The organism is Anaerovibrio lipolyticus LB2005, assembly GCF_000621545.1.
Lineage (GTDB): Bacteria > Bacillota > Negativicutes > Selenomonadales > Selenomonadaceae > Anaerovibrio > Anaerovibrio lipolyticus_A.
Genome location: NZ_JHYA01000015.1, coordinates 1 through 52,007 on the forward strand (window position 1 = coordinate 1; position 52,007 = coordinate 52,007).

At 41.6% G+C, this 52,007-nt stretch carries 55 protein-coding genes, 2 rRNA genes and 1 pseudogene; 8 read left to right on the forward strand and 50 right to left on the reverse strand.

What is annotated here, in order from left to right; genetic code table 11:
• The first annotated feature begins 141 nt into the window (after nt 1-141).
• Both istA and T355_RS14280 read left to right on the forward strand, forming a co-directional pair.
• A complete protein-coding gene (gene istA, locus T355_RS0110860; protein ID WP_027396481.1) occupies nt 142-1,464 on the forward strand; it encodes an IS21 family transposase in 1,323 nt (440 codons plus the stop codon).
• The gene (locus T355_RS14280; RefSeq protein ID WP_051555340.1) at nt 1,457-2,248 is read left to right on the forward strand and encodes an ATP-binding protein; all 792 of its coding nucleotides are present in this window, start codon (nt 1,457-1,459) and stop codon (nt 2,246-2,248) included. Before istA ends, T355_RS14280 begins: the two co-directional genes overlap by 8 nt.
• A gap of 550 nt (nt 2,249-2,798) precedes the next feature.
• Here the strand turns inward: T355_RS14280 and T355_RS0110880 are convergent.
• The 16 genes and pseudogenes from T355_RS0110880 to T355_RS0110960 all read right to left on the reverse strand — a co-directional run bounded on the left by T355_RS0110880 (nt 2,799) and on the right by T355_RS0110960 (nt 18,674).
• On the reverse strand, nt 2,799-3,170 hold the full coding sequence (locus T355_RS0110880; protein WP_027397779.1) for a hypothetical protein: 372 nt from the start codon (nt 3,168-3,170) through the stop codon (nt 2,799-2,801).
• A 45-nt stretch (nt 3,171-3,215) separates the two neighbouring features.
• Nucleotides 3,216-4,841, reverse strand: a complete 1,626-nt coding sequence (locus tag T355_RS0110885) for a dicarboxylate/amino acid:cation symporter (protein WP_027397780.1) — start codon at nt 4,839-4,841, stop codon at nt 3,216-3,218.
• 323 nt (nt 4,842-5,164) lie between these two features.
• Nucleotides 5,165-5,755, reverse strand: a complete 591-nt coding sequence (locus T355_RS0110890) for a hypothetical protein (protein WP_027397781.1) — start codon at nt 5,753-5,755, stop codon at nt 5,165-5,167.
• Between the two features lie 82 nt (nt 5,756-5,837).
• Entirely contained in the window at nt 5,838-6,368 is a 531-nt protein-coding gene (locus T355_RS0110895) for an ECF transporter S component (RefSeq protein ID WP_027397782.1), read from the reverse strand.
• 100 nt (nt 6,369-6,468) lie between these two features.
• A complete protein-coding gene (locus T355_RS0110900; protein WP_027397783.1) occupies nt 6,469-6,936 on the reverse strand; it encodes a hypothetical protein in 468 nt (155 codons plus the stop codon).
• Between the two features lie 25 nt (nt 6,937-6,961).
• Nucleotides 6,962-7,354 carry a (deoxy)nucleoside triphosphate pyrophosphohydrolase gene (locus T355_RS0110905; protein ID WP_027397784.1) on the reverse strand — a complete coding sequence of 131 codons (393 nt, stop codon included), beginning with the start codon at nt 7,352-7,354 and terminating at the stop codon, nt 6,962-6,964.
• A gap of 15 nt (nt 7,355-7,369) precedes the next feature.
• Nucleotides 7,370-10,519 carry a DUF3427 domain-containing protein gene (locus T355_RS0110910; RefSeq protein WP_027397785.1) on the reverse strand — a complete coding sequence of 1,050 codons (3,150 nt, stop codon included), beginning with the start codon at nt 10,517-10,519 and terminating at the stop codon, nt 7,370-7,372.
• 166 nt (nt 10,520-10,685) lie between these two features.
• Nucleotides 10,686-10,994 carry a hypothetical protein gene (locus T355_RS0110920; RefSeq protein ID WP_027397786.1) on the reverse strand — a complete coding sequence of 103 codons (309 nt, stop codon included), beginning with the start codon at nt 10,992-10,994 and terminating at the stop codon, nt 10,686-10,688.
• 548 nt (nt 10,995-11,542) lie between these two features.
• The gene (locus tag T355_RS0110930) at nt 11,543-11,803 is read right to left on the reverse strand and encodes a hypothetical protein (protein WP_027397787.1); all 261 of its coding nucleotides are present in this window, start codon (nt 11,801-11,803) and stop codon (nt 11,543-11,545) included.
• 132 nt (nt 11,804-11,935) lie between these two features.
• Nucleotides 11,936-12,097, reverse strand: coding sequence for a hypothetical protein (locus T355_RS15315; RefSeq protein WP_155851720.1), 162 nt, complete (start codon nt 12,095-12,097; stop codon nt 11,936-11,938).
• Between the two features lie 47 nt (nt 12,098-12,144).
• Nucleotides 12,145-13,224 carry an ADP-ribosylglycohydrolase family protein gene (locus T355_RS14285; RefSeq protein WP_231483030.1) on the reverse strand — a complete coding sequence of 360 codons (1,080 nt, stop codon included), beginning with the start codon at nt 13,222-13,224 and terminating at the stop codon, nt 12,145-12,147.
• Between the two features lie 19 nt (nt 13,225-13,243).
• On the reverse strand, nt 13,244-15,442 hold the full coding sequence (locus T355_RS0110945; RefSeq protein ID WP_027397788.1) for a DUF262 domain-containing protein: 2,199 nt from the start codon (nt 15,440-15,442) through the stop codon (nt 13,244-13,246).
• A complete protein-coding gene (locus T355_RS0110950) occupies nt 15,442-17,145 on the reverse strand; it encodes a DUF262 domain-containing protein (RefSeq protein ID WP_197019582.1) in 1,704 nt (567 codons plus the stop codon). Before T355_RS0110950 ends, T355_RS0110945 begins: the two co-directional genes overlap by 1 nt.
• 396 nt (nt 17,146-17,541) lie before the next feature.
• On the reverse strand, nt 17,542-17,802 hold the full coding sequence (locus T355_RS14290) for a hypothetical protein (RefSeq protein ID WP_037330130.1): 261 nt from the start codon (nt 17,800-17,802) through the stop codon (nt 17,542-17,544).
• 62 nt (nt 17,803-17,864) lie between these two features.
• Nucleotides 17,865-17,999: pseudogene (locus T355_RS15060) on the reverse strand (DUF4314 domain-containing protein); the annotation flags it as partial.
• Nucleotides 18,000-18,110: 111 nt separating this feature from the next.
• A complete protein-coding gene (locus T355_RS0110960; RefSeq protein ID WP_027397790.1) occupies nt 18,111-18,674 on the reverse strand; it encodes a flavin reductase family protein in 564 nt (187 codons plus the stop codon).
• A 429-nt stretch (nt 18,675-19,103) separates the two neighbouring features.
• On the opposite strand from T355_RS0110960, the gene T355_RS0110970 reads away from it, so the two are divergent.
• Nucleotides 19,104-19,760, forward strand: coding sequence for a hypothetical protein (locus tag T355_RS0110970; protein WP_027397792.1), 657 nt, complete (start codon nt 19,104-19,106; stop codon nt 19,758-19,760).
• A gap of 76 nt (nt 19,761-19,836) precedes the next feature.
• Here the strand turns inward: T355_RS0110970 and T355_RS0110975 are convergent, their stop codons facing one another.
• The 5 genes from T355_RS0110975 to T355_RS0110995 all read right to left on the reverse strand — a co-directional run bounded on the left by T355_RS0110975 (nt 19,837) and on the right by T355_RS0110995 (nt 24,303).
• On the reverse strand, nt 19,837-20,508 hold the full coding sequence (locus tag T355_RS0110975) for a potassium channel family protein (protein ID WP_027397793.1): 672 nt from the start codon (nt 20,506-20,508) through the stop codon (nt 19,837-19,839).
• A 10-nt stretch (nt 20,509-20,518) separates the two neighbouring features.
• Nucleotides 20,519-21,892, reverse strand: coding sequence for a TrkH family potassium uptake protein (locus T355_RS0110980; protein WP_051555549.1), 1,374 nt, complete (start codon nt 21,890-21,892; stop codon nt 20,519-20,521).
• Nucleotides 21,893-21,950: 58 nt separating this feature from the next.
• Nucleotides 21,951-22,277, reverse strand: coding sequence for an AzlD domain-containing protein (locus T355_RS0110985; protein ID WP_027397795.1), 327 nt, complete (start codon nt 22,275-22,277; stop codon nt 21,951-21,953).
• Nucleotides 22,274-22,969, reverse strand: a complete 696-nt coding sequence (locus T355_RS0110990; protein WP_037330131.1) for an AzlC family ABC transporter permease — start codon at nt 22,967-22,969, stop codon at nt 22,274-22,276. Before T355_RS0110990 ends, T355_RS0110985 begins: the two co-directional genes overlap by 4 nt.
• A 98-nt stretch (nt 22,970-23,067) precedes the next feature.
• On the reverse strand, nt 23,068-24,303 hold the full coding sequence (locus T355_RS0110995) for an aminopeptidase (RefSeq protein WP_027397797.1): 1,236 nt from the start codon (nt 24,301-24,303) through the stop codon (nt 23,068-23,070).
• Nucleotides 24,304-24,445: 142 nt separating this feature from the next.
• On the opposite strand from T355_RS0110995, the gene T355_RS0111000 reads away from it, so the two are divergent.
• Entirely contained in the window at nt 24,446-25,465 is a 1,020-nt protein-coding gene (locus T355_RS0111000) for an AI-2E family transporter (RefSeq protein WP_037330132.1), read from the forward strand.
• 85 nt (nt 25,466-25,550) lie between these two features.
• On the opposite strand, the gene T355_RS14860 is transcribed toward T355_RS0111000, so the two are convergent.
• The 10 genes from T355_RS14860 to T355_RS0111050 form a co-directional block, all read right to left on the reverse strand.
• A complete protein-coding gene (locus T355_RS14860; RefSeq protein WP_051555550.1) occupies nt 25,551-28,700 on the reverse strand; it encodes an ATP-binding protein in 3,150 nt (1,049 codons plus the stop codon).
• 54 nt (nt 28,701-28,754) lie between these two features.
• The gene (locus T355_RS0111010; RefSeq protein ID WP_027397799.1) at nt 28,755-29,540 is read right to left on the reverse strand and encodes a response regulator; all 786 of its coding nucleotides are present in this window, start codon (nt 29,538-29,540) and stop codon (nt 28,755-28,757) included.
• 27 nt (nt 29,541-29,567) lie between these two features.
• Nucleotides 29,568-30,293 carry a Crp/Fnr family transcriptional regulator gene (locus tag T355_RS0111015; RefSeq protein ID WP_051555551.1) on the reverse strand — a complete coding sequence of 242 codons (726 nt, stop codon included), beginning with the start codon at nt 30,291-30,293 and terminating at the stop codon, nt 29,568-29,570.
• Nucleotides 30,294-30,382: 89 nt separating this feature from the next.
• Nucleotides 30,383-31,210: a 3-methyl-2-oxobutanoate hydroxymethyltransferase gene (gene panB / locus T355_RS0111020; RefSeq protein ID WP_027397801.1), complete on the reverse strand. Its 828-nt coding sequence runs from the start codon at nt 31,208-31,210 to the stop codon at nt 30,383-30,385.
• Complete coding sequence (locus tag T355_RS0111025; protein ID WP_027397802.1) at nt 31,207-32,076, reverse strand: Rossmann-like and DUF2520 domain-containing protein; 870 nt, start codon at nt 32,074-32,076, stop codon at nt 31,207-31,209. Before T355_RS0111025 ends, panB begins: the two co-directional genes overlap by 4 nt.
• 286 nt (nt 32,077-32,362) lie before the next feature.
• On the reverse strand, nt 32,363-33,487 hold the full coding sequence (locus T355_RS0111030; RefSeq protein WP_027397803.1) for an MBL fold metallo-hydrolase: 1,125 nt from the start codon (nt 33,485-33,487) through the stop codon (nt 32,363-32,365).
• 17 nt (nt 33,488-33,504) lie between these two features.
• Nucleotides 33,505-34,539 (reverse strand): DUF362 domain-containing protein, encoded by a 1,035-nt coding sequence (locus T355_RS0111035; protein ID WP_027397804.1) that lies wholly within the window; start codon nt 34,537-34,539, stop codon nt 33,505-33,507.
• Nucleotides 34,540-34,714: 175 nt separating this feature from the next.
• The gene (locus T355_RS0111040; RefSeq protein WP_027397805.1) at nt 34,715-35,542 is read right to left on the reverse strand and encodes an SDR family oxidoreductase; all 828 of its coding nucleotides are present in this window, start codon (nt 35,540-35,542) and stop codon (nt 34,715-34,717) included.
• A gap of 15 nt (nt 35,543-35,557) precedes the next feature.
• Entirely contained in the window at nt 35,558-36,076 is a 519-nt protein-coding gene (locus T355_RS0111045) for a flavodoxin (RefSeq protein ID WP_027397806.1), read from the reverse strand.
• A 65-nt stretch (nt 36,077-36,141) separates the two neighbouring features.
• Entirely contained in the window at nt 36,142-36,570 is a 429-nt protein-coding gene (locus T355_RS0111050; protein ID WP_027397807.1) for a nuclear transport factor 2 family protein, read from the reverse strand.
• Between the two features lie 175 nt (nt 36,571-36,745).
• Here T355_RS0111050 and T355_RS0111055 point away from each other — a divergent pair, with 175 nt between their 5' ends.
• The gene (locus T355_RS0111055) at nt 36,746-37,633 is read left to right on the forward strand and encodes a LysR family transcriptional regulator (protein ID WP_027397808.1); all 888 of its coding nucleotides are present in this window, start codon (nt 36,746-36,748) and stop codon (nt 37,631-37,633) included.
• A gap of 28 nt (nt 37,634-37,661) precedes the next feature.
• On the opposite strand, the gene T355_RS15320 is transcribed toward T355_RS0111055, so the two are convergent.
• The 11 genes from T355_RS15320 to T355_RS0111110 form a co-directional block, all read right to left on the reverse strand.
• Nucleotides 37,662-37,802 (reverse strand): hypothetical protein, encoded by a 141-nt coding sequence (locus T355_RS15320; RefSeq protein WP_155851721.1) that lies wholly within the window; start codon nt 37,800-37,802, stop codon nt 37,662-37,664.
• Between the two features lie 463 nt (nt 37,803-38,265).
• Nucleotides 38,266-38,952 (reverse strand): dethiobiotin synthase, encoded by a 687-nt coding sequence (gene bioD / locus T355_RS0111065; protein WP_027397809.1) that lies wholly within the window; start codon nt 38,950-38,952, stop codon nt 38,266-38,268.
• The gene (locus tag T355_RS0111070; RefSeq protein ID WP_027397810.1) at nt 38,949-39,539 is read right to left on the reverse strand and encodes a biotin transporter BioY; all 591 of its coding nucleotides are present in this window, start codon (nt 39,537-39,539) and stop codon (nt 38,949-38,951) included. Before T355_RS0111070 ends, bioD begins: the two co-directional genes overlap by 4 nt.
• Nucleotides 39,540-39,567: 28 nt before the next feature.
• The gene (gene bioA, locus T355_RS0111075; protein ID WP_027397811.1) at nt 39,568-40,770 is read right to left on the reverse strand and encodes an adenosylmethionine--8-amino-7-oxononanoate transaminase; all 1,203 of its coding nucleotides are present in this window, start codon (nt 40,768-40,770) and stop codon (nt 39,568-39,570) included.
• Nucleotides 40,771-41,000: 230 nt separating this feature from the next.
• Entirely contained in the window at nt 41,001-41,099 is a 99-nt protein-coding gene (locus T355_RS15495) for an NAD(P)H-dependent oxidoreductase (RefSeq protein ID WP_231483031.1), read from the reverse strand.
• Between the two features lie 22 nt (nt 41,100-41,121).
• Nucleotides 41,122-41,907, reverse strand: a complete 786-nt coding sequence (locus T355_RS0111080) for a transporter substrate-binding domain-containing protein (protein WP_027397812.1) — start codon at nt 41,905-41,907, stop codon at nt 41,122-41,124.
• Nucleotides 41,908-42,339: 432 nt separating this feature from the next.
• Nucleotides 42,340-42,756 (reverse strand): ester cyclase, encoded by a 417-nt coding sequence (locus T355_RS0111090; protein ID WP_027397814.1) that lies wholly within the window; start codon nt 42,754-42,756, stop codon nt 42,340-42,342.
• Nucleotides 42,757-42,777: 21 nt separating this feature from the next.
• Entirely contained in the window at nt 42,778-43,068 is a 291-nt protein-coding gene (locus T355_RS0111095) for a hypothetical protein (protein WP_027397815.1), read from the reverse strand.
• A 102-nt stretch (nt 43,069-43,170) separates the two neighbouring features.
• Nucleotides 43,171-43,821: a flavodoxin family protein gene (locus T355_RS0111100; protein WP_027397816.1), complete on the reverse strand. Its 651-nt coding sequence runs from the start codon at nt 43,819-43,821 to the stop codon at nt 43,171-43,173.
• A gap of 172 nt (nt 43,822-43,993) precedes the next feature.
• Nucleotides 43,994-44,506 carry a flavodoxin family protein gene (locus T355_RS0111105; protein ID WP_027397817.1) on the reverse strand — a complete coding sequence of 171 codons (513 nt, stop codon included), beginning with the start codon at nt 44,504-44,506 and terminating at the stop codon, nt 43,994-43,996.
• A gap of 65 nt (nt 44,507-44,571) precedes the next feature.
• Nucleotides 44,572-44,775, reverse strand: coding sequence for a hypothetical protein (locus T355_RS0111110; protein ID WP_027397818.1), 204 nt, complete (start codon nt 44,773-44,775; stop codon nt 44,572-44,574).
• A 254-nt stretch (nt 44,776-45,029) separates the two neighbouring features.
• Here T355_RS0111110 and T355_RS0111115 point away from each other — a divergent pair, with 254 nt between their 5' ends.
• Nucleotides 45,030-45,608 (forward strand): DUF2284 domain-containing protein, encoded by a 579-nt coding sequence (locus T355_RS0111115; RefSeq protein WP_027397819.1) that lies wholly within the window; start codon nt 45,030-45,032, stop codon nt 45,606-45,608.
• A gap of 58 nt (nt 45,609-45,666) precedes the next feature.
• Here the strand turns inward: T355_RS0111115 and T355_RS0111120 are convergent, their stop codons facing one another.
• The 6 genes from T355_RS0111120 to T355_RS0111145 all read right to left on the reverse strand — a co-directional run bounded on the left by T355_RS0111120 (nt 45,667) and on the right by T355_RS0111145 (nt 49,770).
• Nucleotides 45,667-46,164 carry a cyclophilin-like fold protein gene (locus T355_RS0111120; RefSeq protein WP_051555552.1) on the reverse strand — a complete coding sequence of 166 codons (498 nt, stop codon included), beginning with the start codon at nt 46,162-46,164 and terminating at the stop codon, nt 45,667-45,669.
• 35 nt (nt 46,165-46,199) lie between these two features.
• Nucleotides 46,200-46,739, reverse strand: coding sequence for a flavodoxin family protein (locus T355_RS0111125; RefSeq protein WP_027397821.1), 540 nt, complete (start codon nt 46,737-46,739; stop codon nt 46,200-46,202).
• Nucleotides 46,740-46,789: 50 nt separating this feature from the next.
• Complete coding sequence (locus tag T355_RS0111130; protein WP_051555553.1) at nt 46,790-47,242, reverse strand: cupin domain-containing protein; 453 nt, start codon at nt 47,240-47,242, stop codon at nt 46,790-46,792.
• Entirely contained in the window at nt 47,232-47,816 is a 585-nt protein-coding gene (locus T355_RS0111135) for a hypothetical protein (RefSeq protein WP_231483032.1), read from the reverse strand. The genes T355_RS0111130 and T355_RS0111135 overlap by 11 nt, the downstream gene beginning before the upstream one ends.
• 116 nt (nt 47,817-47,932) lie before the next feature.
• Complete coding sequence (locus tag T355_RS0111140; protein WP_027397824.1) at nt 47,933-48,553, reverse strand: flavodoxin; 621 nt, start codon at nt 48,551-48,553, stop codon at nt 47,933-47,935.
• 95 nt (nt 48,554-48,648) lie between these two features.
• The gene (locus T355_RS0111145; protein ID WP_027397825.1) at nt 48,649-49,770 is read right to left on the reverse strand and encodes an alpha/beta hydrolase; all 1,122 of its coding nucleotides are present in this window, start codon (nt 49,768-49,770) and stop codon (nt 48,649-48,651) included.
• A gap of 252 nt (nt 49,771-50,022) precedes the next feature.
• Between T355_RS0111145 and T355_RS0111150 the strand changes: the two genes are divergently transcribed.
• Nucleotides 50,023-50,382, forward strand: a complete 360-nt coding sequence (locus T355_RS0111150; RefSeq protein WP_027397826.1) for a hypothetical protein — start codon at nt 50,023-50,025, stop codon at nt 50,380-50,382.
• A 137-nt stretch (nt 50,383-50,519) separates the two neighbouring features.
• Nucleotides 50,520-51,407 carry a LysR family transcriptional regulator gene (locus tag T355_RS0111155; RefSeq protein WP_027397827.1) on the forward strand — a complete coding sequence of 296 codons (888 nt, stop codon included), beginning with the start codon at nt 50,520-50,522 and terminating at the stop codon, nt 51,405-51,407.
• A 219-nt stretch (nt 51,408-51,626) separates the two neighbouring features.
• Here T355_RS0111155 and rrf read toward each other — a convergent pair.
• Nucleotides 51,627-51,743: ribosomal RNA gene (gene rrf / locus T355_RS0111160) — 5S ribosomal RNA — on the reverse strand.
• 66 nt (nt 51,744-51,809) lie between these two features.
• Nucleotides 51,810-52,007, reverse strand: a 23S ribosomal RNA gene (locus T355_RS0111165); the annotation flags it as partial.

Genomic DNA, 52,007 nt, shown 5'->3' on the forward strand with positions numbered 1-52,007 from the left:
TTGTTAGAGTCGGCCGAAATTAGCCACTCAGGGTCGGTCAAAATTCACCAATTTTAGTCGGTATATAAATAGCCATTCCTTTTTTCATTCGTTTCCTCTAAACTGGATAGTGACCAATTAACCCAGCTGGAAGGAGACAATTTGAATGATATAAAAGGTAATGGCTTAGTGCCAATTATAGCACAAGCCTTAGAAGTAATGGAAGCCAAAGCAGGCCACAATATACCTTTAGATAAGGTAAATCTTGCAGAGCTTGGCAGATTAACTGGATTATCTCGCAGCAAGCTGCGTACTCTAAAAAAGAATGGCTTCCAAAACGGTATCAAATCTAAATTACCATGTGTTAAGCGTAAAGGGAAACTTGATGCGTTTAAAGAAGTTATTAATACGTACTTGAAGCAAGGAGTAACAAACTCAGCTGTTATCTTCTCCGAGCTTAAGAAAGAAGGTTTCACTGGCGGTCTTACTATTGTAAAAAACTATATATCCAGCAATAAAGACCTTGTTCCTGCTAAACGTATTTTAGTGGCCCCTCAAGGCAGTCGTGGTAGACGGTATAACACACAACCAGGAGAAGCATTCCAGATGGACTGGGGCTTTACCAAGGTTGTTGATCCATTGGGCAAAGAATACCAAGTAGCATGCTTTGCCGTTGTTTGCCACCACTGCTGCTCAGCCTATATAGAGTTTTTCTCCAGTGCCAAACAGGAGAATCTATTCATTGGTCTGGTAAGGGCATTTGACCGGCTTGGGGTTCCGGAATATATCCTTACAGACAACATGAAAAGTGTTGTTTTAAAACGCGATATTGAAGGCCATCCTATCTGGAACAATGACTATGAAGACTTTATGAATACTGTTGGCTTTAAGACCAAGCTATGTAAGCCCAGACATCCATTTACCAAGGGACGTGTGGAGCGCCTAGTCAGGTTCGTAAAGGATAACTTCCTTGCAGGAAGGGAATTTCTGAACATAACTGACCTCAATATGGCAGCACTTAATTGGTGTGATAACAAGAATAACGTTTACCGTACATTTCTTGAGGGCAAACCTGCTGATATACATGCAACAAAATGTTCATGCTTTCTTCATGCACTGGAGCTCAGCGATAACCTTAAATTTTATTTAGCACCGCTTCGAACGATTAGCTTCGATGGCTTTGTAAACTATGAGAGCAGGCGCTTTGGTGTACCATATACCTATACCAGGAGGCTTGCAAGGGTGATGAGGCAGGGTGACAAGCTATACATCTATTCAGATGACTTAAAGCAGCACCTTACTACTCATGATGTTACATGGAGCCGTAAGGATTCATTTTGTATTGGACAGTATGAAAATATTGAACAACCTGAAGAATTTCCTACAGCAAAAGTAAAAACCACTATACGTCAGCTTCCTCATGAAAGCTCTGTAACATTCGATAAATTCAATTTCGGTGATACGGAGGATATGTGGAATGACTGATATGTTTGAAAATATTAATGACTGTTGTGTAAACCTCAAGATTGATCTCTGCGGAGCTGAGCTTGCAAAGATTGCCGTGGATGGAAACTATACAGCAGAAACAATGGAAGCCTTGTCACATCTTTTCACGTATCTTTCGACTAAAAAAGATGCAGCCATGGTTCAGGATATATTAAACAAAAGCAGATTGCCTAAAAGTGCTCCGAAAACCTTTGATAACTTCGACTTCACACGTATAAGGGGACAGGATGTGGAGCGTATAAAAGGCATAAGCAGTTTGGCAACACTTTACTCTGGCTCCAATATTACATTTGTAGGCCCACCTGGTATTGGTAAAACTCATCTTGCCCAAGCATATGGTTATGAATGCGCGCAGCGCAGAATAAAAGTATATTTTATTAAGGCAACTGAGCTGAGGGATAAATTCAACAGAGCAAGAAAATCCGGTTCAACAGCCAGCTGTGTTAATACCCTTGTTAGATACCAATGTCTAATTATAGATGAGATTGGCCATTGTAAATTCGACAAGGAAAATACAATGCTATTCTTTGATGTAATTGACAGACGGTATAATAAAGAGGGCATGTTCAATACGGTATTTACAAGTAATAAGCAGCCATCCCAGTGGAAGGAGTGCTTTGAGGAGGAAGATGCTCTTCTCTGCTCACTGGACCGTATATTTGATAACGCCATAGTCTTTAACCTTAAGGGAAAAAGTTACCGTGGCCGGAAGCTCAAAGTAGTAAATGTTCAGGTTGACAATCTGAACAATGAAGATAAATAGTGTTTAGATAAGGCTAACTAACAGCCGAAGCTGGGTTATTGGTCAACAAAGCTGACTGTTGTATTGGTCATTTTAGACTGACTCTGAAATGGCTATGACGACCGACCCGTAGGTGGTTAAATTACGCCGACGCTAATACATTACCTCCAAAGCATGATGAACATAATAAACCAGATAAGAGATAATATCTAACTTCAAATATATAAAAAAGCCTTGGGCAAAATCTATAATTAAGAATTTGCTCAGGGCTTTTACTTTTTGATTTTTGTTTGGATAAATATTATTAGGCTGTACCGACATTGTGATTTAGAAGGAGGGTAAGCGTCAAAAGAGCAACCTATCGGCGGATTTGATGTATAAAATAAAAAGAAATAGCGTACCCTCGCAGATACGCTATACTCATTTATGCTCATGTTTTACCAGTAACCAGACTACCACAAAACAATGCAATAATTGCCTGCCAGTATTCCCTCGTGCCCTTGTTAATTTTGTTATCTGCTACGCACTGACCATCCATGCCTTAATCTCCAAATAAATACTAACATAAGCTTCATAGACGCCAGCTGGATACTGGGAATTTTTTCATATAGGGCTTCATTACCTGCCACATTTTATAGGTAAAAGCATTATCCTTAACCCGGCCTTTAAAGCACCAACCAAAGACCTTGTCATTAAAATCATAGACTACACGATTCGTTTTCTTATCCAAGTAAAAACGCCGCTGGTTTACCTTCGGAGAGGTACGGCCATCGTTATAAATAACACTGGCATAAAGGTAATTGTTGCTGAATTGGAGGCTAGCAGGATCAAGATGATGCCATCCCATTATCCATGTAGGCTCGTCCTTGGCCATAGCTGGCGAAGAATATGTAAGTAAAAAAATGGCTATAAATGAACATAAAATTGCGACTGATTTTTTCATAAAGCGAGCCTCCCCCACAATATATGTATGATTTTATTTCCTTACTCAATTACTTTTAGCATATATTTCCTTATCCACCTTATCATTCAGACGGGCCATAACAAAGGCTGAGGAAATATCACCAGCCACGTTGCCGGCAGTTCTGATACCATCCATAATTGGATCGATACCAATAAAAAGTATTACCATGGAGGCCGGTACTCCAGCCATTCCAAAAATAGAGGCCATTACAATTATCATAGCTCCCGGAATACTTGGGAAGGTGAAGGTGAGTAAAAGGGTTCCCACAAAGAAGGATACAAGGAACTCAATATCCACCGGTAAACCACAGGACAATCGCATAATCAGTGCTATCATTATCAGATAGGTACCGCTGCCAGTCATGTTAAACTGGGCTCCCACTGGAATAGCAAACATTGTCAGCTTTTCATCAATTCCCAGCCTCTCCCGACAAAATTTCATTGTTTCCGGCATACAGGCACTGGAATTACAAATGGAGAAGGGAACCACCAAATATGGCAGAATTTTTCTGATAAATGGTATAGGAGATATCCGCCCCACCACACCTACAAATATGGTTAAAATCAAGATTATCAGCGGGAAGGCCAAATAACCTGCAAGTATAATTTTGCCGTAAGCAAATAGCATGGAAAAATCCGTGTGCAGCATCATTTTAGCCATAGATACAGCTACTACAAAGGGCATTATTGGCATCAGGACCCCCATGGCATCCATGGTGAATCGATTGCAAAACTCCACCACTTCCCTGGCATGGGCTGCTCTGTCCCCTGCCTTGGCCAAAAGAATGCCAAAAAACAGGGCAATGAATAAAATTTGTAGCATATTATTGGAAGCGAAAGGAATAATCACATTTTTCGGTACAATACCCACTATTAACTCAATCAAATTGATGGATTTTACATCTTCATCGGTTCCTTGCTGCATTAAGTCAACCATTTCCGGTATAGCTCCCACCCATAAGCCTAACGCAATACCCAGCAACAAGATAATGGCCAGCTTTATTATGGATATTCCCAGGAGCTTGCCCCCCATTTTTCCGATATCAGCTGCATTGGACATACCAGTTATACCAGACATAACGGAAAAGAAAATAAGGGGACCTGCCAGCATCATCAGTGCCTGAATAAACATACTTTGAATTGGGGTAAGAATTATTGAGTCCACCCAATTTATTCCACCATCGCTTAAAATCATTTTCAGCACAGCACCCAATAAAATACCTGTCACCAGACCGGCCATAATACGAAATGCCTGTTTACTGCTGGAGGAATGGACCCGGATGGAAATAATATTTTCACCATTGCTTCGGCTGTAGCTCAAGGAATCCTTGTGAGCCTTCAAAATGGCAAATACGTACATTTCCTCCTCATCATCGGAGACTTCTTCCATAGACACAAATGGATTAAAGGCCTCCCCCCGGGCTGAAACGCTAATACTGATATCTCCAAACCGCTTTCTGATGGTTATCTTACCCTCAAAAGTCCCTGGATCAGCAGAGGCACTCACCATGCGAAAAAAAGATTCCTCCAATAAAAGCTCCCCTTTAAGGATTTCCTTTTTGGTAGCTCCCATTTCTGTAAGGCTTTCTTCAAGCCACACAATAGTTGTTCTATAATTATCTTTTGAAATTTGACGGGTTTTCAAACTCATATAATCACCCTCAAAACAATAAAAATATATGCTTCTTTGCCTAATCTATAACAATTATTTTCCAGATTCAGTCAAATTTTCTTTTTTCTATGCTACTCTTCATAGAAAACCAAGCCAAACTATATATTAACTACTTCGACAAATATTAGACAACACCTTTTGTGAACTGGAAAATTATTCGTGATTACATAGTAAAACCTCTTTTGGCCACATAAAAAAAGGCCATTCTCTGATTTGAGAACAGCCCTGTGATTTTATTTACGAATATATTGTTATGATTGGACAATCTTTATTTTCCCATTACGGCAATGTCTAATGAAAAATCACTCAGCTACATAAATAGCGATTTCACTTATTACACCGTTCTTTACAGTAAAACATAATGATACACATTCGTTAGCATTATATGTATATATTGTTTTATTTATCCTATCTTGTCTTTTTTTATTGTCTGCTGCAGAAAGTTTAGGTGCTGTATCTATTACCGTATGGATACTGTCAGCAGTACCATAAACCTTTGTTAATACATCTTCAGACATCCCCGGTTTTACTCCGTCAATGGTTGTTGCTCCGCTCTTATAAGCAGTCGTTATACTGCGAATATAGAGGTTGCCATCCCCTGAATAATCAGCAAAAGTAAAATATAACCCTTCGTAATTTACATAAGTGATACCTTCTCTTTTATATTCACTTGATGGTTTACCAAGGACAGCATAAACATCTTTTAAGCGATACGAGGATTTTACATTATTTATTGTTGCCTGGTCACTATAAATTGAGCAACTAATCGGTAGTCCCCCAAGATTAGTCCTAAACTCCGGAATTTTATTTGCATGAGATAAAGTTGGCAAAGAAAAAATAAAACAACATGCAACGAAAAAAATCATAATATGATAAAGTACATTATTTCTCATATTACCTATCTCCCCTAACTGTTATTGTAAAATTCTCCTTTGTTATTCGACACAATAGATAAAATATCCTTTAAATCCACATTTATCTATTTATGGCAACCCTATCTTTTAACAAAAAAAATGCAAAATAGAAGGCTGCAATATTGACTGCTGATTTTATCAATAACCCCGGAGCAGATGATAGGCCTGCCTCCAGACTATCGTATAAAATGGCACCGAAAATGGTATAGCCTGCTGTCATTATTGTGGTAGCTATTACCAGGGCTATAAAGGTACGAGAAGATTTAAGCACATTTTCTTCGCTCACTTTTTCCACAAAGATAGCAAAGGACAGGGCCATGATAAATTTTATCAGAATAGTAGGACCGATCCATAAAGGGAAGCCTCCTAATAAATCAGCAAAAGCAGAACCTATACAGCCTGCCCAAACTCCTTGGCGGCGGCCTGCCAACAAAACTATGAGAAATATTGCTGCATCACCTAGATGGGCATATCCCAACGGAATAGGAATCTTCGGTACAAAGGTGGCTACAAATACCACAGCTGACATAACTGCCACAAGACAAATTTCCCGTGCTGTCCATCTTTGATGATTAATTGGTGAAATACTCATATAAAACTCCTCCTTACATTGCCTACTAAAGCTATAGGTTATATGATTAGACCTTATTATATACCCTAAGGAAAAAATGTCAATAAAAGTTGTTTTTCTCTTATCCATATAATGGGATCAACATTGCATACGGAGCAGTAAATATTGCCAGTATCCAACACAATTTATTTATAATTCTATCGTCCAAATCAGTATTTACAAATGCAAATCTTCTATTAAAAAAGAAAATGCTCACCGCCGACAGCAGGACCCCAGGAACGGCTATTAAAGTTGCACCAGGAAAATAAAATGTATTCCATTCAGGACAAATTTTATCCACTAGCAAAGCAACTGCCAAAATCAGCAGGGCCCCCAGAATATCGCTTATAAATCCAATGACCCAAATCCTAAAAATACAGCGCTTCCAAAGTTTTACCAAATCCTTAATATGCAAATATCTACCACCAAAATATAATACCAGACTATCTATAAGAAAATTCGCTGGCAAGATAATCAGCCATACACCGGTGGGCAGAAGATAAAATAACCACATGGGAAAAAGAACATTGTAAAGCCGTTTTTGCATCATATCTTCTCCCCCCAAACATTAAAATTTATCCACGCAATATTTCTTTAATTTTTTCTGTCATTGGCTTATCCGCTGGCAGCCAATTCACAGTATCTATCGTTTCTGCCGTTAGCCACTTCATAGCTTCATGTTCCAGTAGGGTGACATCCTCAGAAACCAGAGAACACATAAAGCATCGCATATTTAGATGAAAATTTGGATAGTCATATTCCACTACTCCCAAATCCTCACCTACAGAAATAGCAGCCTTCAATTCTTCTTTAATTTCTCTCTTTAAGGCCTCCTCTGGCCTTTCCCCTGGCTCAATCTTTCCCCCTGGAAACTCCCAGCCGTCCTTAAATTCACCATATCCCCGCTGGGTAGCCAGTATCTTATCGCCCTTGCGAATTACTGCTGCTACTACATTTATTGTTTTCATCAAATCCTCCTAAAATTAGCCCATAACGTTGCTTTTTAGTTTCATAGCATCTTTTGCCAAAAGCTTCCGCTCTAATTTCCAAGTAATATTCATTGGACGGCTACCCGTATGAGTTACATAATTTACTGGACCAACAAAAATATATGGTGCAGTTCCCATACTATTCTTTTTGAAATCTCTGACAAAAAGCAATACTGTATTCCCCATATTCTTATGATTAATGTATCGTTGCCCCGTAGGCGCCGTTTCAGATGTGGTACTCTGACTTTGCCAATGAAATAATTCATCACTAATAAAGTAATCATCATACATTGTTGTAGGAGAATAATCTTTATCAGATTTATTGATAGTCACAAAAAATAAATCTGTCTTTTTGTCGTTGACATATAAAACTCCCTGACGCATAGAAGACAATTTAAGATAATCCATAGCTATTAAAATTTGATCTTTAGTATAAGAACAATGTAAATCCATTGGGCACTCATATTCTAATAATAATGGCTTATACAGAATATCTGTCTTATCAAGATTATATTCCAATATTTCTATTATTTCATTAAGAACCATTGGGCACTCAGACAATCGTTTTAGATTTTCCTGAATTTCTTTACTTGTAGGATCAAAAGTCTGTACATTCCAAACAGTAACATAAAACATCCACAATAAATGTTTTTCGTACCCTGATAAACTACCAATATCAGTCGTCTTAATATTAGGCAAATATCTCAGTAAAAATTTAATCCAACGCCTAGAATTAATAGTAACAATTTTAGGGAATGCCTTTTTTATAAACAATTCAGTCATCGGTTCATTATATTTCTCAATGACTCCGGCTGACATACAAAGATCGTAAAAACCGTAATTTTTATAAATAGCAGAAATAGGCTGATGATAATATTTTAAGAATTCGCTCAATGTAGGGATTCGTTTAGTTTCATCTACAAAATCGTTTATCCGTTTAACAATACTTGCCCTATTATTAAATGCTTGACTAATATTATCAAGTACATATTCTTTCGCCTTTTTCTCCAGCTGAACAAAACACCCTCTAGGAACTGATGGAAAACCCTTATCCATTTCTGTTTTCACACTGTGCCTAGTATTGGAAAGTAATGCTGCAAATTTTTCTTCGTAATTATATTTCTTATTTGCCTGGCCAACGAAATCTAAAACTGTTAGACAATCCTTCCCTTCAAATAATCTTAAGCCTCGACCCAACTGCTGTAAAAATACAGTTAATGATTCTGTAGGACGCAAAAACAGTACCGTATCTATTGCTGGTATATCTACACCTTCATTGTAAAGATCAACAACACAAATAATTTTAATTTCGCCAGCTAATAATCGTTTCTTAGCCTTATTTCGATCATCATTCGGTGTATCTGAACTCAGTGCTATAGAACTCAACCCACGCTTATTAAAAAAATCTGACATAAACATAGCATGCTGTATTGATACGCAAAAGGCAATACACTTCATAGTTGATGCATTAGTAACATAATAACTGATGGAATCAACAATATGCCCCGCTCTTTTTTCTGCAACATATCTGTCAATAGTATAAATATTGCTAAGCTCTGTTTTATCATAGCCACCATTAGTCCATTTAACGCTGCTTAAATCCACATCATCGGATACGCCAAAATATTGAAACGGACACAATAGCTTTCTGTTTATTGCTTCAGGAAGTCTTATTTCCGCCGCAATACGTCCATCAAAATAATTTAAAACTTCTTTCCCATCATTTCGCTCTGGGGTAGCTGTTAACCCCAAAAATATTTTCGGAGTAAAATAATTTAAAATATTTTGATACGTTTTTGCCGCAGCATGATGAAACTCATCTACAATAATAAAGTCATAATAATCTGCCGCAACATTTTCGTATAGTTTGCGTGACTCCGCTGTTTGTATTGAAACAAATAAATGCTCAGCACTAGACGGTTTATCATAAGAACCGACAAATAGCTCACCAAAATTTGGTTCCTTCAATACACTGCGAAACACTTCTACACTTTGCTTTAAAATTTCTTCCCTATGTGCTATAAATAACAATCGTGCAGAGCCATTATCACGCCTAAAACGTCTATAATCAAAAGCTGAAATAAGTGTTTTGCCGGTGCCTGTAGCTGCTACTATTAAATTTTTAAAATGTCCTTTTTCTTCACGCTCCACTTGCAAGCGATCTAATATTTCTTGCTGATAGGAATAAGGATTTATATCCAAAACATACTCCCGCTCCTCCATGTTTCCGATGTGTCTTTCATCAGCAATAGCTTTAATTAACCGGTTTTTTTCTGTAAAAGAATATGATTCAAATTCAGGCGTACACCAATATGTCTCAAAGGTTGCTTCTATCTTTTTAATATTATTAGGCTGATCTTGTTTAGTAAGCTTTACATTCCATTCCAATCCGCTGGACATGGCAGCATTTGATAAATTGGATGAGCCAACATAAGCCGTAGTAAAACCTGTATCACGATAAAAGATATATGCTTTAGCATGAAGCCTTGTTCTTTTTGTGTCATATGAAATCTTGATTTTTGTATTAGGCAATTTTGCCAATTCATCAACAGCTTTTACATCTGTTGCCCCCATATATGAAGTTGTAATTATCCTAAGCTGACCACCATTACCGGTAAATTCTTTCAACGGTTCCAATATCAGACGCAGACCTGTCCATTTTATAAATGAAACCAACATATCAACTCTATTAGCTGTTTTCAGTTCTTTATTTATTTCAGAAAACATGGTAGGTTCATTGGGAGCACCAGTAAAGAGACTACTGGAAGATATAGAGGTCTCTGGCCGCTCAATAATTTGCTCTACCTTCTTGCCTATAGCCAATTTAGGATTATTTGCCTCTATTAGTCCCAATAACTGTTCCCCTTTGCCAGTTATTGTTTTAGCATCATAATAATCATCACAAGTATAGTTCTTTACAAGTTTAATAATGTTATTCGCCAACTGAACCTGTTGTTCAATTCCCTTGTCGCGGTCCAACAAATTATCCAGGCCTGCCTTAATAACATCTCCTGTATATTTTGAAATAATTTCCGAGGCTTCTTCCTTATCTATGTCCTTTATATTTTTGCATTTATCCGGACACTCAGCCAATTCCTTAGACATAGCTTTGTTTATTACAGCTTCATAAATACCTGATTTCATACTGTCACCCCTGAATGTTAAACCAGTTAATAAAAAAACACTATATCACAATCAGTATAGCAGCATACAATAGCTGAAACAATAAAAGGCATATAATAATTAACATATATAAAATACAAAAATAAGCCCCTCCAAATAGAAGGGACTTACATTCCACTTTTTAACACTATTCGTGACAATCTACAATATAAATAAAATCATCATCATTCAATCCGTAAAGTAAACCGTTATTTATTGATTCGTTGGATAAATCCGTATTGAAGTCACCATACTTTGAGAAATAGCCATAAACCTCAGACAAAATATCCTTTTGTTCTTTAATTGTCTTTACATCATAACGCTCCAAAGTTTCTTCATCTACATAATCAAACATGTCCGGAACGTGCTCATAAAGCTCATTGAGAACCGCAGAATCACACGCTTCCGTGGTCTTATCGCCTCGCTCCATAGCAACTGCAACATATACATGGGCCATAACAAATAATCCTCCTTACTATAGAATAAACATATATTCGTTGCTATTATTATACAGAACATATATTTGTTTTTCAACTATAAATTTGATTTGATAGGCTTTTGCCATGTAGTGATATTATTGAACACTAAAACTTCTTTATTATCATACTTAATCAGATAAAATTATATCCTCAAATTCCTCTTTCCCCAGTATAAAGCCACAATTAACAAGGCGTTCTTTACATTTTTCATATAATTCATCCACCATCCTCCATTATGAAGGTGATGTCGCCTTCCCGAGAATAAAGCGTATTCTCATCTTATCCGTTTCCTTTGCTTTTGGCTAATATTATATCATAATCACTGCATACCCAATTCGCACGACATGATTTTCGGATAAAAATGCCCAAGCTAAAACAGACCGCGAAACCAGTAAAATCAATGGTTCCACGGTCTGTATTTTTATACCTTCCGATAAGGTGGCTTTATTGGAAGTTTATTACTTTATATTCCACGACAAATTGCTGAGGATAATGCCGATGTCATGATTGTCTGCATTTTCATCACCTACTTTAGTCTACTCAATTCGTCTAAATAATCCTGACTTACATTTTTATTGGATTTTTCCTTCATAATTCTCAGAAAATTGACTCTTGAAATTTTTCCAGTATTTTTGTCGACCTTGACTGGAGATGCTACAGAAGCAATTCCATTATCTTTTCTTACAAGATTGAATATATAGCAACCTTCTTCCTCAAAAAAACTACTGATACTACAAGAATAATATTTTTCTGCAACCATTTTTGCAGCATCATCTTTTTTTATCATTTTTTAATCTCCCAACACATAGTCCTTCTGCACCTTTGATAAGATTTTTTAAACCTTCCTTATGTCTGATTATGCAATAATAGCAACATTCTCCCAAACAAAAAGCTACCAGTTAGCTGGTAGCCACATACATCAATACTTTACATTATGAATTTTTTTCCATAGCTCAAAACTCTTTTTTGCTTCTTCTGGAGCATCATCGTGCATGGTGACAATGTGCGTTTCTTCGTCATAGTCGAACCAGTCTGTGTTTGCCATCCACTTGGTGCTTCCTAAATGCTTTGCTGAAGCCATTTTCACCATCTCCTTTTTGCTAATAATACAACATCCAGTGGGATTATTCAATCCGAATATTTTTCATTAATCTCATCAAGCTTTTCCTGGTATCTATCTTTGTCAATGATACCCCGACTTAAAAGAAAATCAATAGCTTCAATGTGTTCTTTTTTTGTAATCTCAGCTGTTCCCACTACATTAACCCCCATTGAATGTGTAGAGTTTTCATCCGACTTCATTTTGCATATTTCATCCAAATGGGGAATCTTGGAGTCAAAAATATGCGGATTACGTTGCAAACAAAAGTTTCTCCACCGCTGCAGAACATTAAGAAGCATATCATCCAGATATGAATATGCTTTTTCCTTAATCCAATCAGGGATACCATAAGCAGCCTCTGCAATACTTCCAGTAATAGCTGCCAATGTATCACTGTCACCACCAAGGGAAATGGCATTGCGAATGGCATCCTCAAAATCCGTACTTTCCAAGAATGCAATTATAGCCTGTGGTACAGTGTCCTGGCATGTTTCATTAAACTCGTATGTAGGGCGAATCTCATCCAAAGATTTTGAAAGATCATAACCATATTCCTTTTCGATATGGTTCTTTATACGTCTTTTACATTCGTCATGATTGTCATGTATAGGCCTATCAAAGTCTCTATAATGACCAGTAAAATAAAAGCGACTTAAAAAAATTGCATCAGCGATTGCCATGGCGCCCTTTATCCCCTCCGGATGATTATGGGTAACTTCGGCAGAAAGCTTTGCTCTGGCCCTTCCGTTACGGGGCCAACATCCAGTTCTCCCCATAAAACCGCAATCCATCATCCAACCACACGGAGAAACTCTCATAGCCGACCCATTTCCGAAGCTGTTATAGGGTTCACGTATATTGGAAAAAAGCCACATCCCAAATCTACAACCATATCCGGCATCAGGATACATTCTGCCGTACTTCTTCATAGCATCTATGAAATCGTCCTTTTCCCCACCGTTCATTATTGCTTCAGCAATGGCACATGTCATTACGGTATCATCCGTAAAAAAGCAATCCTCACGGAATAATGGAAAATCCTTTGTTTTAATATTATCCCACTCATAAACAGAGCCAACGATATCACCAATTATTGCACCTAACATACAGATCACTCCATACTAATTACTGAACTCCTTTTCCAATCAAATAGTTTTTCAATCTTATGATTCGATCCTCAGTATCAATACCTGATTTATTCTGCTTAATCTCAATCCGTTCAACAATCTCACCTGTCTCTGCATTCTTCAGAATATATGCGGAATTTTCACAGGCAATATAATTTTCTCCTATATCAAGCCGCTGTCCCATCGAATCCTTATTAAGCCGATTTCCGTCGGGATCAACTGCTTTCAGATAAGGCATATAGGTACTGGATGACATCTGAGATTTTGTTTGCATTACAGAGAAATTGTACGGATTTTCATCTGCTTGAATATTACTGTATTTACCATAACTCCCTGGGCGGAATACACTATACTTCACATAGTAATAGCGCCAAGGGTAAGTGCTAGAATCTTCACAGGATTTTATAAATTCATTTATAATTTGTTCTAGCAATTCATTGCTGAAGCACTGAGCCTTTGAAAGTAACCTTATTAGAATATCCCTTGTGTTCTCAAAGCCTTCATTTTTACTCTTATGAAACAGTTCATGCCATGCAAGCTGCATGTTCTTTGAAGCGTACTGATAACGCCACTGATTTCTTTCACGCTGCCCATAGTTACCAATAGACATCAAAGCACAATCAATCAGATCCCATTTGCAGTCAAATAGTGAAACGAAGCGGTCTGCATATGCCAAATTATTAACTCCGACAATGCTAATCTGCCCCTTAAGAATTACATGGTCTTCCAATTCATGTACGAGAATTGCTTGATCTGGATTCTGCTCCAGAAAAGCCTTCTTCTCTTTTTCCTCTGCAATCTGGCTAGGATTAAAGCTGTTCTCTATAGATTCATCAATCTCTCCGGTAAGCATTATCATCTCTGTCTGTTTCAAAATAGCAGGCAAGCGATTACGATCAATTCTGTCGCTGATCTCATCTTCAGAGTTTTGAATAAGATTATTAACAGAACGCACTCTCTTAACAAAATCAGCATCTGTAATTTTATCTCTGTTGCGAAGAAAATAGATAATCGCAAACAAAAGAACAATACGATTCAAAGGGAACTGCCTTATTCTTCCTGTCTTATCTGCATATGAATGTATACAATCTGCAAATATATCAATCTTGTATCTGGAATCCACAACTATCTTTCCATCTTCATGCTCATTCGACATAAAAGATTCCATAAACTCGGTAGGATTATTATATCCATCAACCACGCACAAGCAGTCAAAATAAGATTCCATTGTTCTGATATTATTAAGGACCTTGCTCTTATCCCCTGTAAAGTATTCAATCAGCATATCAAACTCATCAGAGCTCTTACCTTGAGGTGACTCACCGCCTTGATAGCAGATAATGTCACAAATGAATCTAAAATACTTCAGAAACTCATCATCTGTAACGGCATCATCCGGGCTGCCACTACCAGAATCCCTGTACCGCCAAAGCATATCCGTCCAATCACGATCTATCTTTCTCATTATCCGCTTGGACGTCTCATCATCCACGTCACGAACACAACGCTCTAATTCAGCTTTGAAATGCTCAAATCGTGTCAGTGGCTTTCCTCGGGAGTTCATCTTGATATACAACTCATCCGTAAGCCCCATGTCTTTAATTGGCAAGAAATAAAATGTTATCGCTTCATCTTTTAACTTTTTCCACAAATCTTCAACATCTTTGAATTTATCATTTATATCATCCAACATTACCAACATGGAGCTGATTGTAGGGTCCTTCTGCCAGTCCAATGGAAACCATGCCTGATCAACTATCTCATCCGACAGCTTTACTTGAAATGAAGGCTTGAAACCGATAAGTTCTTTGCAAAAATACCTTGCACTATATCTGGTCTCATATCCGAAATTCATGAGAAATTCATATTCTTTATCCGGCACTTCACATTTCTTTGCCGCATACCAATGAAGAAGAAACAGGGTTGTCAAACGCTGCTGCCCGTCAAGAGGTGTCATTACACCGTCTTCATCGATATCTCCGTAAACGAAATCCAGTGTAATCGGCTCACCAACTACGGCATTAAATAAAGAATCAAGGAACCTGCTTCTCACTCGATCAACATCTGGATCTTTTCTTCCCTGTGCATAGTCTCTTTGTATGATCGGAATGGTGATTTTTTGAAGCTTAACCCCTGCTTCTTTGTTAACAAATGTAGTTTCAAACATATTCATAAATGAACGCAGTGTAGTATTCATTATGCTTCCTCCGTTGTCAATATTTCTTCTGCAAGATACGGCTTCAAAACTTTATTGATTGCCTTGATATAAGCAACCCTATCCGGCTGTCCCCAAAAATGGAGCTGATTGTCTTCTGACGGTGTATAGTATTTTAAAAACACCTTTTTGGTACAAAACGGAATATACTGTCCGTCTTTATCCATTTCTATAATAAGATTTCGTTTTACATCAAATGCGGAATTACTCAGTGCGGCATTATCGTCTGAACGGAGAAGGGCCATATTTCCTATGGAATGTAGATACTCTGTATTTCCCTGTACTGAAAGTAAACTGGTAACCTTCTTTTGTAAATCATCAAATTCTTTACCTCCAAGATCAGGCTTATCAATAGCTGTTTTCATTGACTCGATTAGCTCATCATCATGAGAAACAGCACGAACAGATGCTATATGTTTGCCCAACCATTCTTTCCACAATTCCTGGGTATTCAAGCCCTCGGAATGCTGAGCATGTATATGCTCAAGAGACCACGCAACCTTTCCCTTTTCATCGTATTTAAACTTGTCAAACGGGAACCATTGTGTATTCTCACCATTTAATCTAACTGACTCAACGTTGAATAGAAGCAGTAGTTTACTGATGCGTTTTCGATCCTGTGCTTTTTCATAACTAAGCTCAGAATAATTCCCCTGAATTGCAATACTATCTCGAATATATGAATCCAGCACACCTCTAAATTCTTGCTTAGTCTTTCCATCAGATATCCCGAAGATTTCTTGCAAAGTCAGCTTCTCTGAAGCAATCAAATAGCCAATTTTATGGTAAAGCTCATGATTTTCAAACCAGTCCTTAAGAATTAGGAACGTTTGCTGAATTTTTCTCCATATTTCATCCAATGTCATGGATTTACTCAGCTCATCAATTTTAAAGAATGTATAATACTTCTCACGATTATCGGCAGGTTTATCCGATATCAAATCAAGTATCAGATCAATTCTTGTCTGATATCTAGTATTAGTTCTATTGGTCAGAAAATACCACAGAGCATCATTGTGAAGCTCCTTCTCAATATTATCCCACTGCAAGGATATCTCTTCCTGCTTCGCTCTGCCTTTTTTTGCCTTTCCTTCACTACTAAGGAATACAGCCTTTACCAGTTCAGCGCTTGTCAATGGAATTTTCCCGATATTGAGACGAGTGAACAAGCCGATAGCATCTTCACTTTCACCAACTTCATACCAGATAATCTTCACATTCTCTTTAAAATATTCATAGATATGCAGGACACGAATTTGCTTATCTTCCTCAAACCATTTCATAATCGTTTCGTAGGCATTGGCTATAAACCAGAAATCAATGTTTTCATCGCGTCTGGACAAATCCACGCTTTTTAGATATTCCTGAGAATTGTCGCGTGTGTCATACACGAGCTTAAATGCTGGTTCATCAAAAAACGGATTTACATCCCTCATATATCTGTAGACCAGATATAACGTCGTCAAGCGCTGCTGACCGTCTATCAATTCATAGGCATCTCCATTCTTACGAACCACTACCGGCTGAAGGCAATAATTTTTCTTTCCATTCGAATAAACATCATTCAAGAGGCGAAGGACTTCATCTTTCCCCCAACGATACCCACGTTGATAAGAGGGAACATAAAATGTTCCTTGAATTTCACTTACCAGCTTTGTCTCCAATAATATCTGGCTGTTCACCATATAAAATCCCCGCTTTCTATATGAATCTGCTCACTTATCCATAACAATAGCCATACCAGTATGACATCACGATGACGTTTTTATACGAATTTCTATACTACAAACAGTTCTACACTATTTCCTTAAACCCTTTTATTACCGTTAATATCGTATGCACTTTAAAAATATAAATAGTTCTTACTACTGATGATACCTCCGCCCCTATACATAAAATACCCCCCAAAGCCCAATAACAGGTGTTTGAGGGGATTTTCTTTGTATCAAACTAGGTATTAAGGTATCCCGTAGGAGCTGTACTTTGATACAAATGTAACGATTATCGCTTAAATCAGCTTAACGATGAATGTATTGTAAACCTACACCATTAAACCATCTCTGAGGGATTCTCTAAAAGACTTACTCAAACTCCGCTGTCAGTTTTCCTCTAAATTCTCTCGTGTCCTCATCATTTGGTTCACCAAAATAAAATCCTATCACTGAAGTTGTATTCTTCTTGTCTTCCATTATAAAGATGATGTCACCTTCCTGAGAATAAAGCGTATACACCTCCACTGCTTCCCTTGTACCGCAAGCAGGACAGATCTCAGTACGGTTATCTTTCCTTGATAGTGCTGGATGACTGTCATATTCTTTACCGCAAATCGGACATACTCTCATTATTTCACCACCTCAACCTCATCCTCGCCCAGAACCACATTTAATCCCGAGCCGTTATCTCATGCCACCATAACCGAACCGATGTCATCCACGCCTCTTACCGTACCCTCGGTGCCAATCGGCGGTGCCTGGATATCATCCATCTTGATCAGACGGACTCTCATTCCTGCCAGGTATGTAGCCTTGGCCTTTGCAATCTCATCTCACATAGCATGACCTCCTCGCCACCATTATGTCGTGAATTTGCCATGCTGTAAGCGGGCAAAATAAAACTGCCCTCATTTAGAGAGCAGCAATATGTAAGATTTTTATTTCAATTTTGCACCATCATGAAAAGCCTTGCCAACAGGTTTTTCATCCAGCTGCAAGTATGTGTGATTAACTCCATCAAAGATAATCGGTGCCAACTTGGCCACATCTACCTTATCATCAGAGGTCAATACCCGTTCGTCAATGCTGACATTTTTTATTTTTCCTACAAGCTGGCAAGCCTTTCTGTCATAGCGAAGCACTTCGCACTCAAAAGCCATTGGTAACTCATTGATAATAGGTGCGTCCACGAACTCGCTCTTTACAGCTGTAAACCCAGCCTTCTTGAACTTATCAGGTGCCTTCAGACCGCTTTCAATTCCCACATAATCACATGCTACCAAATGGGACACATCCCCCATACTCACCGTAAAGGCTTTTCTTTCCTCAAGATTATCTGATGTTTTATGGTTAGCCCCCATACAAATAAAAATTTCATCGTCATCGTGGATACCACCCCATGCCGCATTCATGGCATTAGGGTTGTCTTCCTTATCATAGGTAGCGACGATGAATACCGGCTGTGGGTATACCCAAGGCTTAGCTCCAAAATTTTTTCTCATACTTACATCTCCCTTGAATTAATCCGAAAATTGAAAATCTATTTTCTATGACTAATTATAACACCATTGTTCAAATTTTTTTCTTTCAGAAGAAAAATCTTCCAATTAGCGTTTCCCTAAAGGACTAACTCACTTCATTCGTGTCGCAACGAGGTGGGGGACATCTTAAAGCTCGTTATATATTGTGAATATAAAAAAGTCATCTTAACTGCATCACAAAAAATGCAACGAACTTTTGTAGTATCACTACACTTTTTACACCGAACTTTTGTAGTATAGCTACACTTTTTGCAACGAACTTTTGTAAGCCAGCTCCATTGTCCTTTTTTTCGCCCACACATCTATTGCCAATAATTTTCGCGTAGTATAGTATTAAATAAAATATCGGAAAATGCAAAGTGGCGTAATTCCTTGAGGGGAGGGATAAATATGGGTATTGAAGACACTCACTTATGGAAAGACTACTATGACGGATGTGAAGAAGAGGGCTGGCAGGATGCGGATCCTTTTGACAAGGACAGCCAGGACGCTTATGATGCCATCTGGGATGATTACAGTATGGACCGTGATGAATTTGAAGAAGATAATTACGATCCGGATTTTTTTGATGAATGCGACAACGATAGTGTAAAGGTGGATAATCCTCCAGCCGCCACGCCCAGGACAAGAAATATTTACATTCCTATCATCGATAATCCCCGCAAGCCTCGTTATTACTGCCCCAAGTGCCACAGTAATGGCGCGATACGACTAAAATTTATTACCCCGCCACCACAGCTGGATTCCAGCCCTGCTGTTCACTATTTTTATTTGCTCATTTCCCTGATATTCCTCTTGCCAGCCCTGCGCAGTATAGCAGATATAGTCATGGGTATCGATATAACAGGAAATTTACTGATTATCGGTGTAAGCGGAGCAATCGCATTCTTTGCCTGCAGGGCCTACCTCTCCAACAAGAAACAGCATGAGAAACGCTGTAAAATCTACCAACAGCAATGTGATTTATGGGCCAACGGCTATAGATGTACAGCCTGCGGCACCCATTACCCAATGCAAACAGACGAAAATGATTTGCCAAATAAATAGCCTATACAAGACAAAAAGCCGGGAACAGGCTGCCATCCATTGGATAGCGACCTGCTTCCGGCTAATTTTTTACCCGTTACTCCCCGGACAAAACCTTTTCCTTAAACTTTGCCAATACCTCATTTGAGCCAATGGCAAAAACCTTGTCCCCTTTACAAAATTTATAGGTTGGCGGCGGCGTAATCAAGGTTTTCTCCTCATGAATGATTGCAATAACATTCAAGCCAAATTGGGCGCGGAGATTGGCCTCCACAAGATTTTTATTCCACAGCTCCTCCGGTGCATTAAAGTTAATTATTTTAATATCACCATCTATTTCAATATAGTCCTTAACATTAGGTGTCACCATCTGCAAGGCCAAACGCTTGGCCATTTCCAGCTCGGAGAATACAATTTGAGTGGCTCCCATTTTTTTGGCCATTACAGCATGACGTTCATCAATGGCCTTTACCACAATATCCGAAATATTACGCTCTTTGCACAGCATGGTGGCCATAAGACTTGCTTCCAGATTTTTAGTGGCAATAATAACCGTGTCAAAGTTCTCCATACCTGCCTGATCAAAGGCCCTGGAATCACGGATATCAAAGCTGACTATTCTCGATACCTGATCTGCCAATTTGCTGACAACAGCTTCATCTACATCCACACACAAAACTTCATAGCCCATTTGTTCCAAGGTTACGGCCAGGCTTATGCCAAAACGGCCCATGCCCAGAATTGCAAATTGATTTTTTCTGCTTACCATATTCTTTACCTCAACCTATCATAATATTGCCTTCCGGATATTTAATCAGTGATTCCTCCTGCTTGATAACGGCCATTATAAATGTCAAAATCCCCACTCTGCCCATGAGCATGGTAAGGGACAATATGAGCTTGCCCCACATATCCCATTCGTTGGTGATGCCTATTCCCATACCTACCGTGCCAAAGGCCGAAACCGTTTCAAAAATTACAGCTCCCAGCTGATGGACCTCACCATCAATTACCGACAGCAAAATACCGGCGGATACCACCCAAATAGTTGCGATGGTAAAAATAGCGTAGGCCTGCACCTGAAGCTTTCTGCTTATCTGTCTGCCAAATACAACGTTTTCCCTTTTACCACGAACTACAGACCACATGGACAGCATAACGATAAAATATGTGGTGCTCTTGATACCACCGCCCGTGGACAGTGGCGAGGCACCAATAAACATGAGCAGTATCATCACCAGCTTGCTAATCTGGGTAGCTGCATCCAAATCGAAGGTATTAAACCCCGCTGTACGACATGAGATGGAAGTGAAAAAGGACTGGGCCAGCTGCTCACTCAGCGGTAAATTGCCCAATGTTCTTGGATTCTGGCTATCCACCAAAAATATCAATAAGCCTCCCAAAACAATGAGGAATGCCGAAGTGGACAGTGCAATCTGACTATGGAGGGTAAGCCTACGCCATTTATGGTTATGCAAAACATCATGGATAACCGTGAAACCAATTCCGCCCAATATTATCAAGGTTCCCAGACACCCCATCAAAAAGAAGTCATCCCCCCGCTTGGTCAGGCTGTCATAATTACCGAATAAGTCAAAGCCCGCATTACAAAAGGCGGAAACAGAATGAAATATCCCATAGCCGATACAATCCCAGCCATATTCCGGGTAAAAATGCCAGGCCAGCAAAACGGCAAAAAAGCCCTCCACCGCAAAGGTGTATTGTATCATGCGACGAATCAGAGGGAACATCCCCATTCTTGAGCTTTGGTTAAGAGATTCCTGCAACACCTGGGTTTCCGACAGGCGAAAACGATATCCCATACTATGGGCAACCAAAGTACCCAGGGTCATAATCCCCAACCCTCCTATCTGGATAAGGAGCAGCATGACCACCTTGCCAAATAGGGTCAAATCATTTTTCAAATCCGTCACCGTCAGTCCTGTTACGCAGGAGGCCGAGGTGGATACAAAAAGTGCGTCCACGGGGTGGAGCCCCATATGATCCGTGGTACTGATGGGCAAGGTCAACAACAAGGTGCCTAAACCAATCATAAGAATAAAACTCAGACAGATTATCTGGTTCGGCTTCATGCGAAAGCTATGCTGAATCTTTATAACATCCTGTCTTCGCCAGTTCGGTCCAAAATGCATATTATCTCTTCACATCCTTTTCGATGGATGGTTAATATATTTCGTCACATCAATTTTATCACATATATTGATTCAAAAGCCAATAGGCTGCCAGCCCTACAATAATGCTGTAAGCGAGATTTCTTGTCTTTGCCGCCACCAGGAGTACCGGTATGGCTGCCAAAAATTCTACATTTGTCCAGCTGAAGCGAAACCCACTATGGGCATCACCAAAAATTGAAACAAAAATCAGCGCACCAAATACAGCCGTGGGCACATACTTCAACCAAAGGGACAGAAATGTCGGCAAAGGGCGTCTGCCCAAAACTGCCAATGGCAGAATTCGGGAAATATATGAAGAACAAAACAGTCCGAATATGCAGATTAAAATATCTGTATAACTCATTTCTTCTCTACCCCCTCACCATTATCTATTGCTGCCCCCACAATTGCTGCCACTACGGTGGCCACCACCACATTCAGCATATTGTCCAGCCACAATGACAGCAAAAGGGCCAAGCCCCCGCCCAGTACACCAATTCCAATGAGCTTGGCGGATTTAAAATGAAATGACCACAGGCCAATAAACATAGCAATAAGGGCATAGCTTACAAGCCCGGTATCAATATAAACTGCACTGCCCAGCAGCACCCCAGCCACTGTGGCCAGCATCCAGCTCATGTGAGCCAGGAAATTCAGCCCCGCTGCTTTTTTAGGATTCCATTCACTATCTCGCTTCTGAAACTCAATACTATTCACAGCAAAGGTTTCATCCACGATTTCCTGGGCGTAAATCATACGATATAGCAATGATTCCTTGGAAATATGCTGATTGAGGATAAGTCCGTACAGCATGTGACGCAGATTTACAATACCTACAGTAATTACAATGGGAATGATGGCCGTCCCAGCGCCAATCATGGCAAGAGCAATAAACTGGCCACTACCGGCAAAGAGGAAAATAGACATCATGGCCATCAAAAAGGCATCCAGCCCCACCTTTTCTCCCAATATGCCACAGGCCACCCCCAAAGGAATATAGCCAAAGCATATAGGCCATACTGCTTTGAAAACCTGTTTATTAAAATATTCACCCATAAATAGATTTCCTTTCCCCAATGCATATCAACATTTAATTAACGTTATATTAATGTTTTATAACATTATTAATAGCATAGCAATCATCAGTATACTGACTAAAACTCTACAAAATTTCCCTTGGTGAAAATCTGCACGGTACTGCCATCCGCCTTGGTGCCTACAATTTCCATATCCTCTGTCCCAATCATAAAATCCTCATGGACCAATGAATCATTTACACCATGCTTTGCCAACTCTACCGTATCCATTTTTTCTCCACCTTCAAGACAGGTAGGATATGCCTTGCCAAAGGCCAAATGACATGCCGCATTTTCATCGAAAAGGGTATTATAAAAAAGGATTCCACTGTTTGAAATCGGAGAATCATACGGCACCAGAGCCACCTCTCCCAGATGCTTTGCCCCCTCGTCGGTATCAAGGAGCTGCTTTAGAACCTCCTGCCCCTTGGTGGCACTGTATTCCACCACTTTTCCATCCTTAAATACAAGGCGAATGCCATCAATGACATTTCCCTGATAAATAAGTGGCTTGGAGGCATAAACCACACCATCCACACCGTTACGGTCCGGAAGGGAATACACTTCCTCCGTTGGCATATTAGCCACAAATTCCACTTTATCTGCAGCTATTTCGGCACCGCCAGCCCAAATATGTCCCTCTGGCAGCTTCACAGTAAGATCTGTGCCTAAGCCATTGGTATAGTGTAAAGACACCAGCTTCTCACCATTAAGGAAATCCGTTGCCTTTTTCATAAAAGCTGTATGCTTGCTCCAGGCCTCAATAGGATCATTTTTTTCATCAATGCGGACAGCAGAAAAAATTGCCTGCCACAGCTTGGCAACTGCCTCCTCCTCATTTGCAGCCTCTTTGAAAACCTTGGAGGCCCAGGCAGGAGTTGGAATGGAAACCACACACCAGCGAAGCTCATTGTTCATAATGGCTCCCCGATATTCCAACAGGGCTTGCCCTGCAGCCATCTGGGCACGACGCAGCTTATCCTGCTCCACTCCCTTAAAAATAGAAGGATCAGAGGCATGTATAGAAATAATAGCTGCTCCCTTTTCCTTAAAGCTCATAAACATATCGTAACGATACTGAGGGAACTCATCAAAAATTTCATTGGCAGCACCATCAAAGCGAATGCGGGAAAACTTCTCATCGCTCCAGTTAATCTTCACATCGGAGCATCCGGCCTCAAAGCCTTCCTTAGCCACACGACGGGCAAAATCAGCACATTCAATTGGAGAATTGATTACCAGCAGCTGTCCCTTTTGCAGGTTTACACCGGTTTTAACCACCAATTTTGCATATTTATTTAAAAGTTTATCCATAAAACTACTCCTTGTAATTAGTATTTAAACATTATAGACTATATTATACCTTAAATTTATTCCTTGCAACATAAAGAAAAATTTGAACATTTGCGGTATAATTATTAAAAGAGCACATTTTTTTATAAAAGGAGGGCAATTTATGATTTCTGCCCGTCAGACATCCATAGTCCTGGCCGTGGCCTTTGTGACTCTGGCCTCAGGCTTTTGGTTCTTCCCATCCTTCGCATTCATATTTTTCATTTCCCTTTTGATACAGCTGCTGCTGGTAGGAATGGTAAACAAATTATCAAAAAAAATCCCACGGTCTGTAGCCGCGGGCCTTATATTATCCTTATTTTTGCTGATTCTCTTTGGGCTGGCCACAGTGGTTTCCGTATCCTTTATACCGACATTTTCCAGCTTTATCATGGATTTACCTCGTCTGGCAGCCAAAATACAAAACATGCAGCTTATTCAGGATATGCCGTCCATCAACAGCTCCCTGGACAATATGTGGGGGGATATAGCCTCCATGGGCTCCAATCTTTTGAGGGAATCCCTTAGAATCATAGTATCCACCTTCAACAAGATTATCGATTTTGTTATCATAATTTTTGTTACCTTCTATCTCCTTAAGGATGGCAGGGCTATTCTTCATTTTATATCCAACCTTTTCCCTCGAAGAGACAAGGTAAGGGTTTTTCATCTCTTTACTGCTGTGCTGCACTCCTTGCAGATTTACATTCGAAGCCAGCTTCTCATGTGCTGCATAACCGGTGTTATCGTATACTCCTACTTCTCCATTATGGACAACAAATACGCTTCAGTTTTCGCTGTTATCAGTGGAATCTGTGAGTTTGTTCCCGTTCTGGGTCCTACAGTGGCCTCCCTATTTGGAGTAATGCTTACAGCCACCGACACGCCATATCTGATTATTCAGACAGCCTGCTTCTATCTTATAATGACTCAGATTAACCACAATCTCATTTATCCTAATGTTGTGGGCAAAGCTCTGGACATACACCCTATTACCACCATTTTGGGTGTTGTGCTGGGTGGCGAAATTCTAGGTACTGCAGGAATGTTTTTAGCCGTTCCATGTATAGTAGTAGTAAAGCATATAATTCTTGATATATATCGAAGTGAACAGGAATTAAAGGACTCAACGAAAATAAAATAAGGAAAAATAAAGGATGAAGGTCTGCTGATTTAATAAATTAGTAAATTAGCAAACTTTCATCCTTTTTTATTTACCTTTGTAGCTTCTATTTTATGAGCTCTTTTAGCCTCTCCCAGTCAGGCACCTGGGCAGCCTCCTGTAACAACTGAAGTTTTTGACGGTCCTTCTCCTCCAGTTTATAGCCTGCCAACTCACCTAATAAATACATCAAATTATCATAATCAAAGGTTTGGATAATATCACCAATGGTTTCCCAAGCCTCCTTTAGCTCAGCATCTGATATTGCCACTTTATTTGCCTCGTCTGGCTCAGATTTTTCTGTTAATGGAGCCAGTGCCTTGGCATAGTCCTGACAAAGAGCTAATAACACTGGTGTATCAGCAGTAAGTTCATCAATATAACCGTTGTTACCGGCATCCTCCAGCCTTTTGGCCCGTTCAGACAGCTCATTTAAGCCAGCTACTCTGGCAGTGCTTTTTAGAGCATGAACCTTGGTTGTGTAATTATCACACTCGCAGTTGGCAAAGAACCGCTGAATTTCCTCTGCTACTCCTGGCAATGATTCTGCAAATACCGTAAGAGCCGATAAATAAGCCTCCACACTGCCACAGTGCTTTATTCCACTTTCCGTATCCAAGCCAGGTATAGATAATAGCCATTCCGGCAAGGACACTTCCCCCACCACTTGTGCTGGCACATTATCCTGATACTTTACCTTTTCAGGAGGTAAATATTTAATTAGACACTGCTCCAGCTGACGGCTGTCAATAGGCTTAGTCATGTAGTCATCAAAGCCTGCCTTAAAATATTCCTCCCGTGCCCCAGCCACCGCATTGGCCGTAAGAGCTATAACCGGCGTATTGACATTCGGGCAATCAGTTAATTTTTTAAGTTCAGCCAAGGTTTCTATACCGTCCATCCCCGGCATTCTATGATCCAGAAATAGTGCATCATAGGTGTTTTTCTTAACCATGTCTATGCACTGATAGCCGCTTACCGCTGTATCTATCTGAATTTGGGTTCGTTTAAGCAGCCCCTTGACCACCGTCAAATTCATTTCCGTATCATCCACCACCAGAATTCTGGCCTCTGGTGCCACAAAGGATTGGTTATCATTATGACACTCCGCCTGGCTGCGCCGATAGGCTTCCTCATAATTGCCCATAGCCGACCAATTAAGCACCTTTTGCTTTACCTTAAAGAAGAAGCAGGAGCCCTCACCATAGGTACTGGTTACCTCCAGATGACTCCCCATCATGGAAAGCAGCTTTTGGGTAATGTTCATGCCCAAACCCGTACCTTCCACTGTGCGGTTACGTTCTTCTTCGATGCGTTCAAAGGCCTTAAACAGCTTATGAATATCCTCATCCTTTATACCTATTCCCGTATCGGTAACTGCCACCTTGACAATAATTTCATCATCTGACAGCTTCTCCCAATCTACACTTAGGGTTACGCTTCCCTGGTCAGTGTATTTCACAGCGTTAGTAAGGATATTGGTTATTATCTGACGCAAGCGAAGCTCGTCACCAAAGAGCATACTTGGCAGATCCTGTGCTGCCTTCACAATTAACTGTACGCCTTTATTTTTCGCCCGATTGGCAATCATATTTACCAGATCATTCAATATGGAGCTGGTGGCATATTCAGCTGGAATAAGCTCCAGCTTGCCGGCCTCGATTTTGGAAAAGTCCAAAATATCATTTACGAGTCCCAATAAGGTGGTCCCGGCCGTACGGATATTTTCTGCATATTCCCGTATCGTATCATCAGTAGCTTCCCGCAATATCATTTCATCCATACCAAGGATCGCATTAATTGGGGTGCGGATTTCGTGGCTCATATTGGACAGAAAATCACTTTTGGCCTGATTGGCAGTTTTGGCCTGCTCCGCCATATCCTTCAAATTCTTATTGGATTGGATTAACTCATTCGTCATGGCATCCAAAAAAGCGGCCATACGGGTAGCCAACGGTTTTACTTTGTGTTGTTCCTTATCTTGTATCAAAGGGTGACACATACAGTGGTCCGATGGTTCACCTTCTCTAAAGCCTACGGCTATTAATGCACTATTTAGAATTCCTCCCTGACCATGGTTGAAATATATCTCTGAGGTACCGTAATTAGTGGCCAATTCAGGCACAAATCTCCGATAAACCTCAATTTCTTCGTCTGCTGCTTTATTCAAAAACATGGTTCGGTTACCACATATTGTCAAGAATAAACCTTCCGGCGAAAAATCACACATCATGTCACTATGCTGAGCTGTTTCATGTAACAGATCCTCTGGCACTGCATAGGTTAGCCTGATTTTTTCCCCTTCATAAATATCGCCATTAAAATATATCCGTCCCGCTGCGTCATGGATTGGTGGAACTCTGGCAATTAAACAGCCATTTCTCTCTATGGCCAACGGGAACTCCGCAATATTAAATACAAAATTTTCATCAGGAGTAACCCTTAAATAATGGTGATAAATCTCCGTTGCCGGAATATCATCCAGCCGGGCAATACAGTTTATACCAATGGCCTCCGTAATTGTCAATTCTTTACCAAGGGGTTTCCACCCTAAGATATAATCCCCCTGCACATCTAATTCTTCACCACAAAAAATAGCTATGACAATGCCATGGGAAATTATATGCTCACCTATAATAAATTGTTCATCCTGGTTATTATGGACATCAATACGCAATAAATTAGGGCTGGCAGCTTTTATTTCTTCCAAATTACCAAAGGCTCCGGCCGATGCCCCAAAAAATACCACTCCATCATTGTCACTTACCAACTTATTGAAGAACAGAGAAAACTCCGTTCCTAAATGATTGCAGTATACTGCGGCTGCCTTCACATTAGGGTATGAAGCTATCAGCTCCCCCATTTTTTTACCTTCAAGTTCATAATCACCAGGTACAGTATCTATTTCAAGTAGCTTTACCTCGGATTTCATGAAAAAAATAGTATTAAATACCAAAAACTCTTTGTCGTCTTCGTATGCAAAAAGGGTTTCCGGCATACCGGTAACAACGGCCTGTGGTAAAAGAGTTTTTACTAATTTGTGAACACAATCTGCATCATCACAATTCATACCATGAAAAACTATATGCAAATATAATGTTCTGGCGTCCTTTTCGACATATTTTTGCTTTATTTCCCCTAAAACATCCTTTAATGCTTGCCATTGCTCAACATCGCAACCAGCTTCCCTATTTACGATATATTTTTTTTGAAGCATAGAAAGGTGTCCCCCTTTTTAAAAATCGCCCTTGCAAAACACAAGGGCGAAAAATCATAAAACATTATCATCGTGAAGCTTTTTAAATTTTTGCTTTTCAAAGAAATCATCAACTGCCGCAATGAGCTTGGCGCGGTCCAGACTTTTCAGCAAATAGCCATCCGGCTTTAGAGCTAATACCTTCATAACACTCTCCTGATCATCCTTCCCGGTAAGAAAGATAACCGGTATTGTATCCACCTTGGTCTCGCTCCTGATCATTTCCAAAACCTGAGGGCCAGAAGTGACTGGCATTTCGTAATCCAATAAAATCAAATCCGGCGTGTTATCAGCGATATACATAAGAGCCTGGGCACCGGAGGTAACAATAGTAACCTTATATTTTGTGGATAGCCAATCCTTAACCATCTTCAAAAAGGTACTGTCGTCATCTACTAGCAGTATATTTTTCCGCTTTGCCAGATCATCATTGGCCTCCAACAGCCAATCCGCCTGGGCCACCAGCTTTTTCATATCAAATGGACGTTCAAAGCTGGCGGAAATTAGCGGTACTGGGATACTTTGGGTCAGGGTTTCAATTTCAGAGGCAGTGCCAATAACAATAAGTAGCTTATCCTCCTCTGTACATATATCCTTTAGATATACCAAAGTATTGGTAATATCATCCACATAATCTCCCAAATATAACACAAATAAATTTGTATCTTCTTTATGAGCCCCTATATCCTCCATAGTCGGCTCCACTTCCACCACTTTATATCCAGCATCAGTAAAGCTCTTGGCAATGGTTACAACCATAAAGGACTTGCCCTTATTTATCAATAAAACAGTTTTCTGCATAGCTATCACTCCTCTGGCCACACTCGTCTACCTGTTTTTATTCGACATAAAAGCAACATTTCCTGCCAAGCTTATAATCGCTAACTCAAAGTGCTTTCGGTTGGTTTTTAAAATCCCTTCCCTTTGCAGCTTGGAAATTTCCACCGTCATGGCAGCACGCTCCACACAGAGATAGTCAGCCAGCTCCTGCCGATTAAAGGGTATATCAAAGCTAAGACTGCCCTGCCGCTGGGCTTCCCGGGAAAGATAGGAAAGTATTTTTTCCCGGGTTGACCGTTTGCTTATATGAGTAATCTTCTCATTAAAAGCCATAACCTTATTGGCTAAAACACTAACCAAGTTTCGAATAAGCCGTTGATGGTGCTCACAGGCCGAGGAACAGCTGGCCATTAGTCTTTTGACGTTCATCATCATTATAAGGGAATCCGTCTCTGCCACAACGCTGATATTAAGCACTGCGCCAGGAGTAGCGGCATAAATTTCCCCGAAAAACTCCCCTGGATGACATTTGGCCATAATATTCCTGTGACCCCATACATCCTCCTGGATAATAAACACCGAGCCGGACAAAACCAGCCCCATGACTTCAGTGCTGTCCCCTGCCCGGAAAATATACTTCCCCTTAGGAGCCTGCACGGGATATGCACCTATACATCCTAATACCGCCTGTATTTCTTTATGGTTCATTCCACCAAAAAAAGCACAGTTACTTAGTATAGGCAAATGCTTATCTATTTCTTGTATAGTATTCATAATGTATAAACCTCAACGGTGAACCTCATCACGGTAACATCTTGCTTAGGAAAGAAATTCTTAATAAGAAGAAGTGAATTTATATAATATTAATATAACTTATTTAACACATCTTCGTCCATCTTGAATGTATGCTCCTCGGCTGGGAAGGTTCCTGCCTGTACTTCCTTAACATAGGCTGCAAAAGCCTCCTTCATCTGTTTACCCAGCTCGGCAAAATGCTTGGCAAACTTTGGTGTGTAATCTGAAAACAGTCCCAGCATATCCTGGTATACAAGGATCTGTCCATCACATCCAGCCCCGGCCCCAATGCCAATAGTAGGAATAGACAGCTTGTCAGTGATAAGCTGGGCCAATGGAGCCGGTATACACTCCAGGGTCAAAGCAAATGCTCCAGCCTTTTCGATGGCTAATGCGTCTTCTATGAGCTTTTTTGCCGCTTCTTCACTCTTACCCTGAATGCGGTTACCGCCCAAGGCATTTACTGACTGAGGTGTAAGGCCTAAATGTGCCACCACGGGAATTCCAGCCTCTGTAATGGCCTTAATTTGTGGGCAAACAGCGGCGCCACCCTCCAGCTTTACGGCATTGGCCCGGCCTTCCTTCATCAGACGTCCCGCATTCATTACAGCCTGCTCCACGGACACCTGATAAGACATAAATGGCATATCGATAACCACCATGGTATCATGGCAGGCCCTGGCCACTGAACGGCCGTAGGTAATCATATCCTCCATGGTAACTGACAACGTATCTGGTAAGCCCAGCATTACATTACCCAAGGAATCCCCTACCAAAATGGCATTGATGCCGGCTGCTTCCTCCAGCTTGGCGGTGGAATAATCATAGCAGGTCAGCATAGAAATCTTTTCACCATTAGCCTTCATCTTAGCAAACGTTGCAACAGTGTTTTTCATTTTAATCTTCCTTTCAAGTCCCATGTGTTTAAAAATTCCTTGATGGAAGAGTAATCCCGTGTTGGATTCTTTGCTTGGGCTGTCATAACCAGTTCCCTGGCCAGAAGGCTATAAAGCTGTGCCCTATCAGGAGGCAGACACCCCAGATGCTTCTGAATTGTCCCCAAATCTCCCCGTTCCACAGGACCAGTTAATGCTTGTACCATACCGTCAGTTACAATATGGTGAGCATTGCCGGCAAACAGCGGTTTAAGGGCCCCCTCTGCCTCCGCAGGTGAAAAGCCACACTCCGTCAACAAGCTTTGGCTCAATGCGAGCAAGGCAATCACATAATTGCAGGCCAGCGCCGCCGCACAATGATATTTGACCTTAACCCCTGGCTCAATTACCTTGACCTTAAGGTCTAACCCTTTAAGCCACGTTTCCATAAGGGCAATTTTTTCCCCCGAGCCCTCCAGCGCAAAAAAAACATCCGTCAGCTCCTCGTAAGCGTGATATTTATCACTTACGGCGAACAACGGATGAACGGAAAAGCCGATGGCTCCATATTGCTCAATATTTGGAAACGCATCCCCTGCGGTCAGCGCACCACTGCAATGACAAAAAATCTTATTTTGAATCTTTTCAGAAGGAAGCTGTTCGTAAAAATTCCGAATCACTCCATCCGGCAGCGTGAAAAAAAGCACATCACTAGCTGCTAACAGGTCTTCTGCATTGATAAAAGCCTGTGACTGAGTAAACTCTGCTGCCTCTTTTGCAGATTGAATGCTATGGCTATAATAGCCTATAACTTCGACACCATGCATGCGGAAATATTTTCCCAGAGTGAAGCCGACCTTGCCGGCTCCAAAAAAACCAATCTCCATCGCATCACCTCATTGTATCCGGATGCGCTTTTTCAATTCAAAAAAAGATAAGTACAGTTTCCTCATGGAATACCGTCCATCGAAGGTTATTGTAGCACAAGACATCCCCATACTGCAACGAACAACGGCACAATAAAAAGGACTGCCGAAGCAGCCCTTTCAATACATCGCAAGGTGTGTCGGAAAACAAAATAAATCAGATCCCCAATTATGCCTTCATCCAGCAATAATTCAAACACCTCAGCACATTCCAGGTACACATCATGCGATCTACCTTGAACAGTTGTTATTTCATATGTTCCCACCATTGTCCGAATTGCTGTGGTGGTTCATCACCTATATAGAGGACATCACCAATCATAGGCGTAAGCAGCTTATAGCTCTGCCCTTGGCTGTAGCGACTTAATTCAATATATGGCTCCTGCCATGGATGGCGGGCCAAAGCAAACTTTCCGCCATGAGCAGGCAGCAATGCTTTTGCTCCCACATCCACCGCCGCTTTAGCGGTTTCCTCTGGCAGCATGTGAATAGCGTGCCAAGCCATATTATACTGGCCATTTTCGCCAAGCATCAGATCAAATCCACCGAACTGGTCACCAATGGCCTTAAAATGGGCCCCATATCCCCCATCACCACTGTAATAAACCTTGTGAATCGGCGTTACAAAGGCAAAGCCACACCACAGGGTAGGATTTGGCGTAAGAAACCGCCCCGAAAAGTGCTGAGATGGTAACACATGAACAGAAAAGCCCTCTGCTAGTTTAATTTCCGCATCCCAGTCTTCTTCATGGAGAATTTGCGGATCAAATCCCCACTGTTCGAAATATTCGCCTACACCAAGGGGACAAACGATATTCTTTATCTTGCTTTTCAAAGACATTACTGTGGGATAATCCAGATGGTCCCAGTGGTCATGGGAAATGGCCAACACATCAATATCCGGAATATCATCGGCATTATAGACGTTGCTGCCAGTAAAGGCTTTATTTATAAAAAATACTGGTGAAGCATAGGGGCTGAACACTGGGTCTATTAAAATGCGCCGCCCACCTAATTGCATATAAAATGTGGAATGCCCCATCCACACCACCAAATCCTGATTTATGTCCAGAGCTTTTAAATCTGTTTTATGGGACACCATAGGCTCCCGAGGTGACAGAGCTGACTTGTCCCCAAAGAGAAACTTGGCGGTGGCCACAAACCGATTTTCCCCACTATCCTCATTCATCACCTGTACTGGCACCAGATTTTGGAACTGACCATTGACATAGTGAGGTGAAGCCTGAATGCGGGCTAATCGCGCCCCCTGTGGCAGCCGTCCAAATTCCGGCCGATGAACAAAGCTAAATCCCCCAACAGAAAGCATTCCTACTGTCGCCAGTCCGCCAATAATAAAGTTTCGTCTATTCATGCGCGTTCACCATATACTTACTCTACCTCAATTAATTCATACTGGTCGTTGCCCATCCCCAGCTCCTTCATAGCTGATAACTGTCGTAAGCCTTCCCGACTTTCAATGCGTTCGATGAGGTCATTTTTACGGGAATCCTTAAAATTATATACCAGGTCAATGGAGGCCTGGTCAATGGCCAAAATATCCGTTGAGGCCAATATGCCGATATCTGGGATAACAGGCTCCGCCGCACTGGTCCCAGCGCAATCACAATCCACCGACATACGCCTCATCACATTTAGGAAAGTGATATTTTTGCCAAAATGGTCACAAATAGCCTTGCCGCTGTCCGCCATAAGCTCCATAAACAGGCCGCCCATTACCCATTTTCCGTAATCCTGCACACCATGAACCTGCAGCTTGCCCTTTTTGCCTGAAGCACAACCAATGGCGATATTTTTCAATGAACCGCCAAAGCCGCCCATGGCATGGCCTTTGAAGTGGGTAAGCACCACTAGTGAATCATAATTTGCCAAATGGCCTCCCACAGCCACCTCTTTTAGATGCAAGCCGTTCTTTACCGGGAAATTCACATCCCCGTCTTCATCGATAATATCCACCGGGCAGAAGGTCCAGCCATTGGTCTGCAAGGTTTCCCGATGCTGCTGGGTGGTAGAACGTGGCCCCCCATAGGCCACATTTGCTTCAATAATGGTACTGTTTGGTATCTGACTCTGGAAGGCATGTACCATATCCCGTGGCAAAATATTGGGACCATGGGGCTCACCAGTATGGAGCTTGATTGCTATTTTGCCACTTATTTCACTATTAACCTTCTCGTACAGCTTCTGAAGGTGCTCTGCGTCAATATGCTTGGTAAAATAAACCTTTGCCTTATCTGACACCTGTACAGATGCTTTATTGGTATTTGTTGCAGAAGCTGCGGAAGTTTTACTATCCGCGGCCTTTGCACCACAACCACTTACAAATCCCGATAGCCCGGTAAGACTAACCCCGGCAATGGCCGCACTTGCCATTTTCACAAAATTACGCCGTGACATATTGGACATAGCATTATCCCTCCTAAGCCGTAAATTTTATACTTCTTCCTATGCAAAAGAATATCATAAACAAAAATCTATTGCTACACCTCACTCGCGCTTGGAATTTCATCTTCCTCGAATTTGATTTTCTAAAGTATATCAGACGGTAGTCACTACCGGTCAAGAAGAAAAGGAGTCATACTTATATATACGATGGTCCATAGTAATAAGATGCTGTAGCACCACCGTCTACTAAAAATGTTGAACCAGTAATAAACTGCGCCCGTTCACTCATTAAAAGCTCTGCTACATCAGCTACTTCATCAGCAGTTCCTGGGCGACCTGCCGGACATTTAGCAAACATATTCTTGTAAAAATCACCACGAGGACCATTGAATTCATCTATGGCCAAAGGCGTAACAATGATTCCAGGCGCAATATCATTGATGCGTGCTCCACGTTCGCCCCAGCGGACAGCTTCATACATCGTGCGCTTTTCATTACAGCGTTTGGCCAACTGATAGGCATGCAAGGTATCCTTTATCTTTTCCGGCTGCAAAAAATCCAACTTTAACAGGTCTTCTGTCGGGGTCATCGCCAGTGCCCTGTCCTGTTCCAGTGAGAGTGCTGGCATACGATGCCCGGACTGACTGGATATAATTACACCTGCGCCGCCCTTAGCGATAACTTTTCCGACTTCTTCCATCAATACTGCCGTTCCATAGAGGTCAACCTGCAGAATCACTTCAATCGGTGCCTGTGATGGCGAAACACCTGCACCACAGACCAATGCTTTTACTTCGCCATATTCCGTTGCTTTTTGCACCATAGACTGAATAGAAGTTCGTGAAGACATATCCATCACAAATGGCTCCACATCAAAGCCTGCCTGAATCATAGTTTTAGCAACCGCCTGTGCATTGTTTTCGTTTTTATCTCCAAGAATAATCTTCTTGCCATAGCCCATGCGACGGGCAATAGCCATCGAAATCTGCCCGGCTCCTGTGACAATCATAACATCTTTGCTCATTTTATCCCCCCCTTTTTAGGCAAGATTTTTCTTTGCCCAGGCAGCCACTTTTGATTCAGAGCCTGCGGCATCTGCCCCTTGTATAGCCATGCCTTCACCGACCACGGCACCATGACAGTACTTTTTCAAAGCAGCAGGAGCCCCGGCAATACCGCTGCCCTCATGTGTCATCACAGGAAATACCTTTTTACCGCTGAAATCCAGCGCTTCAAGCAGGGTAAATACCGCCACAGGATAAGTTCCCCACCAGCACGGACCGGCCACAACAATATTGTCGTATTCCGCCACCGAGTCCAACATTTTCACCAATTCCGGGCGGTCATTGTTACGCAGCTCCTCTTTTGCCTCAACCGTACACTGCGTATAGTCAAGCGCATAGGACTTTTTCGTTTCTACCTCGAATAAATCCGCGCCTACCGCCTTTTGGATAAACTCTGCCACAATTTCGGTATTGCCTTTGGGCAAATCCACAATACTGCCATTTACATAATTCTGCCCCTTACGGGAATAAGAGATTACCAATGTCTTTGCCATAAATATCACTAAATTCCTTTCGTATACATACCAATTGCCTTACTTACATTACTTATTAGCACCAATCACGCCATCTGCTTCTTGGTAATCACAAAATGCTGCTCACGTTCCCTGATAAGCCATTTGCCATCCTGTTTCACCAGCTTATCAGTATAGCGGATGTAGTTGTCCGACACCACATCATGTCCGTTTTCCTCCATCACCAGGGCTGCCCGGCAGTAATGCACATCCGTGGCCCTATCGCCTTCCACTTCAATAACCTGCTGGCCGTTTTGATGGTGTGAGGCCTTAATGCCCCCGGTAAAGGCGCTGAACTGTTTTTCTAGTGTATCCCGCCCATGAATATCCATGGTGAGCTTATCACCCATATAGACCATAACATGAACGTCCTCGGTAAAATACACCATCTTGGCTGGCACATTGCACTCCAGATTGGCAAAACCATCAATAACCTCACGAATCACTTCTTTTGCTTCTAAAATCTCCAATGACATTTTATATTCCCCTTTCATCACATCTGTATTTACTTTTGTTGATTTTATTATAGTCGCCTCTTATTGGAATATCTAATTGTAAGTTTAGATTATTGATTTAATTTTTTTATTAAAATCATTGTTTTTTACCACGCCAACCGCTATACTGCAAATAGAAACAAAGGAGGCCTCACCTATGAACACCAAACAGATGGAATATATATTGGAACTGGCGCAGGTGCTGAATTTCAACCGTGCAGCCGAAAACCTCTTTATTTCCCAGCCCACACTCACTTATCAAATAAAGCTGGCAGAAAAGGAAATTGGCTTTGATATCTTTGAACGATCTGGAAAAGGAGCTGCTCTCACCCCTGCGGGGGCCCAATTCGTGGGAACACTGCGCTCTATATACAATCAACTAACTGCCGCCATTGAACAGGGACAAAATTTTAGTGCCAAATACAAGGAAAGTATTAGCATAACCTTGCCCATACGCTCCGCCATCTATTTTCTTCCCCAAGTCATCTCCCAATTCAGCCGCAGCTATCCTGAAGTCTCAATAGTTGCCAACTTTGACTGGAAGGACGGGCAAAACGCTTTTCTAAAGGGAGAGCATGACGTAACCTTTGCCATGGAATACACCATGAAACGGGTACCAGACGTTATTTGCCACCATCTGTTTAATAGCAAAATATATCTTATTACAGAGAAAAATGATCCATTAACAAAAAAGTCGCTGGTTTTACCCAGCGACTTAAAAGGTCGTACCCTTATGGTAGGCGGTGGCTCGCCGCCTGTGTTACGTGCTCTGCAGCAGCGTATGATTCAGGAAATTCATGTGGATTACTTCAACAGTCCCGACCATGATACCACCCTAACCAACGTAGCAGCTCATCGCGGTGTATGTCTGGCGCCTGGCTTTCTTAACGACCATAATGGTGAATTTGCCTGGCTTGACTTTGACAGTGATGTGGTAATTCCCTGCGGAGTATATACCCACAAAAATGACCAGAGAGAATCCCTCCGTGCCTTCATAAAGCTATTGCAGCACTTCTACATCGACCAGCCGAATTTTAAGGTTTAAAAAAAATACAAAAAACCATAGAGTCCATTTATTTTCCCAATAATTTGTTTACCCACTTTTCAATATCTTTTCTGGCCTCTGCCTGCTCGGTCTGAGCCTTTTTGCCGCGCATTTCCAGTCCCGACAACACGTTGCCCATTGTAGCATCCTTTATAACGCCATTGCTCAAATTTCTCTTCTTTAGAAGAAAAATCTTCCAATTAGCGTTTCAACGAGATTGGAGAATTAGCACCCGTTAGCGTGGGGTTGTAGTTTGTTTTCCCCCACCTAAAGAGGTGGGGGACATCTTAAAGCTCGTTATAGATAATGGATATCTATGCTTTTTAGTAATAGATTACGAAAAAATAATCCATTAAAAAAGTCGCTGGTTTTACCCAGCGACTTAAAAGGTCGTGCTTTACAGCACTTCTACCTTGACCAGTCAAAGTTCAAGGTCTGATTTTTACCACTTCGGGGCAGCCAATCGAGCAGAAAGGCGCAAAAATTTTGGCAAGCTTTAGTGAGGACCGTTGTTTTGTCCCAAACAAGATACACGGTCTGCCCCAGGTCATCTCCCGCTCCTAAAGGTTTTACAACGATACCCCCATCCCTCATTCTGCAATGTTTCATGCAGAATGGGGGATTTTATTTATTCATTCAAATAATGCAGCCAATCCCTCAGCCTTAAGGCTATGGATAACCTTATCCCCCTTGGCGATGCAGGCTAAAACCGACAAACCGGTCATTTCCTCACACATGCGTCGATTATCCTCTTCCATCACATCCCCTGGATGAAAATTATTAAAGATTATACCTTTCAGTGGCAATCCCTTTTGCTGCATATAGGCATGGGTAAGAACCACACCATTAATCGTTCCGAGACCTGCGTCTGCTACCATGACGCTGGGCAGATGCAAATTACGGACGATATCCTCTAACTGGATGCGTTCTTCATCATAGCCAACGGGACAGGTAATACCACCACTGCCCTCCACTACCACATAATCATACTTACGGCAGAGCTCCTGAAATTTTACTTTCACCACCGTCATACGCACTGGATTACCTTCAAGTCGTGATGCTAGGTGTGGAGATACCGCATGTTCATAAACATAAGGACACATGCTGTCAAGACTTTGTGAAATCTGGGCACACTCCTTTACAAACAAAGCATCCCCAGGAATAAGGGTTCCGTCTGGACGGCGGTCATTACCGCTCATAGCAGCCTTGTAATACGCCACATTCATCCCGGCATCATGAAGGGTCTTCACGATAAGGGCCGCCACGTAGGTCTTACCAATCTCGGTTCCTGTGCCAGTAATAAATAGATTCCGGCTCATGCACACACCCCCTTATGAATGGCAGAAGGCTTATCCTCCATTATCCAGACACCACTCCGATAACAGCGCAGGCCGATTCCAGCCGCGGCCAAGCACAGCAGAAAATCCGGTGGCGTCTGTAGAATACCACAATATAGTATAGCCGCCCATAAGGTAATCGTTGCATCAATCACGTAATTGGAAACCACATAAAACCACGCTATACCAACCACATAGACAATAACCATACCCCCTAAATTAGCCAGCAACAGCCGTACATAGGACACTGTTGAGCCGCTGCGGGCATAGAACCCGCCAAACCATGCTTGCAAAATGAAGGCCAGCAGATAGCCAAAGGTAGGTTGCAGTAAATAAGCTGGGCCCCCACCGGAGGCAAATACCGGCACTCCCAACAGCCCCAGCAATACATATGCCGATACCGCTACTGCCCCCAAACGGGCTCCGAGCACCAATCCAGCCAACAGCGTAAATAAAAATTGCAACGTATAGACACCGGTTCCTATCGGAATGCGGATAAAGGTTCCCACAGTAATTAGGGCAATAAACAAACCACATAAGGCAATTTCACGAACAGTAAGATGCTTCATTTATTATTATCCTCCATTATATTTTCACTTACCCACGCCGAAACCATTCCTTCATGACTGTAAAGACATGAACCAGTTCATCATCTGTAAGTATATAAGGCACCATAGAATAAAGATATTTTAGGAATGGTCTGGCAAAAACGCCCCGCTCATAAGCAAACTGCTGATATCCTGCCAGCGTTTGGGCATCGTATACCTCAATGCAAGCACAACCGCCCATAATGCGTACTTCCCGGATACGCGAATCGATAAAGCCCATAAGCTCCCGGCGTGCAATTTCTTCGATATGCGCCACCCTTGTCACGACATCGAGTTCATCAAACAATTCAATGGAAGCCTTGGCCGCGGCACATGCCAGGGCATTGCCCATAAAGGTAGGACCATGCATCAGGGCTTTTTCCGAAGCATCATCATAAAAAGCGGAAAAGACTTTCTTGTTGGCTACAGTAACAGCATGACCGATATGACCACCGGTAAGGCCTTTACCCAATACCAGAATATCAGGTAGTACCACATCAGCCACAAAGCGGTTCCCCGTCCGGCCGAAGCCCGTAGCCACCTCATCGAAAATCAGCAATACCCCATACTTATCGCAAAGCTCCCGGGACCGCTTGAGAAAGGCCATATCGTACATCCGCATACCGCCTGCCCCCTGTAGCAAAGGTTCCACAATAAAACAGTTCAGCTCGTCACCATAACGGGCAAACGCTTTCTCAAGTGCATCAAGCTCGGTAGGAATGTGGATAATATAAGGATTTTTACCATAAACCTGCAGAACGAAATGATAGTCCTCATCATCCCCCACTGCCATAGTTTTGAATGTATCCCCATGATAAGCATGTTCTAAAGCCAATACACTTTTACGGCTGTTTTCTCCCCGATTCACATAATACTGTAAGGCCATCTTTAACGCTACTTCTACCGCCACACTACCCGAATCAGAGAAAAAGCAATAGTTCAAATCCCCCGGCAACCAAGCTGCCAATTTCTCAGACAATTCCTGAACCGGCTTATGAGTAAGACCACCAAGCATCACATGGGAGAATTTAGTCGCCTGTTGACAAATAGCTTCCGTAATCTTGGGCTGATGGTAACCATAGATTACACTCCACCATGAGGAAATCGAATCAAGCAGCTTCGCATCCTTCGTATAAAGATAAGGCCCTTCAGCATCAACAATCTCATAAGGGGCTTTCATCCTCTTCATCTGTTCATATGGATACCAAATCATTGTCTATACCTCCCGTTTGACTGCGTATATTTTTGCATCATCATCACGCCTTTCCAAATCATCACGGTTAAAACGATACTCCTTCTGTTCACAATTGTCAACCTATATTCGCCTTTAGGTTGACAATAAAAATGTACAAAAAAGGGCCGCTACACGTAAATGTAACGTGCAGCAACCCTGTAAAAACTATCGAGGACTCATATTTGGCATAGTCGCTAAACTGGGTCGTATTAAGCATATAGCGTCTTGGTTTCCGCTTGCAGGATTTTGCTGGTGTTACCATTACGCCGCGGACTGCCATTTATGGCAATTAATTTTTCATCATTCAAATCCTCCTATTATTATACACAATTAGCGATACAAATATTTCTTCTCCAACTTTGCCAGAGTTCCGTCCATTTTCAGTTCTGCCAGAACAAAGTTGATGTAGTTCAAAAACTCTTGGTCACCTTTTTGCATGAGTATACCACAGGAATGACGGGTGAAGGGTGCATTCATCAGCGGAGCCGCCAGTTTGTCATTCAATTCGATATAGCGGGCCGCCTCCACGGTTTCCGTTATCATGATATCGGCGTTGCCCTCTGCCACCTGCCGGGGAATATCGGCATTTTCCTGATGAACAATCAGCTTAGCCTGTTTCAGGTTCGCATGGGCAAATTTTTCATTGGTGCCGCCGGGATTAATCATGACGCGCACCTCCGGCTTGTCAATATTGGCAAGGCTTTGATATTTCTTGGCGTCGCTTTTTCGGCACAAAATGGTTTTGCCGAAGGCACCCTCACCGTATGCATCTGACATGGCCATGGTCTTGGCTCTGGCATAGTTTCTGGAGATACCGCACAGGGCAATATCGAACTTCCCGGCCAGTGTATCTGCGGTAAGCGTGGGCCAGCTCGTAGGCACATACTCGATTTTCACACCCAAAGAGTCGGCAATCATTTGCGATAGTTCGGCATCGATGCCTTCATAAGCACCTGTCCGGGGATTTAGATAAGACATTGGAATATAATCACCAGTTGTACCGATACGGATAGTGCCTCTGGCGGCAATGTCTTCCAAATGTCCCGCATAAACCGTTCCCACGGTCAGCAGCATCAGCGTTACCCAACAAAGAAAAACACGAATCTTTCTGTTCATAAAATCATTCCTTTCTCACTAATAATTTTCTCACAATATTGCTATTCGCTCTATTGCATGTTTTTCCCTGTAAAATTATCCAAAAAATTTCGCAAAGCAATACAAAACATCCGTACATCAAAATGGCAGAATGGACTCGGCAACAGCTGCCGTGTCCATTCTGCCAAGAGGCATTCATATTACACTGTACGTCCCTCTATAGGACTGCTTGTATGCTAAATTTGGCGGAATCCATTGCTGCAAACGCCATCATACCCTGAAAAACCTTCTGTTCATTCGCTATTCCTCCCGTTAAAATTTTTTCGCCCACATTTACGGGGCCGCAATCTCTGCACTTCCAAAATCTCCTATATGTCCATGATATCCTCCCTATACTTATCTTCCTCACCGTGAAAGGCTTGTGCGGCATTGCCGGAAACATAACACAGAATCTCAAGCAGGCATTAGCCCTGTCTGCATAAGAATCCCAAAAATATCCGGACAGCCAGTATCCGAAACGAACTGGCTATTTTTTATTTGGTAAAAGTTCATGCAACGAACCTTAAACTTTTTTCCAGTAGCCGCATGACCCATAAAATCACCGTCATGTGTTCCTGTACAAGTCCAGCACACGGCTATTTTCCCAGGCTCTGTCACACAGTCCTCCAAGTGCCATTGTACATCGGAAAATGCTGACCGCATCATGTGCACAATCGCCAAATAACCCTTTGGCCCCGTCAGTGGCTCTGGCTGGGTCGGTGCATAAAATATGGCATCTGCAGCAATCAGCTTTTTTGCCAAAGCTTCATTCGCTGTATTAATCATCGTTTCAAACTCAATCAGTAATTGTTTTTCCTCGCTGTTATTCATGGTCAATAACCTCCTTTCCAATCATCGTATGTTATATGCTACTTTCTTACTCCCCATCAGCATAGACCGGTCAGCCTGCAAAAAACCTTCCATAGCCGTCCAGGTTACGGGGAAATTATCGATAAAGGCAGAATGCCATGCTTTAGGGACAATGCAGAGGCTGGCATTCGGGATATACTGCTCGGCCTCCACCAGCGAAGCATATAATCTTGCCCTGGTGGGAGCCGGCTTTTCCCTAATCCCTAGCCACCTGGCACCGCCCCACAAGGAGCTTGTCTTTCTTCCATGGGAAGAATCTCCCCATGCTCCCATGGGTATCTACTACCAGCAGCAAGCAGCCATGGACAAGAATTCAGCCATTTACCAGTTCATCAGTACATCCAAGAAATGTATCACAGTAAGGAGCTCTCCATCTTAATCAGCCAGCAAGGTCTTGCCCAATTCATAAGCCGCCGCACATTGCTTAGGGAACATCTCCTCACGATAAGCAGCTTTAGCCTGCGGGTCGAATATCGAGGACTCATATTTGGCATAGTCGCTAAACTGTGTCGTATTATACGCATATAGCGTCTTGGTTTCCGCTTGCAGGATTTTGCTGGCAAAACCTTCATGAACAGCAAATTTTTCCCGCATACCAAACTGTTTAACGTGTTCCTCGGTCATATTCATGGTGTAAATAAACGCATTTGGTAACGACTTTGGAAAAACGGTTGGGATTTCATTGCTGTAAATGTAATTGGAAAACAGCAGTCTCTCGATAAAGGCACTCATTCCAGAAGAAAGATTCATAAAATAAACTGGTACGCCCATAATCAACGCATCTGCTTCCTTAATGCGCTCGATAATCGGTGTTAAATCATCCTTCATTGCGCAGGTACCATGCTCCTTGTCCTTGCGTTTGCAATAAAAGCAGCTGATACAGCCTTTGAAGTTCAGACTATAAAGATTGATCAGCTCGGTTTCAGCACCAGCTTCCTGCGCTCCTTTTAAGGCCTGGTGCAATAGCTCTGCCGTGTTACCATTACGCCGTGGGCTACCATTAATGGCAATTACTTTTTTCATCATTCAAGCCCTCCTATTTTCATACACAAATACCTGGGTATCCTTTTCGACACCAACTAAAAATTACCTGCTATGCTAAAAAATAGCCTGACAAAGTCACACACCTTGTCAGGCCACTATGGGAATTCGAATAACTTCAGTGAGACTCTATAGCTCCCACTGACTTACTATCATTTTACAAGCCCTTGGCAAAATCTCTGATTTCATTCAATTTTGCTTCGGATTTGTTTTCCTCACCTGCAGCGGTAAGAATACCAGCTACTTCAATCTTGGCATAGGCCATATAATCCTTAAACTGGGCAATAGATCCATCGTGAGTGCCTGGAGAACCAGAGGAAAGCATAAGAACACATTTCTTTGCCTTCTGTGGCTTGCCGATGCAATATACGCGCTGGATGGCCGCCTGCATCTGAGCTGTCATGGTGAAATAATATACTGGGGAAGCGAAAACAATCACGTCTGCCTCTTTATAGGCTGGCAACAGCTTCTCAAAATCATCCTTCTGAACGCAATTACCCTCACCCTTGGTGTGGCAATACTCACATCCCAGACAACCACCGATTTTCATCTTGCCTACCTGGTATTCTTCTACCTGATGGCCTGCTGCCTCAGCCCCCTCTCGAAAGGCCTGTACCATTGCTGCTGTGTTCATTTTTCTTGGACTGCCGTTAAAAATTGCAATTTTCATTTTTCAAAAACCTCCTAAAAATAATACACCCTACTAACACACACTATTTTTAAAGCATTACCGCTTTAATCCACCGCCATATCCGGCTGCTCCAAAGGCATACCAGTATCCACCAGAATCACCTCATCACCGGTATCAATGAGGAAATTCTGTAAGGTGCTGCGATACTTCACATTCTTGTCGAATTTGTCCTCGCCATCTTCCAAGCCCATGGCAAAGGGCTGTGTCATGAAGCCATTCTCATAAAGTTTTACTGCCTTAATTTCCATAGTTCTATTGCTCCTTTCACATAATCAACACACTAAGAGCCCTGTATTCCCGAAGCTATCCTAGCTGACTACCATAGATTTTAGGTCAAAAACATGACCTCAATGTGACCTTTTACGTCAATTTATTTTTGATAGTTTTCGTGACGTACTAATATTTATCCTGCATAAAAAAGCAATTTAATAAATCGCCATTCTTGAGCGATAGCGTTATAATAGTGGCAATGATGTGTGTAAGTAACAGGAGAATTACCGTGATGTATTCAGTGGATTGCCAGAAAAATTTTATTACTATCGAGGAGTTTAAAGGAAAATACCAGAACCGGGAAAAGTTTCTGGCATACTGTAAGGAATGCCCCAGATACAACAATACCTGGTCCTGCCCGCCTCTTGCCTTTGATGTCAACGAGTATTTAGATAAATATACTTATGTCTATGTGGTCTGTGCCAAAATAACCCTAACTGATCAAGTTATTCGTGAAGCAGATACACCTGACAAGGTAAAGGATATGGGTTGGAAAATTCTATGTGAGGTAAAAGCTAATCTGGAGGAAAATCTCCGAGGCATGGAACGATTGGTTCCAGAAAGTATCTCCTTATCCTCTGGTGGCTGTAACAATTGTAGTATATGCACCCGAAAAGATGGTATTCCATGCAGACTGCCCGACAAAATGCGCTATTCCATGGATGCCTTTGGCTTTGACCTTACAGCTATCACCAAGGACCTGTTTGATATTGATATTCAATGGTGCAAGGATGGTCTGCCAAAATATTTTACCCTGATCCACGGTTTGCTTACTAAAAGTAAGGTAAATGATAGACTTTGGAATCTCTAATAAAAAAGCTGTATGAACGTCATGCTCATACAGCTTTTACTTTTGCTTAAAAATACAATTATTCTGTAATTTTTATTGTCACATCGCCATGTGACAACAAATCTGTCATTTCCTGCTGGGATAAATTAATATGTCCTAATCGGGTATATGCCCAAGAATTTGAACCATAAAAAATTACTATTTTATCACCAGAGTATAAAACAATATCCCCATATTGGGTAGTTGTCGGTGTATCATTTCGAATTAAGCTATGACCTATAGAGCCCACCTGTTCAAAGCCACCATACATTGACATTTTGATGGTTAAAGGCAATAGCTTTTTTAGATTTTCCGTAGATGGATTTTGTTCCCAACTAACCGGAACCTCAAGATTATTAATCATCATTTTCATAGACATTTCCTTATTCTGTTCTGATTTAACCAGCATATTATTCTGGACAGACTGCTCATGGCTTTCAACCACAGAATTTTCATCAGTAATCTGATTTGCCGAACAGCCTGACAGTAAAATCAGCATCGTTAGGCCTGCTACGCCCAATATTTTCCTCTTAATCATAAGAAACTCTCCTCGAGCAAGGCTAGTACATCATTTTAAATGTTTTTTCCGGCCGTCAATGCGGTTTCTAATACAGCATTTCCTGCAATTTCTCCCACTTCGGTTACACCACCACAAAAAATTATATCCTTCAGCTGAGCCTTCTCAAAGCAATCTATCCAGCCCTGTATACCAGTGCGTGTCCCAGCTACCGTTGATTCTTCATCCTCAGCGGCTGTAGCCAGTAAGTAAACATCACGGAATCGATAATCTGAAGGAAATAGTGGATTGGCTCTATCCAACAGGGTCTTAAGCTGCCCACACATGCCATAATAGTACACTGGCGTAGCGAAAACCAATACATCCGCCTGCTTCATTTTTCCCACTATATCATTGGCATCATCATCAATTACGCATTTAAAAGTTTTTTGGCAAGTAAAACAGCCCACACAAAATCCTAAAACTTTATCTCGTAGTGTGATTTGTTCCACATCATGACCGGCAATCTTTGCTCCTTGACCAAAGGCGGAGGCCAATGCCTCTGAATTACTGTTTTTCCTCAAGCTGGAGGAAATAATTACAACACGTTTACTCATTTTCTCTCCTTAAAAAATAATACACAACAATGTAGCTTCAATAATTCGTTTTATTTTAATTTATTATATTCAGCTGCATCTACAGCTTCGCACCACTCATTAGAGGTGTTTTCACCTGATACTTCTATAGCCAAATGCTGGAAGGCCGAGTTCGGAGCAGCACCATGCCAATGCTTTACATTCGCAGGAATATGCACCACATCCCCTGGCTTAAGCTCCTGAGGAGCCTTGCCCCATTCCTGATAATAGCCGCGACCAGCAGTAACGAGCAGCATTTGTCCGCCGCCCTTATCTGCATGATGGATGTGCCAATGGTTGCGACAGCCTGGCTCAAAGGTAACATTACCAATAATGACTTGATCCATGGACAGCATATTTAAATAGCTGGTACCATCAAAATACTGAGCATAATTTACATTTTTGCCCCCTACCGGGAATAGGCTGGTAGCCATAATATTTTCCAGTGTTTCATTGCCTGAAGTGGTTTCATTATTAACTATCATTACTTCTTCCTCCATTCAATATAAACAAATTATTTATAATAATTCCAATCAAAACATACAATCCCAGCAAACAGGCCAGCAATATGGCATAGGCCCCTCCTGGCAACGAGGTGGCCGCCGTGGCAAAAATATGCTTCATCAACAGTCGATTACCTACCTGATTTATGATGGAACTGTAAATTCCAACGATGATGATTATTGCCACCAGACAATATTTATACCAGGGACGAATCCAAACTGATTTATCAATATTCAGCCCCTTCTTCCATTGTCCTAGCCATCCCTTCCAATGCAGTCCCCAATGGATGCCACATAAAATTATTATGCCGTAGCCCAGGGACACATGAAATTGATGAATAGTAATGCTGCGCTGTATATCCAGAGGAATAATTTCCCGGAAGAGGTAGTTGGATATTCCGACTCCGGCTCCAATCACCACCAATACAAGGACTAAAAGCAAAATATTGACCAGGGTATTTATCACACGGCCAGCTTTCCAGGATCCCTGTCGCAGGCCACTAAACCAACGACGATGCTGGTAAATGTGTACCCCCATCAGCAATAGCCATGCCACACCAATTATCTCATGTAATAATTTTGGAATATGATGAAAACACATGACCAATATAAGCATAATAGGTAGCAATATGGTCACTACCATTTGTTTTGATATCTTTTGTTCATTCATTTTTAAAATCCAAGTGCCTTAAACCAGCTATTGATTTCTGCCTCACTGGCATCTTTGGTGAACAATTTACCAGGCTTCCAATTAGCCTTACCCTTAGTTAATTTTTGCAGATAATCACCGCTTGTACCGATGTCACTGCCGCCAGAAGTACAAATATTAGTCATATTTTTCCCGGTAAAATCGTAGCTTTCCACGAAGGTATCCATGATACGTGGTGCCTGTCCCCACCAAATAGGATGCACTAAAATAATGGTTTCATGATCGGAAATTGGTGCTTTATTATCCGCCAATTCTGGACGTACGCTGTCATTCTTCTGCTCCACAGTAGCACGGGTAGTTTCATCATTATAATTTAAATCATCCTTGCTATAAGGCTTAGCTGGACGGATTTCGTACAAATCAGCTCCCAGGGCTTTAGCTGTGTTTTCAGCCAATTGCTTGCTATTACCTGTGGCGGAAAAATATGCAACCAAAATCTTGCTCTTAGCTGCTGGTGCTGATGTGTCTGTAGTCACCTTAGATGTGGTGTCAGGTTTCACCTCAGCCTTTCCTTTATCTGAGCCACATCCCATTATTCCAAGTACGACCAACAGACTGACACAAAGTAGCAAAATCTTTTTCATTCTCTTCATCCTTTCTAAAATTCACATTAACAGTTATCATTCATAACACCAAAGGCCGGAGCTCACACAAAAGCCCCGGCTTGGTATCTATTCTGTTATTTCATATTCTTCTTGAAGAAGTCTTCAATTTTATCAAATGGAATTTTATCCATATTATCGTACAAATCAATGTGAGATGCTTCTGGAACAATCACCAGCTCCTTGTTATCTCCCTTCAGCTTTTTGAAGGCATCCTCACCGAAATAACGGGAATGAGCCTTTTCGCCATGAAGAACCATCACAGCGCTTTGAATTTCATCGCTGTACTGTAAAATCGGCATGGTCATAAGGGAAAGACCAGAAGTCATATTCCAACCGCCGTTGGAGTTAAGGGAACGTGGATGATAGCCCCGCTTGGTCTTGTAATATGTAAAATAATCCTTTACAAACCAAGGTGCATCCTCTGGCAATACATCGGGAACGCCACCGGCATTTTTATAATAACCATTTCTGTAGTCTTCTGTACGCTGATTATTCAATGCCTGACGGTTGGCATAGCGCTCCTTGGCTAAGGTATCAGCATCCTTTTCATAATCAAAATAGCCATTGGCACTGACTCTGGTCATATCATACATGGTAGAAGCCACCGTAGCCTTAATCCTGGTATCCATGGAAGCAGCATTAATTGCCATACCGCCCCAACCACAAATCCCGATTATACCGATACGTTCCGGATCTACATTTTCCTGAGTGGAAAGGAAATCCACTGCAGCTGAGAAATCCTCGGTATTTATATCCGGCGAAGCCACATACCGTGGTGCTCCACCGCTTTCACCGGTAAATGAAGGATCAAAGGCGATAGTCAAATAACCTCTTTTCGCCATCTCCTGAGCATAGAGGCCAGATGACTGCTCTTTTACTGCTCCAAATGGTCCGCTTACCGCTAAAGCCGCCATTTTCCCCTTTGCTTCTTTAGGAATGTACATATCAGCGGCCAAGGTAATTCCATACCGATTTACAAAGGTTACCTTTTTATGATTTACCGCATCACTTTTTGCAAAAACCTTATCCCATTCACTGGTGAGATTAAGTTTTTCTGCCTTTATAACACGATCCGTTTGCTTTTCAGCACTATGCATAATACTTCCCTCCTGCACTGCTGCCTCAGTATTTATTCCTACAGTCATTACTCCCGCACATAACATTGCTGCCAAAATCTGTCTAAATGCTTTTTTCATGCAACCTGCCTCCTTAACTGTCACTATCTCTGTCGATGGTTCAAGTATAACAAAGGCAATAATCTAATACAAATACTTATAGTAAATACGAATCTATGCTTATTTGTAATAGATATAAGTAAACTAATTTATTTTAACTCTTTCCTTATATTTTTCATAATCACCCATAATTTTTTCATATTTATAAGATAATATAATTAACAACATAGGCCTATGAAGTTGAAATAAGTTTATATATCGGAGGTAGATATTATGAAAAAGATTATTACTTGTATGTCCGTTTTAGCCGTTATGATGCTTAGTTGCACTGCATTTGCCAGTGAAGCCTTACAGGATAAAATTGAGCCGCCAGCAACAGGTGCAATAGAAATAGAAGAATCAATGCGCAATACCCCAATCACTGATGAGGGACCAATGACAGATAAGCCAGCCGAAGCTGCCCCTAAATCCAATATGCCGGCAAAAGCACCCGTTGCAGATAATCACCCAACCGTAAACGAGCCAACGGATAAAACCTCATCAACCCCAAAGCCATCAGAAGACAATTCTGTGGACAAGGCCCCAGTAAACCACATTCCACTGGGCCAGCCACATGACAAAACAACAAAATGATAAAATAAGACTCACCCTGGAGGAGCTGTGATTTCGCAGCTCCTCTTTAATTTAATGTAGCCAAATACACCAAAAAGGATTATTCCCCTACGCGTAGAATAATATTCCATATCAAATGAATTAAGGGAGAAATCATAATGGAATTTCGCATATTAAAATATTTCCTTACTGTAGCTAAAGAAGAAAGTTTTTCCCGGGCAGCGGAAAAACTGCATCTTTCCCAACCTACTCTTTCCAGGCAAATAAAGGATTTGGAGGATGAATATGGGAAACAGCTTCTCATACGTGCACCTCGACGCATCTCCCTTACAGAAGACGGAATATTACTTCGCCAACGTGCAGAAGAAATCCTATCTCTGGTAGAAAAAACTGAAGGAGAATTATTAAGCCATGACAGAACAATTGCAGGTGATATCCGTATTGGTGCCGGAGAATCAATTAATTTTTCCCTAATAATGCAGGTGGCAGAAGAACTTCACAGGACATATCCAAATATCCGTTTTCATATAGTTTCTGGTGATGGTGAAACAACCCGTAAGCGCCTTGAATTAGGACTTATAGATTTTGGTTACATATACGGAAAACTTAGCTCCCAAAAATACAGTTATCTTAAACTGCCCGTTAAAGATCGTTGGGTATTAGTTGTGCGTAAAGATGATCCTTTGGCCAAAAAAGAATTCATCACTCCGGCTGACCTTTGGGATGCGCCTCTATTGCTATCACGACAGAGCATTACCCCCATCACCCACGGGGCAGAAGTACAGCAATGGATGCAAAAGCCATTAAAGGACTTGAACATCGTCGGTTCTTATACTCTGTTTTATAACGCTTCTATAATGATTCAGGCAGGATTAGGATGTGCCATTTCCTTTGATGGCCTTATTAATACAACTGGAACTGATCTTTGTATAAGGCCATTAAAACCAGCCATCTATGCCAAGCCAACAATTGTCTGGAAAAAAAATCAAGTTTTTTCCAAGGCTTCCCAACTTTTCCTACAAGCTCTGCAAGAAAAATTTTCATAATATAAAAGCCTCTGCATATCAATATAATGCAGAGGCTATAATTTTTAACCGACAACTTCCAACCGCGGAAGTCCCTGGTATGGCACCCAGGTCCTTCCGGGCGATATGCCACCGGCATATCGCCCCCCCAGGCCGTCCTGTTGTTGGCTGGAGACGACCATTTGCAAAATACAAATTCACATAATAAAAAAGGATTGTCAAACGACAATCCTATTTTTTAACCGGCAACTTCCTATCCTCCCAGGCCGTCTCCAGCCAAGTACTTTCGGCGTTTATGTGCTTAACTACTGTGTTCGGAATGGGAACAGGTGGGACCACATAGCCATCATCACCGGATATTCTATTGGAAGTATGTACCTCCAAAACTATACAGAAACAAGAACCATCTTAGTAAGTGCTTTTTAAGTTAAGCCCTCGACTTATTAGTACTGGTCCGCTTCACATGTCACCACGCTTCCACTTCCAGCCTATCTACCTCATCGTCTATAAGGAGTCTTACCAGATTACTCTGTGAGAGATCTCATCTCAAGGCGGGTTTCACGCTTAGATGCTTTCAGCGTTTATCCCTTCCGAACGCAGCTACCCAGCTGTACAACTGGC

What these genes read in the sequence shown, in the direction of transcription:
- bioD (WP_027397809.1), bottom strand. Translation starts at nt 38,952, where the DNA reads ATGAGCCGGAATCTATTTATTACTGGCACAGGAACCGAGATTGGTAAG.
- T355_RS0111010 (WP_027397799.1), bottom strand. Translation starts at nt 29,540, where the DNA reads ATGCAGAAAACTGTTTTATTGATAAATAAGGGCAAGTCCTTTATGGTT.
- T355_RS0111130 (WP_051555553.1), bottom strand. Translation starts at nt 47,242, where the DNA reads ATGATAGTTAATAATGAAACCACTTCAGGCAATGAAACACTGGAAAAT.
- T355_RS0111030 (WP_027397803.1), bottom strand. Translation starts at nt 33,487, where the DNA reads ATGAATAGACGAAACTTTATTATTGGCGGACTGGCGACAGTAGGAATG.
- T355_RS15315 (WP_155851720.1), bottom strand. Translation starts at nt 12,097, where the DNA reads ATGGCTTCAGCAAAGCATTTAGGAAGCACCAAGTGGATGGCAAACACA.
- T355_RS0110880 (WP_027397779.1), bottom strand. Translation starts at nt 3,170, where the DNA reads ATGAAAAAATCAGTCGCAATTTTATGTTCATTTATAGCCATTTTTTTA.
- T355_RS0111095 (WP_027397815.1), bottom strand. Translation starts at nt 43,068, where the DNA reads ATGGGAGCATGGGGAGATTCTTCCCATGGAAGAAAGACAAGCTCCTTG.
- T355_RS0111105 (WP_027397817.1), bottom strand. Translation starts at nt 44,506, where the DNA reads ATGAAAATTGCAATTTTTAACGGCAGTCCAAGAAAAATGAACACAGCA.
- T355_RS0110900 (WP_027397783.1), bottom strand. Translation starts at nt 6,936, where the DNA reads ATGATGCAAAAACGGCTTTACAATGTTCTTTTTCCCATGTGGTTATTT.
- T355_RS0111040 (WP_027397805.1), bottom strand. Translation starts at nt 35,542, where the DNA reads ATGAGCAAAGATGTTATGATTGTCACAGGAGCCGGGCAGATTTCGATG.
- T355_RS0111045 (WP_027397806.1), bottom strand. Translation starts at nt 36,076, where the DNA reads ATGGCAAAGACATTGGTAATCTCTTATTCCCGTAAGGGGCAGAATTAT.
- panB (WP_027397801.1), bottom strand. Translation starts at nt 31,210, where the DNA reads ATGAAAAACACTGTTGCAACGTTTGCTAAGATGAAGGCTAATGGTGAA.
- T355_RS0110905 (WP_027397784.1), bottom strand. Translation starts at nt 7,354, where the DNA reads ATGAAAACAATAAATGTAGTAGCAGCAGTAATTCGCAAGGGCGATAAG.
- T355_RS14280 (WP_051555340.1), top strand. Translation starts at nt 1,457, where the DNA reads ATGACTGATATGTTTGAAAATATTAATGACTGTTGTGTAAACCTCAAG.
- T355_RS0111120 (WP_051555552.1), bottom strand. Translation starts at nt 46,164, where the DNA reads ATGATTAAGAGGAAAATATTGGGCGTAGCAGGCCTAACGATGCTGATT.
- T355_RS0110885 (WP_027397780.1), bottom strand. Translation starts at nt 4,841, where the DNA reads ATGAGTTTGAAAACCCGTCAAATTTCAAAAGATAATTATAGAACAACT.
- T355_RS0111055 (WP_027397808.1), top strand. Translation starts at nt 36,746, where the DNA reads ATGAACACCAAACAGATGGAATATATATTGGAACTGGCGCAGGTGCTG.
- T355_RS0110895 (WP_027397782.1), bottom strand. Translation starts at nt 6,368, where the DNA reads ATGAGTATTTCACCAATTAATCATCAAAGATGGACAGCACGGGAAATT.
- T355_RS0111090 (WP_027397814.1), bottom strand. Translation starts at nt 42,756, where the DNA reads ATGAATAACAGCGAGGAAAAACAATTACTGATTGAGTTTGAAACGATG.
- T355_RS14290 (WP_037330130.1), bottom strand. Translation starts at nt 17,802, where the DNA reads ATGAGAGTATGTCCGATTTGCGGTAAAGAATATGACAGTCATCCAGCA.
- T355_RS0111125 (WP_027397821.1), bottom strand. Translation starts at nt 46,739, where the DNA reads ATGAGTAAACGTGTTGTAATTATTTCCTCCAGCTTGAGGAAAAACAGT.
- T355_RS0110990 (WP_037330131.1), bottom strand. Translation starts at nt 22,969, where the DNA reads ATGGGTGAATATTTTAATAAACAGGTTTTCAAAGCAGTATGGCCTATA.
- T355_RS0110975 (WP_027397793.1), bottom strand. Translation starts at nt 20,508, where the DNA reads ATGGTAAGCAGAAAAAATCAATTTGCAATTCTGGGCATGGGCCGTTTT.
- T355_RS0111015 (WP_051555551.1), bottom strand. Translation starts at nt 30,293, where the DNA reads ATGAATACTATACAAGAAATAGATAAGCATTTGCCTATACTAAGTAAC.
- T355_RS0111155 (WP_027397827.1), top strand. Translation starts at nt 50,520, where the DNA reads ATGGAATTTCGCATATTAAAATATTTCCTTACTGTAGCTAAAGAAGAA.
- T355_RS0111110 (WP_027397818.1), bottom strand. Translation starts at nt 44,775, where the DNA reads ATGGAAATTAAGGCAGTAAAACTTTATGAGAATGGCTTCATGACACAG.
- T355_RS0110960 (WP_027397790.1), bottom strand. Translation starts at nt 18,674, where the DNA reads ATGAGAAAAAATTTTGGAGCTAAGCCTTGGGTATACCCACAGCCGGTA.
- T355_RS0110930 (WP_027397787.1), bottom strand. Translation starts at nt 11,803, where the DNA reads ATGATAAAAAAAGATGATGCTGCAAAAATGGTTGCAGAAAAATATTAT.
- T355_RS0111115 (WP_027397819.1), top strand. Translation starts at nt 45,030, where the DNA reads ATGTATTCAGTGGATTGCCAGAAAAATTTTATTACTATCGAGGAGTTT.
- bioA (WP_027397811.1), bottom strand. Translation starts at nt 40,770, where the DNA reads ATGATTTGGTATCCATATGAACAGATGAAGAGGATGAAAGCCCCTTAT.
- T355_RS0110920 (WP_027397786.1), bottom strand. Translation starts at nt 10,994, where the DNA reads ATGGCCCATGTATATGTTGCAGTTGCTATGGAGCGAGGCGATAAGACC.
- T355_RS0111080 (WP_027397812.1), bottom strand. Translation starts at nt 41,907, where the DNA reads ATGAACAGAAAGATTCGTGTTTTTCTTTGTTGGGTAACGCTGATGCTG.
- T355_RS0110910 (WP_027397785.1), bottom strand. Translation starts at nt 10,519, where the DNA reads ATGAAATCAGGTATTTATGAAGCTGTAATAAACAAAGCTATGTCTAAG.
- T355_RS14285 (WP_231483030.1), bottom strand. Translation starts at nt 13,224, where the DNA reads ATGTTAGGTGCAATAATTGGTGATATCGTTGGCTCTGTTTATGAGTGG.
- T355_RS0111000 (WP_037330132.1), top strand. Translation starts at nt 24,446, where the DNA reads ATGATTTCTGCCCGTCAGACATCCATAGTCCTGGCCGTGGCCTTTGTG.
- T355_RS0110985 (WP_027397795.1), bottom strand. Translation starts at nt 22,277, where the DNA reads ATGAGTTATACAGATATTTTAATCTGCATATTCGGACTGTTTTGTTCT.
- T355_RS0111100 (WP_027397816.1), bottom strand. Translation starts at nt 43,821, where the DNA reads ATGATGAAAAAAGTAATTGCCATTAATGGTAGCCCACGGCGTAATGGT.
- T355_RS14860 (WP_051555550.1), bottom strand. Translation starts at nt 28,700, where the DNA reads ATGCTTCAAAAAAAATATATCGTAAATAGGGAAGCTGGTTGCGATGTT.
- T355_RS0110950 (WP_197019582.1), bottom strand. Translation starts at nt 17,145, where the DNA reads ATGGTGAACAGCCAGATATTATTGGAGACAAAGCTGGTAAGTGAAATT.
- T355_RS0110995 (WP_027397797.1), bottom strand. Translation starts at nt 24,303, where the DNA reads ATGGATAAACTTTTAAATAAATATGCAAAATTGGTGGTTAAAACCGGT.
- T355_RS0111145 (WP_027397825.1), bottom strand. Translation starts at nt 49,770, where the DNA reads ATGAAAAAAGCATTTAGACAGATTTTGGCAGCAATGTTATGTGCGGGA.
- T355_RS0111050 (WP_027397807.1), bottom strand. Translation starts at nt 36,570, where the DNA reads ATGTCATTGGAGATTTTAGAAGCAAAAGAAGTGATTCGTGAGGTTATT.
- T355_RS0111150 (WP_027397826.1), top strand. Translation starts at nt 50,023, where the DNA reads ATGAAAAAGATTATTACTTGTATGTCCGTTTTAGCCGTTATGATGCTT.
- T355_RS0110890 (WP_027397781.1), bottom strand. Translation starts at nt 5,755, where the DNA reads ATGAGAAATAATGTACTTTATCATATTATGATTTTTTTCGTTGCATGT.
- T355_RS0110980 (WP_051555549.1), bottom strand. Translation starts at nt 21,892, where the DNA reads ATGCATTTTGGACCGAACTGGCGAAGACAGGATGTTATAAAGATTCAG.
- T355_RS0110945 (WP_027397788.1), bottom strand. Translation starts at nt 15,442, where the DNA reads ATGAATACTACACTGCGTTCATTTATGAATATGTTTGAAACTACATTT.
- T355_RS0111025 (WP_027397802.1), bottom strand. Translation starts at nt 32,076, where the DNA reads ATGGAGATTGGTTTTTTTGGAGCCGGCAAGGTCGGCTTCACTCTGGGA.
- T355_RS0111070 (WP_027397810.1), bottom strand. Translation starts at nt 39,539, where the DNA reads ATGAAGCATCTTACTGTTCGTGAAATTGCCTTATGTGGTTTGTTTATT.
- T355_RS0111140 (WP_027397824.1), bottom strand. Translation starts at nt 48,553, where the DNA reads ATGAAAAAGATTTTGCTACTTTGTGTCAGTCTGTTGGTCGTACTTGGA.
- T355_RS0110970 (WP_027397792.1), top strand. Translation starts at nt 19,104, where the DNA reads ATGGGTATTGAAGACACTCACTTATGGAAAGACTACTATGACGGATGT.
- T355_RS0111035 (WP_027397804.1), bottom strand. Translation starts at nt 34,539, where the DNA reads ATGTCCAATATGTCACGGCGTAATTTTGTGAAAATGGCAAGTGCGGCC.